At 66.9% G+C, this 57,671-nt stretch carries 47 protein-coding genes, 1 tRNA gene and 2 pseudogenes (1 of these 50 running past the window's edge); 32 read left to right on the top strand and 18 right to left on the bottom strand.

The window, feature by feature from the left end:
* From AC5JDC_RS10905 to AC5JDC_RS10880, 6 genes are all read right to left on the bottom strand, one after another.
* A protein-coding gene (locus AC5JDC_RS10905; RefSeq protein WP_495841370.1) for an aldehyde dehydrogenase family protein crosses the window boundary here: on the bottom strand, window positions 1-462 show its 5' portion. The gene continues 1,017 nt to the left of window position 1, outside the view; the window shows 462 of its 1,479 coding nt (coding positions 1-462); its start codon is at window positions 460-462; its stop codon lies beyond the left edge, outside the window.
* Window positions 463-573: 111 nt separating this feature from the next.
* Window positions 574-1,434, bottom strand: coding sequence for an amino acid ABC transporter ATP-binding protein (locus tag AC5JDC_RS10900; protein WP_495841369.1), 861 nt, complete (start codon window positions 1,432-1,434; stop codon window positions 574-576).
* A complete protein-coding gene (locus AC5JDC_RS10895; RefSeq protein ID WP_106774348.1) occupies window positions 1,431-2,087 on the bottom strand; it encodes an amino acid ABC transporter permease in 657 nt (218 codons plus the stop codon). The genes AC5JDC_RS10900 and AC5JDC_RS10895 overlap by 4 nt, the downstream gene beginning before the upstream one ends.
* A 92-nt stretch (window positions 2,088-2,179) precedes the next feature.
* Entirely contained in the window at window positions 2,180-3,022 is an 843-nt protein-coding gene (locus AC5JDC_RS10890) for a transporter substrate-binding domain-containing protein (RefSeq protein WP_495841368.1), read from the bottom strand.
* Between the two features lie 28 nt (window positions 3,023-3,050).
* The gene (locus AC5JDC_RS10885; RefSeq protein WP_495841367.1) at window positions 3,051-4,043 is read right to left on the bottom strand and encodes a proline racemase family protein; all 993 of its coding nucleotides are present in this window, start codon (window positions 4,041-4,043) and stop codon (window positions 3,051-3,053) included.
* Between the two features lie 6 nt (window positions 4,044-4,049).
* Window positions 4,050-4,727: a GntR family transcriptional regulator gene (locus tag AC5JDC_RS10880; RefSeq protein ID WP_106774345.1), complete on the bottom strand. Its 678-nt coding sequence runs from the start codon at window positions 4,725-4,727 to the stop codon at window positions 4,050-4,052.
* 142 nt (window positions 4,728-4,869) lie between these two features.
* Between AC5JDC_RS10880 and AC5JDC_RS10875 the strand changes: the two genes are divergently transcribed.
* Window positions 4,870-6,300, top strand: a complete 1,431-nt coding sequence (locus AC5JDC_RS10875) for an NAD-dependent succinate-semialdehyde dehydrogenase (protein WP_495841366.1) — start codon at window positions 4,870-4,872, stop codon at window positions 6,298-6,300.
* 123 nt (window positions 6,301-6,423) lie between these two features.
* Here AC5JDC_RS10875 and AC5JDC_RS10870 read toward each other — a convergent pair whose 3' ends face one another.
* Entirely contained in the window at window positions 6,424-6,672 is a 249-nt protein-coding gene (locus AC5JDC_RS10870; protein WP_495841365.1) for a hypothetical protein, read from the bottom strand.
* A 30-nt stretch (window positions 6,673-6,702) separates the two neighbouring features.
* Between AC5JDC_RS10870 and AC5JDC_RS10865 the strand changes: the two genes are divergently transcribed.
* Both AC5JDC_RS10865 and AC5JDC_RS10860 read left to right on the top strand, forming a co-directional pair.
* A complete protein-coding gene (locus tag AC5JDC_RS10865; RefSeq protein WP_495841364.1) occupies window positions 6,703-7,590 on the top strand; it encodes a DUF2865 domain-containing protein in 888 nt (295 codons plus the stop codon).
* Window positions 7,591-7,735: 145 nt separating this feature from the next.
* The gene (locus tag AC5JDC_RS10860) at window positions 7,736-9,178 is read left to right on the top strand and encodes an amidase (RefSeq protein ID WP_495841363.1); all 1,443 of its coding nucleotides are present in this window, start codon (window positions 7,736-7,738) and stop codon (window positions 9,176-9,178) included.
* Between the two features lie 74 nt (window positions 9,179-9,252).
* On the opposite strand, the gene AC5JDC_RS10855 is transcribed toward AC5JDC_RS10860, so the two are convergent.
* The gene (locus AC5JDC_RS10855; RefSeq protein ID WP_495841362.1) at window positions 9,253-9,639 is read right to left on the bottom strand and encodes an ester cyclase; all 387 of its coding nucleotides are present in this window, start codon (window positions 9,637-9,639) and stop codon (window positions 9,253-9,255) included.
* A 229-nt stretch (window positions 9,640-9,868) separates the two neighbouring features.
* Here AC5JDC_RS10855 and AC5JDC_RS10850 point away from each other — a divergent pair, with 229 nt between their 5' ends.
* From AC5JDC_RS10850 to AC5JDC_RS10785, 14 genes are all read left to right on the top strand, one after another.
* A complete protein-coding gene (locus AC5JDC_RS10850; RefSeq protein WP_106774341.1) occupies window positions 9,869-10,843 on the top strand; it encodes a sugar-binding transcriptional regulator in 975 nt (324 codons plus the stop codon).
* Window positions 10,844-10,889: 46 nt separating this feature from the next.
* Window positions 10,890-12,326 (top strand): ABC transporter substrate-binding protein, encoded by a 1,437-nt coding sequence (locus tag AC5JDC_RS10845; protein WP_106774340.1) that lies wholly within the window; start codon window positions 10,890-10,892, stop codon window positions 12,324-12,326.
* 148 nt (window positions 12,327-12,474) lie between these two features.
* Window positions 12,475-13,398, top strand: coding sequence for a carbohydrate ABC transporter permease (locus AC5JDC_RS10840; RefSeq protein ID WP_495841361.1), 924 nt, complete (start codon window positions 12,475-12,477; stop codon window positions 13,396-13,398).
* A 12-nt stretch (window positions 13,399-13,410) separates the two neighbouring features.
* Window positions 13,411-14,268 (top strand): carbohydrate ABC transporter permease, encoded by an 858-nt coding sequence (locus tag AC5JDC_RS10835; RefSeq protein ID WP_106774338.1) that lies wholly within the window; start codon window positions 13,411-13,413, stop codon window positions 14,266-14,268.
* A 4-nt stretch (window positions 14,269-14,272) separates the two neighbouring features.
* Window positions 14,273-15,391 (top strand): ABC transporter ATP-binding protein, encoded by a 1,119-nt coding sequence (locus AC5JDC_RS10830; protein WP_495841360.1) that lies wholly within the window; start codon window positions 14,273-14,275, stop codon window positions 15,389-15,391.
* A 229-nt stretch (window positions 15,392-15,620) separates the two neighbouring features.
* The gene (locus tag AC5JDC_RS10825) at window positions 15,621-16,742 is read left to right on the top strand and encodes an ABC transporter ATP-binding protein (RefSeq protein WP_495841359.1); all 1,122 of its coding nucleotides are present in this window, start codon (window positions 15,621-15,623) and stop codon (window positions 16,740-16,742) included.
* Between the two features lie 205 nt (window positions 16,743-16,947).
* Window positions 16,948-18,504: an FGGY-family carbohydrate kinase gene (locus AC5JDC_RS10820; protein ID WP_495841358.1), complete on the top strand. Its 1,557-nt coding sequence runs from the start codon at window positions 16,948-16,950 to the stop codon at window positions 18,502-18,504.
* Window position 18,505: 1 nt separating this feature from the next.
* Window positions 18,506-19,546: a 2-hydroxyacid dehydrogenase gene (locus AC5JDC_RS10815; protein WP_106774334.1), complete on the top strand. Its 1,041-nt coding sequence runs from the start codon at window positions 18,506-18,508 to the stop codon at window positions 19,544-19,546.
* 342 nt (window positions 19,547-19,888) lie between these two features.
* Window positions 19,889-21,403, top strand: coding sequence for a glycerol-3-phosphate dehydrogenase (locus AC5JDC_RS10810; RefSeq protein ID WP_495841357.1), 1,515 nt, complete (start codon window positions 19,889-19,891; stop codon window positions 21,401-21,403).
* Entirely contained in the window at window positions 21,403-22,479 is a 1,077-nt protein-coding gene (locus tag AC5JDC_RS10805; RefSeq protein ID WP_495841356.1) for a class II aldolase/adducin family protein, read from the top strand. Before AC5JDC_RS10810 ends, AC5JDC_RS10805 begins: the two co-directional genes overlap by 1 nt.
* Window positions 22,476-23,747 carry an FGGY-family carbohydrate kinase gene (locus tag AC5JDC_RS10800; RefSeq protein WP_495841355.1) on the top strand — a complete coding sequence of 424 codons (1,272 nt, stop codon included), beginning with the start codon at window positions 22,476-22,478 and terminating at the stop codon, window positions 23,745-23,747. The genes AC5JDC_RS10805 and AC5JDC_RS10800 overlap by 4 nt, the downstream gene beginning before the upstream one ends.
* Window positions 23,744-24,607 (top strand): TIGR01459 family HAD-type hydrolase, encoded by an 864-nt coding sequence (locus tag AC5JDC_RS10795; RefSeq protein WP_495841354.1) that lies wholly within the window; start codon window positions 23,744-23,746, stop codon window positions 24,605-24,607. The genes AC5JDC_RS10800 and AC5JDC_RS10795 overlap by 4 nt, the downstream gene beginning before the upstream one ends.
* Before the next feature lie 260 nt (window positions 24,608-24,867).
* Complete coding sequence (pstS, locus tag AC5JDC_RS10790) at window positions 24,868-25,917, top strand: phosphate ABC transporter substrate-binding protein PstS (RefSeq protein WP_495841353.1); 1,050 nt, start codon at window positions 24,868-24,870, stop codon at window positions 25,915-25,917.
* 48 nt (window positions 25,918-25,965) lie between these two features.
* Entirely contained in the window at window positions 25,966-27,699 is a 1,734-nt protein-coding gene (locus AC5JDC_RS10785; RefSeq protein WP_495841352.1) for a Na/Pi cotransporter family protein, read from the top strand.
* Window positions 27,700-28,206: 507 nt separating this feature from the next.
* Here the strand turns inward: AC5JDC_RS10785 and AC5JDC_RS10780 are convergent.
* A tRNA-Thr gene (locus AC5JDC_RS10780) sits at window positions 28,207-28,282 on the bottom strand.
* Between the two features lie 245 nt (window positions 28,283-28,527).
* On the opposite strand from AC5JDC_RS10780, the gene AC5JDC_RS10775 reads away from it, so the two are divergent.
* On the top strand, window positions 28,528-29,631 hold the full coding sequence (locus AC5JDC_RS10775) for a hypothetical protein (RefSeq protein WP_495841351.1): 1,104 nt from the start codon (window positions 28,528-28,530) through the stop codon (window positions 29,629-29,631).
* Here the strand turns inward: AC5JDC_RS10775 and AC5JDC_RS10770 are convergent.
* A complete protein-coding gene (locus AC5JDC_RS10770) occupies window positions 29,601-31,256 on the bottom strand; it encodes a cisplatin damage response ATP-dependent DNA ligase (RefSeq protein ID WP_495841350.1) in 1,656 nt (551 codons plus the stop codon). The genes AC5JDC_RS10775 and AC5JDC_RS10770 overlap by 31 nt on opposite strands.
* On the bottom strand, window positions 31,256-32,266 hold the full coding sequence (locus tag AC5JDC_RS10765) for a ligase-associated DNA damage response exonuclease (RefSeq protein ID WP_495841395.1): 1,011 nt from the start codon (window positions 32,264-32,266) through the stop codon (window positions 31,256-31,258). The genes AC5JDC_RS10770 and AC5JDC_RS10765 overlap by 1 nt, the downstream gene beginning before the upstream one ends.
* Window positions 32,267-33,375: 1,109 nt before the next feature.
* On the opposite strand from AC5JDC_RS10765, the gene AC5JDC_RS10760 reads away from it, so the two are divergent.
* Window positions 33,376-34,293 (top strand): class I SAM-dependent methyltransferase, encoded by a 918-nt coding sequence (locus tag AC5JDC_RS10760; RefSeq protein WP_495841349.1) that lies wholly within the window; start codon window positions 33,376-33,378, stop codon window positions 34,291-34,293.
* A gap of 70 nt (window positions 34,294-34,363) precedes the next feature.
* Here AC5JDC_RS10760 and AC5JDC_RS10755 read toward each other — a convergent pair whose 3' ends face one another.
* On the bottom strand, window positions 34,364-35,146 hold the full coding sequence (locus AC5JDC_RS10755; RefSeq protein WP_495841348.1) for a hypothetical protein: 783 nt from the start codon (window positions 35,144-35,146) through the stop codon (window positions 34,364-34,366).
* 448 nt (window positions 35,147-35,594) lie between these two features.
* Between AC5JDC_RS10755 and AC5JDC_RS10750 the strand changes: the two genes are divergently transcribed.
* The 3 genes from AC5JDC_RS10750 to pdeM all read left to right on the top strand — a co-directional run bounded on the left by AC5JDC_RS10750 (window position 35,595) and on the right by pdeM (window position 39,334).
* Window positions 35,595-35,894, top strand: coding sequence for a helix-turn-helix domain-containing protein (locus AC5JDC_RS10750; protein WP_495841347.1), 300 nt, complete (start codon window positions 35,595-35,597; stop codon window positions 35,892-35,894).
* Between the two features lie 81 nt (window positions 35,895-35,975).
* On the top strand, window positions 35,976-38,624 hold the full coding sequence (locus AC5JDC_RS10745) for a ligase-associated DNA damage response DEXH box helicase (RefSeq protein WP_495841346.1): 2,649 nt from the start codon (window positions 35,976-35,978) through the stop codon (window positions 38,622-38,624).
* Window positions 38,625-38,662: 38 nt separating this feature from the next.
* Window positions 38,663-39,334 carry a ligase-associated DNA damage response endonuclease PdeM gene (pdeM, locus tag AC5JDC_RS10740; RefSeq protein ID WP_245428591.1) on the top strand — a complete coding sequence of 224 codons (672 nt, stop codon included), beginning with the start codon at window positions 38,663-38,665 and terminating at the stop codon, window positions 39,332-39,334.
* Here the strand turns inward: pdeM and AC5JDC_RS10735 are convergent.
* The 5 genes and pseudogenes from AC5JDC_RS10735 to AC5JDC_RS10715 all read right to left on the bottom strand — a co-directional run bounded on the left by AC5JDC_RS10735 (window position 39,335) and on the right by AC5JDC_RS10715 (window position 45,657).
* Window positions 39,335-39,632: pseudogene (locus tag AC5JDC_RS10735) on the bottom strand (type II toxin-antitoxin system RelE/ParE family toxin). It abuts the gene before it with no gap.
* A gap of 3 nt (window positions 39,633-39,635) precedes the next feature.
* The gene (relB, locus tag AC5JDC_RS10730; protein ID WP_106774765.1) at window positions 39,636-39,941 is read right to left on the bottom strand and encodes a type II toxin-antitoxin system RelB family antitoxin; all 306 of its coding nucleotides are present in this window, start codon (window positions 39,939-39,941) and stop codon (window positions 39,636-39,638) included.
* A 68-nt stretch (window positions 39,942-40,009) separates the two neighbouring features.
* A complete protein-coding gene (locus tag AC5JDC_RS10725; protein ID WP_495841345.1) occupies window positions 40,010-40,816 on the bottom strand; it encodes a TIGR02186 family protein in 807 nt (268 codons plus the stop codon).
* A gap of 3 nt (window positions 40,817-40,819) precedes the next feature.
* A complete protein-coding gene (locus AC5JDC_RS10720; protein ID WP_106774763.1) occupies window positions 40,820-41,737 on the bottom strand; it encodes a sulfite exporter TauE/SafE family protein in 918 nt (305 codons plus the stop codon).
* Between the two features lie 179 nt (window positions 41,738-41,916).
* Window positions 41,917-45,657 (bottom strand): peptidoglycan-binding protein, encoded by a 3,741-nt coding sequence (locus tag AC5JDC_RS10715; protein ID WP_495841344.1) that lies wholly within the window; start codon window positions 45,655-45,657, stop codon window positions 41,917-41,919.
* A gap of 449 nt (window positions 45,658-46,106) precedes the next feature.
* On the opposite strand from AC5JDC_RS10715, the gene AC5JDC_RS10710 reads away from it, so the two are divergent.
* From AC5JDC_RS10710 to AC5JDC_RS10665, 10 genes are all read left to right on the top strand, one after another.
* Window positions 46,107-46,574: a MerR family transcriptional regulator gene (locus AC5JDC_RS10710; RefSeq protein ID WP_495841343.1), complete on the top strand. Its 468-nt coding sequence runs from the start codon at window positions 46,107-46,109 to the stop codon at window positions 46,572-46,574.
* 249 nt (window positions 46,575-46,823) lie between these two features.
* Complete coding sequence (locus AC5JDC_RS10705; RefSeq protein WP_495841342.1) at window positions 46,824-48,620, top strand: acyl-CoA dehydrogenase C-terminal domain-containing protein; 1,797 nt, start codon at window positions 46,824-46,826, stop codon at window positions 48,618-48,620.
* A gap of 221 nt (window positions 48,621-48,841) precedes the next feature.
* A complete protein-coding gene (locus AC5JDC_RS10700; protein WP_495841341.1) occupies window positions 48,842-50,011 on the top strand; it encodes an acyl-CoA dehydrogenase family protein in 1,170 nt (389 codons plus the stop codon).
* A gap of 11 nt (window positions 50,012-50,022) precedes the next feature.
* Complete coding sequence (locus tag AC5JDC_RS10695; RefSeq protein ID WP_495841340.1) at window positions 50,023-50,406, top strand: RidA family protein; 384 nt, start codon at window positions 50,023-50,025, stop codon at window positions 50,404-50,406.
* Between the two features lie 27 nt (window positions 50,407-50,433).
* Entirely contained in the window at window positions 50,434-50,835 is a 402-nt protein-coding gene (locus AC5JDC_RS10690) for a DUF4259 domain-containing protein (RefSeq protein WP_495841339.1), read from the top strand.
* Window positions 50,836-50,874: 39 nt separating this feature from the next.
* The gene (locus AC5JDC_RS10685) at window positions 50,875-52,083 is read left to right on the top strand and encodes an acetyl-CoA C-acetyltransferase (RefSeq protein WP_106774759.1); all 1,209 of its coding nucleotides are present in this window, start codon (window positions 50,875-50,877) and stop codon (window positions 52,081-52,083) included.
* Window positions 52,084-52,261: 178 nt separating this feature from the next.
* On the top strand, window positions 52,262-54,481 hold the full coding sequence (locus AC5JDC_RS10680; RefSeq protein WP_495841338.1) for a 3-hydroxyacyl-CoA dehydrogenase NAD-binding domain-containing protein: 2,220 nt from the start codon (window positions 52,262-52,264) through the stop codon (window positions 54,479-54,481).
* A gap of 7 nt (window positions 54,482-54,488) precedes the next feature.
* The gene (locus AC5JDC_RS10675) at window positions 54,489-55,034 is read left to right on the top strand and encodes a thioesterase family protein (protein WP_495841337.1); all 546 of its coding nucleotides are present in this window, start codon (window positions 54,489-54,491) and stop codon (window positions 55,032-55,034) included.
* Between the two features lie 212 nt (window positions 55,035-55,246).
* Window positions 55,247-55,897: a S24 family peptidase gene (locus AC5JDC_RS10670; protein ID WP_495841336.1), complete on the top strand. Its 651-nt coding sequence runs from the start codon at window positions 55,247-55,249 to the stop codon at window positions 55,895-55,897.
* A 1-nt stretch (window position 55,898) separates the two neighbouring features.
* Window positions 55,899-56,798 carry a thermonuclease family protein gene (locus tag AC5JDC_RS10665; RefSeq protein WP_495841335.1) on the top strand — a complete coding sequence of 300 codons (900 nt, stop codon included), beginning with the start codon at window positions 55,899-55,901 and terminating at the stop codon, window positions 56,796-56,798.
* On the opposite strand, the pseudogene lysK reads toward AC5JDC_RS10665, so the two are convergent.
* A pseudogene (gene lysK, locus AC5JDC_RS10660) lies at window positions 56,761-57,671 on the bottom strand (lysine--tRNA ligase); the annotation flags it as partial. The gene AC5JDC_RS10665 and the pseudogene lysK overlap by 38 nt on opposite strands.

Below are 57,671 nucleotides of genomic sequence, written 5' to 3'. Positions count from 1 at the left end.
GACGATGCCGTACGGCTCCCGCTTCACATAGCTCAGCGTGCCGCCTTCCGTGGCGGTCACGATGCCTTCCAGCTTGTCGCAATATTCCGCGAAGTAGCGCACGACGCCGGCGGTGCGGATCGCGTCGCCGGTGATCGTTCCCGAGACGAGACGGCTGGAGCCCATGGCTTCGAGCTGGCCGAGATAGACGTTGTTCTCCTCGATGAGCTGCGCGAAGCGCATCAGCACTTTGGCGCGCTCGCGCGGCGCCACCTTCGCCCAGTTGCTGGTCTTGAGCGCCGCTCTGGCCGCGGCGGCCGCCATTTCGACGGCTTCCTCGCCGCCGTCGCCGACGGTGCCCATCGGCTGCTGGTCGGAAGGGCGAAGAACCTCGATGCCGGCGCCGGGAAGCTCCACGGAGCGCCCGCCGATATGGTGTCCTTTCGGAACGCTGATGCTGTTCGGATCGAAACTCAGGGTCATGGTGTCTTCCTTTTTGGGCTGCCAGGCAGCCATTGTCTCGACGGCCGGCGCACGGACCTCGTGCCGGTCGCTATCGGCGGAAGTCTCGTTCGCTGCCGGCAGGGCAGTGGATCACGCGGTTTCGGCGTGCTTTGCCTCCAGGAACGGGCGCAGCATGTCGGCGGACTCGTGGAAGCGCCCGACGAAACTCTTCAGCCGCTCGTGCCGGGGATGAAGCAGGATCTCCTGCGGCGGCCCCTGCTCGGCGACGAGTCCCTCGTCGAGGAAGACCACCCGGTCGGCGATCTCGAAGGCAAAGCCCAGTTCGTGGGTGACGATCACCATCGTCATGCCGCTCCTGGCGAGCTCCACCATCGCCTTCATCACCTCGCCCACCAGTTCGGGGTCGAGCGCGGAGGTCGGCTCGTCGAAGAGCATCACCTTCGGCTGCATCGCCATGGCGCGGGCGATCGCCACGCGCTGCTGCTGGCCGCCGGAGAGCTGGCGCGGGTATTTTTCCGCGTGCTGCTCCAGCCCCATCATCCTGAGCAGATCCATAGCCTTGCGGCGGACCGGGTCGGCCGCTTCCTTCTTCACGGTGACCGGACCTTCCATGATGTTCTGGAGGGCGGTCATGTGCGGAAACAGGTTGAACTGCTGGAAGACCATGCCGGTTTTCGAGCGGATGCGGTTGACTTCCTGCTTGGAGATGGTCCGGGCACCGCCGCCGGCCTGCTGCTGGAAGATCACGTCGTCGTCGATGACGATGCTGCCGCTGGTCGGTGTGTTGAGCAGGTTGATGCAGCGCAGCAGCGATGTCTTGCCCGAGCCGCTGGCGCCGATCAGCACCACCACTTCGCCCTCCTGCACGGTGAGGTCGATCCCGCGAAGGACGCTGCGATTGCCGAAATCGAGGCAGATGCGCTCAAGGCGGAGCACCTCCTTGCCCGGCGTGGCCGCCCTCTCGGCGGCTGAATTTGGTTCGTGCGTCATTTCGTGGCCGCTCCGCTCTTTTCGAGTTTGCGGGACAGGAAGGTCAGCGGCACCAGAATGATCAGGAAGATCACGCCGACGGCCGTGTAGACCTCCATCGGGCGGTAGGTGAAGCTGGAGATGTAGCTCGCCTGATAAAGCAGGTCCGGCACGGTGATCATCGACAGCAGGGTCGTGTTCTTCATCTGGATGATCGACTGGCCGGCGAGCGGCGGGATCATCTTCCTGAACGCCTGAGGCAGGATGATGCGGCGCATGCGCTGCCCGTAGGACATGCCGATCGCCGTCGCGGCGTCGGTCTGGCCGGGATCGACCGACTGGACGCCGGCGCGCAGGATCTCCGCGTAGAACGAGCCGACGTAGCAGCTCAGGCCGATGAAGCCGGCCCAGAACTTGGTGACGTTGACGCCGGCGAAGATCGGGAAGGCGTAGTAGACCCAGAGCAGCGTCACCAGCAGCGGGATGTTGCGGAAGAACTCCACGTAGATCTGGCCGAGCAGGACCAGCGGACGGAACGTGCTGAGCTGGATGAGGCCGATCACGAGGCCGATGGCGAGGCCGGCGAGGATGGTGATCGCCGTGAAGTAGAGCGTCATCAGCAGGCCGTCCCAGAGGAGGCCGATATTGTTCGTGATGACCGAGAAATCGAACATTGTCTTTCCCCACGTTCGGCTGGGTCGCGGCCCTGCCAGGGACCCCGGTCGCCGGCTCGTGCCGGCGACCGGGTGCGATCAAGGCTTCGGGATCAGAAGCTGAAGCCTTCCGGGAGGATCGACATGTCGATGCCGCGCGCTTCCCACGACTGCATCAGCTTGCCCTGCGCCTGGCCGAGCGAGCGCTGCTGCAGGACCCAGTTGGTCAGGAAGTTGATGTAGCCGGCGTTGCCGGGCTTGCGGGCGACGGCGAGCGTTGCCGGATTGCGCAGCAGCGGCTCCGGCAGCGAGACCTCGCCGATGTTCTTCTCGGTGATCTGCAGGGCGTCGAAGACAGACAGGACGACACCGTCGGCGCGGTTCGACTGCAACTCCATGAGCGCCAGGCCGCGATCCTCGACCGGCGTGATGTTCGCCTTGGGCAGCAGGGCCTGGGCGACGACCTGCATGGTCGAGCCCTTCTGGACGACGACGGTCTTGGACGGATCGTTGAGCTCGGCCCAGGTCTTGACCGGCTTGCCGACCGGCGTCAGCACGGCCCAGGCGTCGGTGAACAGCGCTTCCCACAGATAGTCGACCACGAGGCCGCGCTTGGGGTTCGGATTGACGCCGATGGCGATGTCGATCTTGTTCGACTGGAAGTCGGCGGCGAGGTTGCCCCAGGTCGTCTCGACCGGCTGGATCTTCACGCCGAGCTCGGTCGCGATCTCCGAAAGGAACTCGACGTAGAAGCCGCTCCACTGGCCGGTGGCCGGGTCCTTGATGTAGCCCGGCTCCTCGCCGGTCATGACCGGGATCTTGAGCACGCCCGAGGAGCGGATCTGGTCGAGCACGGCGGACGGATTGTCGTCGGCGACGGCCGCGGCCGGAGCGGCCAGAAGCGACAGCGCTACGGCGGCCGCGGCGAAAATCTTGGTCAGGCTGAACGATATCATTGGTGCGCCCCTTCTTTTGTTCAGAGTGCTAGCGGCTGAGGAATCCCCCCGACAGCGGATCGCCGCTCTCGAAGAAGATCGTTTGCGCCGAGGTGATGAAGGCGGAGCCTTTGATCTCGACGATTGCGGCATCCCGCTCCCCGACCTTGACCATTTCGGACAGGCGGGCTTCGAACGGGATGCCGAATATGTTGCGGGCGCGATAGACGTCGCCGGGCTTGAGGACGCCGGTGTGCAGGAGGTGCGCCATGCGCGCCGCCGTGCCGGTTCCGCAGGGCGAGCGATCGAACTTGTTGGACTCCAGCACCAGAAGATGCGTGGCGCTGTCGGGCGCGTCGGCGGCGTGGAACAGGACGCTGGGCGCCGCCGCGCCGGCGAAGAGCGGGTTGCCGGCGACGGCCTCCTTGATGGCGCTCTTGATCGCCGCGCCGGCCAGCATCAGCTTAGACGCCTGGTCGGGGACAAGTTCCAGCCCGAGCCCGGCGGCGTCGACCATGGCGTACCACATGCCGCCATAGACGATGTCGGTGGTCACGCGGCCGACGCCGGGGACGTCGAGGGCAAGCCCTTCCAGGCCGACATGGCCCGGCACGTTGCGGATGGTGACGGCGTCGAGCGTGCCGTCCTCGCCCCAGACGAGACCGACGGTGACGATGCCGGCCGGCGTCTCCAGCGTAAAGCTGTCGCCGGTCGAGGGGCTGATCTCGCCGGTGAAGGCGAGCGTCTTGGCAAGGCCGATCGTGCCGTGCCCGCACATGTCCAGATAGACGTAGGACGAGATGAAGAATGCGCCGTAGTCGGCGAGTTCGGAAGGGACGGGCACCAGCCCGACCATGGCCGCATGGCCGCGCGGCTCGTGCAGCAGGGCCGGGCGCAAATGGTCGAAGCGGGTGCGGAAGTCGTCGCGGCGCTCCCGCACGGTCCTGCCGTTCAGCCTCGGAATGCCGCTGAAGACGACGCGTGTCGGATGACCGGCCGTATGGCTGTCGACGACGGAGAATGACGCACTCAGGGATACCATGAAAACTCAGCTTCCGAAGGAGTTCCGCACTTCGTCGCGCATGCTCTGCCAGATCTCGCGGATCAGCTTCTCGGTGACCGCCTGCGCGGCGGCGCCGTCGCTCTCCAGGATCGCATCGAAGATGCGCGTCGTGTCCTCGAGCGACAGCTTGATCATGTCGGGATTGCGCTGATAGGCGTGGAAGCGGTAGCGCAGGGCCTGCTTTTCGAGCCCGCGCAGCAGCCGCGACAGGGTCCGGTTGTCGGCCAGGTCGTAGATCATGAAGGAGCCGCGGACGTCGGCGGCAAAGAACCGGCGCACATCGCCGCTGGCCTGCGTTTCCGCCAGCTCGGCCTGCACGCCGCGCAATTCCTGCTTGCGCTCGATCTCGGTGGATTCGGCCGCCTGCCGCGCCACCAGCCCTTCGAGGGCGATGCGGCAGGTGTAGACCTCGTCGAAATCGCGCTGCGACATCGGCGCCACCCAGATGCCGCGCCGCGGCTCGCGGATGACGAGGCCGTCGCGCTCCAGCAGGCGCAGCGCTTCGCGAACGGGCGAGCGGCTCACCCCGTAGCGCTCGGCGACGTCCTCTTCGGTCAAGCGCTCCTCGGACTTCAGGCGACCCATGACGATCTCCTCCTCGAGCATCTCGGCAAGGCTCTCGGGGATGGCCACGGTCAGACGTGATGGACGTTGCAAAAGCATGTCGACACCATACTGTATACAATGTACAGGTCAAGCGGCGTCGCCGAGATTGTGTAAAGCTGGCGTTCCGGGCAGCCAGGAGCCGATCTCGCGTGATATGCGGCTGGCTTTGGCGCGAAGCCGAACGGAAGGAAAAAGCGATATGTACCTCGAGAAACTTGAACTCCTGATCGACGGCGTCTGGCGCCCGGGAAGCACCGGAGCGGGCGAAGACCTGATCAATCCGGCGACCGCCCAGACGATCGCCCGCCTGCCGCACGCCTCGGCAGCCGACCTCGACGAGGCGCTCGCGGCATCGGCCAGGGGTTTCAAGGTGTGGAAGGCGATGACCGCGATCCAGCGCTTCGCCGTGATGAACAAGGCGGCCGACCTGATCGAGGCACGCAAGGCCGAGATCGCCCGCACGCTGACGATGGAGAACGGCAAGCCGCTGGCCGAGGCCCTTGGCGAGGTGCAGTTCTCCGCCGACGTGACTCGCTGGTACGCCGAGGAAGGCAAGCGCGCCTACGGCCGCATCGTGCCGGCCCGTCTGCCTGGCGTGCGCCAGATGGTGTTCAAGGAGCCCGTCGGACCGGTTGCCGGCTTCGCCGCATGGAACTTTCCCGCCAGCAACGTCATCCGCAAGATCGCCGGCGCGCTCGGCGCCGGGTGCTCCATCATCATCAAGCCGGCGGAAGAGACGCCCGGCACCGCAGTCGCCTTCGGCCGCTGCTTCCAGGATGCGGGCCTTCCGGCCGGCGTGCTCAACATCGTCTTCGGCATTCCCGCCGAGGTCTCGTCGCACCTCCTGTCCTCGCCGATCCCGCGCAAGGTGTCGCTGACCGGCTCGACCGCCGTCGGCAAGCTCCTGCAGAAGCAGGCGGCCGACACGCTGAAGCGCTGCACCATGGAACTGGGCGGCCATTCGCCGGTGATCGTCCATGCCGACGCGAATCTCGAAAAGACGCTGGACACGGTCGTCGCCTTCAAGTTCCGCAATGCCGGTCAGGTCTGCACCTCGCCGACCCGCTTCTACGTGCATGAGTCGCTTTACGAGCCCTTCATCGACGGCTTCGCCACCCGCACCCGCAGGATACGCATCGGCAACGGCCTCGACGAGGGCACGCAGATGGGGCCCATGATCGCGCCGCGCCGCCTCGACGTGATGGACTCCTTCGTGGCCGACGCCAGGGCCAAGGGCGCGGAAATCGTCACCGGCGGAGAGCGCATCGGCAACCAGGGCTATTTCTATGCGCCGACCCTGATGAAGAACGTGCCGGACGACGCCCTCATCATGTCGGAAGAGCCGTTCGGGCCGCTTGCGCCGACGACGACGTTCTCGACCTTCGACGAGGTCATCGAGCGCGCCAACAGCCTGCCCTTCGGTCTTGCCTCCTTCGTCTTCACGCAAAACGGCACGCTTGCGCAGAAGACCGAAATGGCTCTCGAAGCCGGCATGGTCGGTGTAAACCACATGATGGTGTCGACGGCGGAGACGCCTTTCGGCGGCATCAACGAATCCGGCTACGGCTCTGAATCGGGCATCGAAGGCCTGGAGGCATACCTGCGCACGAAGTTCGTCACCGAGATCTGACCAGAAACTTGCGCCGCGGCCCGCCTACCGCCGCGGCGCATTCCGGGCATTCCCGCCGGTACCCCGGCTTCCACGAGCGCGCCAAAAACGCAGTCTGAAGCAAGGCGGCAGACCAATTCGCGATCACATTTTCGCGATCAGGCGCGGCACGGTTGCGGCACTGGAGCGCGATTCCGGCAGGTCCGACTTGCCGTAAAATCGTTTACCTTGTTCTATAGGTTTTTCGGGCGGCAATTGACCTTTGGTCAGGTTGCTGCCATTGCGTGTCGAAGCGTGTCCGCGGGCAATCTGGGGTAGCATGCGATGGTACGTCGGGTCTTTGAGGCAAGGTCCGTTCGTTCGGATGAGCCGGCATTGCACAATCGTGATCACCGGCTGGCGCTTTCCCGTTCATTGATTCGGTTGCAGCGTAGTCTGATCGGGATCGGCGCGGTTGCCGCGCTGCTCTCCCTAGGCATGACGTCGGCCTACGCCAATGCCTGCGCCGACCTGCTCGCCCGCGCCGCGCGCGGCGGTGCAAGCGCGCAAAGCGTGGCGCTGTCCAAGCAGCTCTCCGCGATCCAGGCCCTCGAGCGCAAGCGTCAGTGCTCGTCCAGGGGTACCGGCGGCCTCTTCAACCCCTGCGCCGATCTCGCCAACCGCAAGGCCGACGTGCAGCGCCAGCTGGCCCGGTCGCAGGGCGGCAACCAGGCGGCGCTGCGCGCGCGCATCGCCGCTCTCGGTTGCGGCAAGCCGCAGCAGCGCAAGGAACGCCGCGAGGTGGTGGAAGCTTCCGTCAAGCGCGCGGCGCCGGCCCGTTCCGGTCCATCCATCGATACGGGCGTGATGCTGTTCTGCGTGCGCGTGGAGGATGGCTATTTCTTCCCGGTCCCCGGGTCGCAGTTCATCGATTCCAGGGACTACAAGCAGGCCGTCGACCAGTGCAGCTACATCTGCCGCGGCAGCCAGACCTCGGTCTACCGGCTCGACGACCCGGAACTGGAGACAGAGGAGATGATCTCGGTCGACACCGGCAGGCCGTACAAGGAATTGCCGACCGCGTTCGCCTATCGCAACAGGACGGGCTTCGAAGCCTGCGATTTCCAGGGCTATCATCGCCGCGTCAACGAGGCGCGCGCCAGAACGGTGACGCCGTTCAACATGAAGAACGCCGTCATCCCGCTGCCGAGGGAGCGTCCCGACGAGCCCGTGCCGCTGATGGCGCTGACGGGCGATAACCAGGCGCCGGTGGTCGACTTGCCGGCTGACCGCAAGGTCCGGGTCGTTGGCCCCAATTTCTTCCCGAACTGATCCCTGTCGGTCGGCCTCCGAATCCTCTTGAGTTGACCCAGCGTCAGGAGCGGCGCGCGAGGTTGCGTGGCGCGTCCTGGCACGGTCCCGGCACGTCCCGATGCAACGGGTCGTGCTCCGGACAACAAGGATGGGAGGAAGAAAGATGCCTGGTGTGACCGAAAGCCTGCTGCGGACCTATGCCGACTCCGACGGGCTGGCGCTGGCCGGACTGGTGCGCAAGGGCGAGGTGTCGCCGGGCGAACTCGTCGAGGCCGCCGTGGCGACCATCGAGAAGCTCAATCCGGAGCTGAACGCGGTCGTCCACAAGCTCTACGACATCGGCCGCATGGCCGCCGTCGCCGTCGATCGCGAGGCACCGTTTGCCGGCGTCCCATATCTGCTGAAGGAACTCGCCACCTCCTGGAAGGGAACTCCCAACACCAACTCGTCCGTCTACCTCAAGGATGTCGTCGCCGATTTCGACGCCGAGGTGGTGACCCGCATCAAGAAGGCCGGGTTCCTGCTGGTCGGCAAGTCGAACGCGCCGGAAAACGGCTGGTCGATCTCGACCGAGCCGAAGCTCTACGGCGCCACCGTCAATCCCTGGCGCGCCGACGTGACGGCTGGCGGGTCGAGCGGCGGCTCCTCGGCGGCGGTCGCCGCGCGCATGGTGCCGGTGGCAGAATCGAGCGACGCCGCCGGCTCGATCCGCGTGCCCGCCTCCTGCTGCGGCGTGCTCGGCCTGAAGCCGTCGCGCGGCCGCGTCACCATGGCCCCCTTCGGCGACGTCTGGCACGGCTGCGCCTATTTCCTGGCCAACACCCGTACGGTTCGCGACACCGCCGCCTATCTCGACGCGGTCGCCGGCGCGCTGCCGGGCGATCCGTATCAGCCGCCGGTGCCGGAAAAGTCATGGCTGGAGCTGTCGCGGCGTTCGCCCCGCAAGCTGCGTGTCGGCTTTACCGTGACGCCGCCGCACGGCCGGCCGATCGATCCCGAGGTCCGGCGGGCCGTTCTCGACACCGCCAGGCTGCTGGAGCAGATGGGCCATGACGTCGAGGAGCACGACATGAGCCTCGACGCCGACAGGATCTGGCGCACCTACACGAACATGAGCTGCGTGCAGACTGCGGCGGTCTTCGACTGGCTCGAGGGCGCTCTCGGCCGCCCGGTGACCAGGAACGACGTCGAGCCGATCACCTGGGCGATCATCGAACGCGGCCGCGCCGCCAGTGGTATCAGCCACATCTCCGACGTCGAGGCGGTGCGCCAGGCCAGCCGCGCCATCGCGACGGATCTGGATGGCTACGACATCTATCTCACACCGACGCTGACGCAACTGCCGCGGCCGGTCGGCTTCTACGACATGTCGATGACCGATCTCGACGCCTACAACGATCTCTGGACGGATTCGGTGTTCATGTTCCCGTTCGACATATCGGGGCAACCGGCCATGTCGATCCCGCTCGCCATGTCCGAAAGCGGCGTGCCGATCGGCGTGCAGGCCGTCGGCCGCTACGGCGACGAGGCGACGGTGCTGGCGCTTGCCGCAGTGCTGGAGCAGGAGATGCCGTGGAAGGACCGCCGGCCGAAAGTGTCGGCCTGAGTTCAAGGGGAGGGCACCCGAGCGGTAGCGACGAGGAAGGACATCGCCGCCCCGCTCGGCGATAAACCGCGGTGTCAGAGCTGCGCCTCGACGGCGGCCTTGTCTATGATCGACCAGACTTCAACGATCTTTCCGTCCCGGAACTCATAAAAGACGTTCTCGCCGAAGGATACTCTCTTCCCATTGACCTCGAGGCCGAGGAACGAGCCTTTCGGCGAACAGTCGAATGCCAGCCGGCTCGCTACATAGGGCGGGTCGGACATCAGCAGCCGGATGTCGAACCGTAGATCCGGGATGTCGCGAAAATCCCGCTCCAGCATCTCGCGATATCCCGACAGGCCGATCCGCCGGCCGTTGTAGCGCACGTCCTCGTCGACGAAACGTCCGAGATCCGGCCAGTCCTGCCGGTTCAGGCAGGTTATGTAGCCTCGGTAGAGGCCGGAGAGATCGGCTTTCGTCATGGTGCGGCTCCGATGGCTGAAGACTGTTTGGAGGACCAGCCATTTCTCCAGCCGAGAATAGCCCACCGGAAAAGGCAATGCTCCTTTTGTGCGGCCTTTTCCCAAGCTCGACGTGACGCCGACAGTCAGACGAGCAACGCCATGGTGCCTTCATCGGGCGCGTTGACAGGCGTGAAAAATTTTGCAACCTTTGCAAAAAATATCAGTCCGCAGCAGAAAAACCTGGACGATGTCAGGGACGGGAAACGGCCTCCTTCGCGACGACGAAAGCAGCATGGCGACGCGTGCCGCCTGGCTGCATTATGCTGGCGGCCTGACCCAGTCCGAAGTCGCCAAGCGTCTCGGCCTGACCAGCCTGAAGGCGCATCGCCTGATCACCAAGGCCAACCAGGACGGGCTGGTGAAGGTCTATATCGACGGCGACGTTTCGGAATGCGTGGCGCTGGAGACCGAACTCTGCTCCCGCTACAGCCTCGACTATTGCGAAGTGGTGCCGGAGTTCGACGACGAGGATCTGCCGCTGAAGGCGCTGGGCGTCGCCGGCGCCCAGTATCTGAAGCGCGAGATCGAGCGCGGCGACCGGATCATGATCGGCGTCGGCCATGGCCGCACGCTGGCCGCCTGCGTGGAGTATCTGCCGCGGACCGCTGCGCCGACGGCGCGTTTCGTCTCGCTGCTCGGCGGGCTGACGCGCAAATTCTCGGCCAATCCGCACGACGTGATCCATCGGCTGGCCGAACGCACCGGCGCCGAGGCCTATGTCGTTCCCGTGCCGATGTTCGCCAACACGGTCGAGGACCGCCAGGTTCTGCTCGGCCAGAAGGGCGTGGCCGAGGTGTTCGACCTGGCCCGGACCTCCGACCTGCTGCTCGCCGGCATAGGCACGACCGAGCGGCAGGCGTCGCTGGTGGCGACCGGCATGGTCGAGCGGCCGGAAATGGAGGAGGTGAAGCGCGGCGGCGGCGTGGGCGAGCTGCTCGGCCATTTCTTCGATGCCGACGGCGCGCCGTTCGAGGCGCCGCTGTCGAGCCGGGTGATGGCGCTCGGCCGCGAGGATTTGAGGAACCGCCGGATCGTCGCCGTGGCCGGCGGCAAGGTGAAGATCCGGGCCGTCCGTTCGGTGCTGGAGAGCCGCTATCTGCGCGGCCTCATCACCGACGAGCGGACGGCGCGGTCGCTCGTGGAGGCTAAGCCGGTCGGGTAGCCGGCAAACATTGGCAACGGAACTACCCTGTGGAGGAGAATGGAAGATGTATGAGAGAGAGAAAGACCTCGTTGACGCGTTCATTCGCGGGCAGGTGGATCGTCGCGGCCTGATCAAGGGCCTCGGTGCGCTCGGCCTGACGGCCGCCATGGGCGGCACGCTGCTCGCCATGGCGCAGAGCCGCGCCATGGCCGCCGACTTCGACTGGCAGGCGCACAAGGGCAAGTCGCTCAAGCTCTTGCTCAACAAGCATCCCTATGCCGACGCCATGATCGCCAACCTGCAGGCCTTCAAGGACCTGACGGGGATGGAGGTCACCTATGACGTGTTCCCGGAAGACGTCTATTTCGACAAGGTGACGGCGGCGCTGTCGTCGGGCTCGTCGGAATACGATGCCTTCATGACCGGCGCCTACATGACCTGGACCTACGGCCCGGCCGGCTGGACCGAAGATCTCAACCAGTGGATCAAGGATCCGGCCAAGACCAGCCCGACCTATGCCTGGGACGACGTGCTCGAGGGCGTGCGCAAGTCCTGCGCCTGGAACGGCCAGCCCGGCGGCACGCTCGGATCCGACGATGCCAAGCAGTGGTGCATTCCGTGGGGCTTCGAGCAGAACAACATCACCTATAACAAGGAGATGTTCGACAAGGTCGGCGTGCAGCCGCCGAAGGACCTCGACGACCTCGTCGCGGTGGCGGCCAAGCTGACCAAGGACGTCGGCAACAACGTCTACGGCGTCGGCGTGCGCGGCTCGCGCTCCTGGGCGACGATCCATCCGGGCTTCCTCTCGGCCTACGCCAATTTCGGCCAGAAGGACCTCAACGTCACCGACGGCAAGCTGTCGGCAGCCATGAACACGGCCGAATCGAAGGCCTTCCACGCCAAGTGGGTCGAGATGATCCAGAACAGCGGCCCGAAGGACTGGTCGACCTACACCTGGTATCAGGTCGGCACCGACCTCGGCGCCGGCGCCTCGGCGATGATCTTCGACGCCGACATCCTCGGCTATTTCCAGAACGGCGGCACCAAGGAAGCCGGCAAGCTCGCCTTCCACGGCTTCAAGGCCAACCCGGCGGCCGAGGCGCCGACGCCGAACATCTGGATCTGGTCGCTGGCCATGTCGTCCTTCGCCAAGGACAAGGACGCCACCTGGTACTTCCTGCAGTGGGCCTCGAGCGTTGAGCACGCCATCTTCGGCGCCACCAAGCACGATTTCGTCAACCCGGTCCGCAACGCGGTCTGGAAGGACGAGATGTTCGTGGAGAAGCTGAAGAAGTACCCCGGCTATTTCGAGATGTTCACGGCCTCGGCTCCGGGCGCCTCGATCAAGTTCACGGCGCAGCCGCTGTTCTTCGACCTCACCACCGAATGGGCGGCGACGCTGCAGAAGATGGTGGCCAAGCAGGTGCCGGTGGACGAGGGTCTCGACCAGCTCGCGCAGAGCATCGACGGGCAGCTCAAGGACGCCGGCCTGGGTTGATCCGGGTCTCGGACCGGCCGCGGTGCGGCCGGTCCGGACGCCATCGATCCAATGTCATGTACCAGCGGCGCATTGCGCAGCTGACCGCCCGGCCGGCCGCCGCTCCCTGTCGGGCCGGCCGGGCGCCTCTTCAAATCCGGAGCCGTGAATGACCGCCGCTGCCACTGCCCGCGCACGACCGTCGGGTTTCCGCATCAGCAAGCGCGTGCTGCCCTATGTCCTCAGTTTGCCGGCTTTGCTCGTCTGCATCGGCATCCTGATTCCGTTCCTAACGGCCGCCTGGTACTCGCTGCACCGCTACCGGCTGAGCCAGCCCTGGGGCTATAAGTTCATCTGGTTCGACAATTACGCAGCCTTCTTCACCGATCCGAAGTTCTGGAACACGCTGCAGATCTCGCTCACCTACGCGGCGACCACGGTGGTGCTGGAGTTGCTGCTTGGCCTCGGCATCGCCTTGCTGCTGCAGAAGCGCACGACGCTGAACAACTTCATCTCGATCATGCTGCTGCTGCCGCTGATGACGGCGCCGGCGCTGGCCGCGCTGATGTGGAAGCTGATGACCAATCCCGGCTTCGGCATCCTTTCCTATTTCGCTAGCCTGATCGGCCTGCACGATTTCCGCTGGGCCTCGTCGCCCTCGACCGCGCTGTTCACGGTCGTCCTGGTCGACATCTGGGTCTACACGCCCTTCATCATGATCCTGCTGCTCGCCGGCCTGCGGTCGCTGCCGACGCAGCCCTTCGAGGCGGCCGCCCTCGACGGGGTGCCGCGAACCTTCGTGTTCTTCCGCATCACCCTGCCGATGCTGACGCCCTACATCCTGACGGCGACGCTGTTCCGCCTGCTCGATTCGATCCAGCAGTTCGACATCATCTACGCCATGACCCAGGGCGGGCCGGGCGACACGCTGACGGTGTTCCAGGTCGAGGCCTATCTCAACTTCTTCCAGTCGACCAATGTCGGCCGGTCGGCGGCGCTGATGATCATCTTGTGGGCGATCACCTACTTCCTGTCGAACATCTTCATCAAGAACTGGCTGCGCCTGCGCGAGCGCGCCCGCGGCAACGGCTGAGGGGAGGCTGTCATGGAACATACGTCCACCCTCGAACGTGTGCTGCGCGGCGCAGCGCTGGCGCTGGTCGTCATCTTCTTCATGTTTCCGCTGTTCTGGATCTTCATGATGTCGTTCCAGACCAACGAGACGATCCTGCGCATTCCGCCGTCGATCGTGTTCGAGCCGACGCTGTCCAACTATGCGGCGCTGATCACCGGCCGGCTGGAGACGGCGGCCGGTACGCTGGAGATCAACTTCCTGCGCACCCTGTGGAACTCGGTCTTCCTGTCGGTGACCTCGGTGGCGGTGGCGCTGCTGCTTGGCGTGCCGGCGGCCTATGCCTTCGCCAGGCACAAGTTCCGCGGCTCCGAGGACATCGCCTTCACGCTTCTGTCCTTCCGTTTCGCGCCGCCTCTGCTGGTGCTGCTGCCGCTGACCATCTATTTCCAGCAACTAGGCCTTTCCAACACCTATTTCGGCCTGGTCTGGGTCTACCAGCTCATCTGCCTGCCGCTGATCCTGTGGATCGTGCGCGGCTATTTCGAGGACATCTCGGCCGACGTCGAATATGCCTATCGCATCGCCGGCCATTCGTGGTTCGCGACCTTCCGCAAGATCGCGCTGCCGCTCGCCGGGCCTGGCATCGCGGCGGCCGGCCTGCTCGCCTTCATCTTCGCCTGGAACAATTTCGTCTTCGCCCTGGTGCTCGCCTCGGCCGACAAGCAACCGGTCACGGTCGGAGCGCTCGCCTTCGTCACCGCCAGCGGCATTCAGTACGGCCAGATCGCCGCGGCGATCGTGCTGTCGATCACGCCGACGCTGGCGCTCGCGCTCTACGCCCAGCGTTATCTGGTCGAGGGCCTGTCACTCGGCGCGGTCAAGGGGTAGCGGCATGGCAACGCTCGAACTGAAGAACATCGTCAAGCGCTACAAGGGTCAGGCCGTCCTCGACGACGTGACGCTGAAGGTTGCGGACGGCGAGACGGTCGTGCTGTTCGGCCCGTCCGGCGCCGGCAAGACCGTGCTCCTGCGCCTCATCGCCGGCGTGGTCGACCCCGACGAGGGCGCGATCCTCATCGGCGGCGAGGACGTCACCGACGTCGACGCGGAGTATCGCGGCGTCGGCATGGCATTTCAGAATTTTGCGCTGTTCCCGCATATGAGCGCCTTCGACAACATCGCCACTCCGCTCGAGGCAAGGCGGCAGGCGCCTGGCGCCGTCAAGGCGGGCGTGGAAAGCGTGGCGAAGTTGCTGAAGATCGACCACGTGCTCAGCCACAAGCCGCGTGCCCTCTCCAACGGCCAGAAGCAGCGCACCGCGCTCGGCCGGGCGCTGGCAGGCTCGCCGCCGGTGCTGCTGCTCGACGATCCGCTGCGCAATGTCGACGCAAAGCTGCGCTTCGAGATGCGGCTGGAGCTGCCGCGCCTGCTCGACACGCAGGGCGCGACGGTCGTCTACGTCACGCAGGACTACAAGGAGGCGATGGCGCTCGGCGACCGCATCGCTGTGATGTCGCAGGGGCGCATCCGCCAGCTCGGCACGCCCGAGCAGATCTATCTCGAGCCCGCCACCATCGAGATTGCCCGGCTGTTCGGCGATCCGACCATCAACCTGCTCGACGTCAAGCCGGCCAAGGATGGACGCGGCGTCTATGTCGGCCTGTCCAACGTGCAGGTGCATCTGGCCGGTCCGTTCGAGCAGGCGGTGGGCCGCGACTGCGTGATCGGGCTGCGGCCGGAGGCGCTTTCGTTCGTGCGCGCCGATGCGCCGGCGGCGGTGCCGGTTACGGTCGAGGCCGAGACGCCGCTCAACGAGAAGACGGTTACGCTGGTGCGCACCGTGCGTGGCCGCGAGATCCTGGTGTCGCGTCCGGCCGGAACGCCGGGACCGGTGAGCGGCAATGCGCATATCGCCGTCAATCCGAAGAGCGCGCTGCTGTTCGACCGTGCCACCGGCGACCGGATCGGCGCGAACAAGGTGGTGACGCTGAAGAGCGGAGAAGCGGCATGAGTGTTGATGCAGTCGACCTCGTTCAGCATCGTGGTCCTTCGCACCCCCCTCTGTCCTGCCGGACATCTCCCACTCCAGGGGGTAGATTGGCAGCTTTGACGACGCTGTGCTTCCGGCAACGCCGGCGATTGGCGAAATCAATGCGGCCGGCTGATCTCCCCCCTTGCGGGGGAGATGTCCGGCAGGACAGAGGGGGGTGTCACAAGGAACCGACGGTGGAGACGTTCTCATGACCACCATCCTCTCCATCCAGAACGTCGACAAGTTCTACGGTCCGATTGACCGCGGTGTCCACGCCGTCAGGCAGCTCTCCATTGACATTCCTAAGGGCGAGATCGTCGCCCTGCTCGGCTCGTCCGGCTGCGGCAAGACATCGACGCTGCGCATGATCGCGGGCTTCGAGGAGGTGTCGCGCGGCACCATCGCCATCGCCGGGCGACCGGTGCACATGCTGGCGCCGGTCAAGCGCAACGTCGCTATGGCCTTCGAGGGCTACTCGCTCTATCCGCCGCTCACCGTGCGCGAGAACATCGGCTTCGCGCTCAAGGCGGCGCGGCTCGGCAAGGCGGCGGTCGAGAAGAAGGTGGTGGAGATCGCCGGGTTACTCGAGATCGAAGACATCCTCGACCGCTATCCGAGCTCCATCTCCGGCGGCCAACAGCAGCGCGCCAGCCTCGGCCGCGCGCTGGTGCGCGATGCCGACCTGCATCTGCTCGACGAGCCGATGGGCCAGCTCGAACCGCAATTGCGCGCCGTGCTGCGCGGCCGCATCAAGCATTTCATCAAGGAGCGCGGGCTGACGGCGATCCTGGTGACCCACGACCAGACCGAGGCCAACGCGCTGGCCGACCGCATCGCCGTGATGGAAGGCGGCGTGCTGCAGCAGTTCGACGCGCCGCAGACCATCAAGGAGCGGCCGGCCAACCTATTCACCGGCACCTTCGTCGGCGAGCCGCCGATGAACGTCTTCGAGGCTTTCGTGACCGGCGAGAGCGACCGCATAAAACTGCGGCTGCCGGACGGGATTGCCCTCGACTATGAGCAGGGCGCCTTTGCCGGTGACGTCCGCGACGCGATGCTGCGGCGCCAGCGCGTGGTGATCGGCATCCGGCCTTATGCGGTGCGCCGCGCCAGGGACGGCATGCCGGCCACCGTTTCCGCCAACCAGTGGCTTGGCGACCAGACCCACATCGCCGCCGACTTCGCCGGCGGCTCGCTGGTGCTGGTCGAGCATGACCGCACCCGGCTGGAGCGTGGCGAGCGCATCGGTATCCGCATCGATCCGCAGAACCTTCACGTCTTCGACGCCGGCTCGGGCGCGGCGATCTCGCACGGCTCGGAGCTGGCCTGATGTCGCGGTTGTCTGGATGGAAGTTCACCCCCACCCCTAGCCCCTCCCCCCAAGGGGGAGGGGGACTTTGCGGCCGCCATGCCGCACAAGACCGACGACAGTCGGTGCCTTGCGGAGCCGCAAGCCGGTCCCCCTCCCCCTTGAGGGGAGGGGCTAGGGGTGGGGGTAAACATCGAGCGACACGCCAGCAATCTGGAGCGACCGCATGAATACCGCTCCGGACGTGCTCATCGGCATCGATGCCGGCACCTCGGTCATTAAGTCGGTGGCCTTCGACCTCTCCGGTCGGCAGATCGCCTGCACGGCGCTGCCGAACCGTTACGAGACGATCCCCGGCGGCGGCGCCGAGCAGGATCTGGCGCGCACCTGGGCGGACGCCGCGACCACGCTGCGCCTGCTCTGCGACGAGGTGCCGGATCTGGCGCGGCGCACGGCGGCGATCGCCGTTACCGGCCAGGGCGACGGCACGTGGCTGATCGACAAGGACGGCGAGCCGGTCGGCAAGGGCTGGCTGTGGCTCGATGCGCGCTCCGCCTCGATCGTCGAGGACATCCGCGCGCGTCCGGAGGACCGGCTGCGCTACGAAAGGACCGGCACGGGCCTCGCCGCCTGCCAGCAGGGGCCGCAGCTCAGGCTGATTGAGCGGACGACGCCGGAGCGCCTGCAGCGCGCCGCGACCGCCTTCCACTGCAAGGACTGGCTCTATTTCAAGCTCACCGGCGAGCGCGCCAGCGACCCGTCCGAGGGCTGCTTCACCTTCGGCGACTTCGCCGCCAGGCGTTATTCCGACGAGGTGATCGATATCCTCGGGCTGACGCATCTCAGCCGGCTGCTGCCGGAGATCGTCGACGGCGCGGGGCGAAGCACCGCGCTCACCAACGCCGCAGCCGGCATGACCGGGCTGCTGCCCGGCACCCCCGTGGTGCTGGGCTATGTCGACGTCGCCTGCACGGCGCTGGGTGCCGGCCTGTTCGACCCCGCCGCCAGGCCGGGTTGTTCCATCATAGGCTCGACCGGCATGCATATGCGGCTCGCGCTCGGCGCCGACGACGTGCAGCTCAACAACGACCGCACCGGCTACACCATGTGCATGCCGGCGCCGGGCGTCTGTGCGCAGATGCAGTCGAACATGGCGGCGACGCTCAACATCGACTGGGTGCTGGGGCTGGCCGCCGGCATCCTCGCCTCGCAGGGCATCAGCCGCTCCTCCGCCGAGATGATCCCGCTGATCGACGAGTGGATCGCGACCTCCGAGCCGGCGTCGCTGCTTTACCAGCCCTACGTCTCCGAGGCGGGCGAGCGCGGGCCCTTCGTCGATGCCAACGCCCGCGCCGGCTTCATCGGCATATCGAGCCGGCACGGTTATGGCGATCTGGTGCGCGCCGTCTTCGAGGGGCTGGCCTTCGCCGCGCGCGACTGCTACGCGGCGGCCGGCCCGCTGCCGGGCGAGGTGCGGCTGACCGGTGGCGCCGCGCGCAGCAGTGCGCTGCGACGGATTCTCGGCGCGGCGCTTGGGTCGAAGGTACGCACCAGCAAGCGCGAGGAGGCGGGAGCGGCAGGCGCCGCGATGATCGCCGCCGTTTCCATTGGCCTCTACCCGTCGATGGAGGCCTGCGCGGCCGAATGGGTCGCGCCGCTGCTTGGCCCGGCCGAGGAGCCGGATGCGACACTGGCTGACATTTACGAGAAAGCCTATCCCGCCTATGCGCAGGCGTGGCGGGCGCTGCGCCCGGTATGGCGGACGATGGCGCGGGAGCACTGAAATGACACGCAAGATCGCGATCATCGGCGATCGTTTCATGCTGCCGGAGGTGTTTCGGCAGGAGATCGAGAAGGCCTGCGGCGACGGCCTCGACATTCGGACGCTGGAGCAGCCCTGGCCGGACGAGCCGATGGAGCACGGCTATGCGGTGAACGGCCTCGACGGGCTGAAGGAGTACTTTGGCGATCCCGACGACGTGGTCGGCTTCATCGGTGACGCCGAGGTCCTGGTGACGCAGCTCGCGCCGCTGTCGGACGGCATGATGAAGCGCCTGCCCGACCTCAGGCTGGTCGCCGTGTCGCGCGGCGGGCCGGTCAACATCGATATCGCCGCGGCGAGGCGCAATGGCATCAAGGTCGTCAACGTGCCCGGCCGCAACGCCAGCGCGGTCGCCGAGTTCACCCTCGGCGCGATCCTGGCCGAGACCCGGCTGATCCGCGTTGGCCACGAGTCGCTGCGCGCCGGCGAATGGCGCGGCGATCTCTACCGCGCCGACCGCACCGGCCGCGAGCTGTCGGAGATGACCGTCGGCGTGGTCGGCTACGGCAACATCGGCACCAAGGTGGTGAAGTTGCTGCGCGCCTTCGGCACCAAGGTGCTCGTCGCCGACCCCTATGTGCAGCTCAGCGCCGAGGACCGCAATGCGGGGGTCGAGCTGGTGGCGCTCGACGAGCTTCTGTCGCGCTCCGACGTGGTGACGCTGCATTCACGCGTGAGCGAGGAGACGAAGCACATCATCAACCGCGACACGATCGCGAAAATGAAGCCGGGCGTGATCTTCGTGAACACCGCGCGCGGTCCGCTGGCCGACTACGATGCGCTCTACGAGGCGCTGGTGTCCGGCCATATCGGCAGCGCCATGCTGGAGACCTTCGCTGTCGAGCCGGTGCCGGCCGACTGGCCGCTGCTGAAGCTGCCCAACGTGACGCTGACACCGCATATCGCCGGCGCCTCGGTGCGCACGGTGACCTATGCGGCGGAAAAGGCGGCCGAGGAGGTGCGGCGATATCTGGCGGGGCAGCCGCCGGTCAATCCGTGTTGAGTGCCGGACGATGGTTGCAGTAATAGAACGGTCACCGCCGGAGTACGGCCGCACCGGTACGGCATGGATCCTAGGGTCTCCGCCTCCGCTTCGCTCCGACTCTCGCCCTAGGATGACGAATGGGAGGGGTGCCTCCGCCAGTCTCCGACGTCGGCGATTGGCCGCAAAACCCTATTGTCTTCGTCATCCTAGGGCAGAGCCGGAGCGAAGCGGAGGCGGAGACCCTGGGATCCATGCCGTACCGGTGCGGCCGTACTCCGGCGGTGAAAACAGAACCCCGGACCTTCGCCGCCCCTCATCCGGGGAGAAGAGTGCTGGCCGCGCCGCCGGCGGGTGCCGTCCATGACGGAGCCCGACACAGTCGATCTCTTCGTCGTCGGCGGCGGCGTCAATGGCGCCGGCATCGCCCGCGACGCGGCGGGGCGCGGCCTGTCGGTGGTGCTCGCCGAGAAGGACGACCTCGCGCAAGGCACCAGCTCGCGTTCGGGAAAGCTGGTGCATGGCGGGCTGCGCTATCTCGAATATTACGAGTTCCGGCTGGTGCGCGAGGCGCTGATCGAGCGCGAGGTGCTGCTCAATTCGGCGCCGCACATCATCTGGCCGATGCGCTTCGTGCTGCCGCACAGCCCCGACGACCGGCCGGCCTGGCTGGTCCGGCTCGGCCTGTTCCTCTACGATCATCTCGGCGGCCGCAAGCGGCTGCCCGGCACGCGCACGCTGAACCTGTGCACCGCGCCCGAGGGCGCGCCGATCGAGCCGGCTTTCACGAAGGCATTCGAATATTCTGACTGCTGGGTCGACGATGCCCGGCTGGTCGTGCTCAACGCGCTCGATGCCAGCGGGCGCGGCGCGCGCGTGATGACGCGCACCGCCTGCGTCTCGGCCCGCCGCGAGGGCGGCGCCTGGCTTGTCGAGACGCGCCACGGCCGCACCGGCGTCCGGCAGACCTGGCGGGCACGCGCCCTGGTCAACGCCGCCGGGCCGTGGGTGAACGACGTCATCGGCCATGTCGCCGGGGTGAACGCCGCGCGCGCCGTGCGCCTGGTCAAGGGCAGCCACATCGTCGTGCCGAAGTTCTGGGAAGGCCGGCAGGCCTATCTCGTGCAGAACACCGACAAGCGGGTGATCTTCATCAATCCCTATGAAGGCGACCTGGCGCTGATCGGCACCACCGACATTCCTTATTCCGGACGGCCGGAGGACGTCGTGGCCGGCGAGGACGAAATCGCCTACCTGATCAAGGTCGTGAACCGCTACTTCAAGCGCAAGCTTACGCGTGACGATGTGATCCACAGCTTCTCCGGCGTGCGGCCGCTCTACGACGACAACGCCGACAATCCGAGCGCGGTGACGCGCGACTACATCTTCGAGCTCGACGCCAGGGCCGGCGAGGCGCCGCTGCTCTCCGTCTTCGGCGGCAAGATCACCACCTTCCGCAAGCTGTCGGAGCATGCGCTGGAGAAGCTGAAGCCGTTCTTCCCGGCGATGCGCGGCAATTGGACCGCGGCGGCGCATCTTCCGGGAGGCGACCTGGCCGACGCGGACTTCGACCGGTTTCTTGGCGGGTTGCGCACCGCCTATCCGTGGCTGCCGGTCTCGCTGGCGAAGCACTATGCCCGCCTCTACGGGACGCGCACCGCCGCGCTGGTCGGCCGTGCCAAGTCGCTGGCCGACCTCGGCCGCCGCTTCGGCCCGGATTTCTACGAGCGCGAAGCGGCGTTCCTGACGGAAACGGAGTGGGCCGAGACGGCCGAGGATATTCTGGTGCGGCGCACCAAGCACGGGCTGCACCTCGACGATGAGGAGCGGGCCGCCTTCGAGGACTGGTGCGCCGGACGGCTGGCAAAGGCAGGATGATGACGGGGTTCAGGAATGATCGGGCCGCCGCGGAGTTCGCGGCGTTGAGGGCATTGTCGGCGCGCGTAGGCGCTGATCCGCTGCTGGTGCAGGCGGCGGGCGGCAACACCTCGCTGAAGGACGACGGCGTGCTGTGGATCAAGGCCTCCGGCACCTGGCTGATGCATGCCGGGCGCGACGACATCTTCGTGCCGGTAAAGATGCCGCCGCTGCGTCAGGCGGTGGCGGACCTCGACCCGGCGGCGGAGAAGGCCGAAGCCTTCGTCGTCGCCGACCTCAATCCGCTGGGGCTGAGGCCCTCCATCGAGACCACCGTGCATGCGCTGATGCCGCAGCGCGTCGTCGTCCATGTGCATTGCGTCGAGACCATTTCGCTCGCCGTGCGGTCGGATGCCGAGACCGTGGTCGGTGAGCGGCTGCGCGGGCTCGATTGGGTCTTCGTCCCTTATTGCCGGCCGGGCTTGCCGCTGGCGCGCGCCATCGCCGAGCGGCGGGGGCCGGAGACGAACGTCCTCGTCCTCGGCAACCACGGACTGGTGGTGGCGGCCGACACGGTGGCGGAAACGGAAGACCTGCTCGCCCGCGTCTGCGATCTACTGGCGCGGACACCGCGCCCGGCGCCCCAGGCCGATACGGACGCGCTGCTCCGGCTGGCCACAGGCAGCAACTATCGGCTGCCGGTATCGCCCGAAGCGCATGCGGCGGCGAGCGATCCGGCGAGCTGCCAGATCGCAGCCGGCGGAACGCTCTACCCGGATCATGTGATCTTCCTCGGCGATGGGTCGGTCGTCGCCGCGCCGGGCGAGACGGCGCAGGCCGTTGTGCACAGGCTTGCCGCCGAAGGGCGCGACGCACCGATGTCGATCCTGTTCCCCGGCAAGGGCGTGCTGATGCGCAACGACGCCAATGCCGGCGCCGAGGCGCTGGCCCGCTGCCTCGCCGACGTCACGGCGCGCATCGACGAGCATGCCAGCCTGCACTATCTCGCCGCCGCCGACGCCCACCAGCTTCTCAACTGGGATGCCGAGAAATACCGGCAGGAGCTGACCCGCCGCATGGAAGCCGCCCGGCAATGAGCCTCGTCGTCGGCATCGATGTCGGCACGTCGGGCGTGCGCGCCGTGGCGATGGACGCGTCGGGAGCGGTCGCCGCGCAGGCCGGCACCAGAATGGCAGAGCATGGCGAAAACGGCCGCGACCCGGCGGTATGGCTGCGCGCGCTGCAGGCTGCGCTCGGCGATCTGCTGTCGCGTATCGATCCTGCTGCGGTCGTGGCGCTCGCTGTCGATGGCACCTCCGGCACCATGCTGCCGATCGACCGCGACGGGCGGCCGCTGACCGATGCATTGATGTATTCCGATCCGGTCGCGGACGCCGGCATTCTCGCGGCGATCGCCGCGGCGGCGCCCGCCGAGAGCGCCGCGCACGGGCCGACATCCGGCCTCGCCAAGGCGATGCGTTTCGGCAGGACGCTGACGCCGTGGAGGGTCATCCACCAGGCCGATTGGATCGCCGGCCAGCTTTCCGGCCGCTTCGACGTCAGCGACGAGAACAACGCGCTGAAGACCGGATACGACCCGGTGGCGCGGCGCTGGCCTGACTGGATCGCGGCGGCCCGCGCCGATCCGGCACTGCTGCCCGAGGTGATGGCGCCGGGCGCGCCGGTCGGCCGCGTCCACACATTGGCCGCTCGGCGCTTCGGCCTGCGGACCGACGCGATCGTCGTTGCCGGCACCACCGACGGCTGCGCCTCGTTCCTTGCCACCGGCGCTGCGGAAATCGGCGATGGCGTGACGGCGCTCGGCTCGTCGCTGACTGTGAAGGTGCTGTCGGACAAGCCGATCTTCGCGCCGCGCTATGGCCTCTACAGCCACCGCATCGGCGACCGCTGGCTGGCCGGCGGCGCCTCCAACACCGGCGGCAAGGTGCTGGCCCACTATTTCCCGGTCGAGCGGATCGTGGCGCTGTCGGAGCGGATCGATCCGGAGCGGCGGAGCGGCCTCGACTACTATCCGCTGCTCGGCAAGGGCGAGCGGTTTCCGGTCGCCGACCCCGAGCTTGCGCCCCGCATGGAGCCGCGGCCCGACGACGACAGTCTGTTCCTGCATGGCATCCTGGAAGGCATCGCCGGTATCGAGGCGCGCGCCTACGCATTGCTCGCCGAACTCGGCGGACCGCGGCTCGCATCGCTGCGCAGTGTCGGCGGCGGCGCGGCGAATCCTGTCTGGACCGCAATTCGCCGGCGCCGGCTCGATGTGCCCTTCCTGCCGGCGCTATCCGAGGAAGCGGCTGCCGGAACGGCGCGGTTGGCGCTGCAGGGCGCGCGCGCCGAGGGATTGCTGTGAGCGCCGCGGCAAAAGCAGCCGGGGCGACCGGCCTTGCCGAACTGGCGGCGTGCTACGACGTCTTCTTCGTCGACCAGTTCGGCGTGCTGCATGACGGCAGCGCCGCCTATCCCGGTGCCATCGAGGCGCTGGCGCGGCTGAAGGCGGCAGGCAAGACGGTGGTGCTGCTCTCCAACTCCGGCAAGCGTGCCAGGCCCAACGAGGAGCGCATGGCCCGGCTTGGCTTCGATCCCGCTTCCTGGGACGTCTTCGTCAGCTCCGGCGAGGTGGCCTGGAAGATTTTTGCCGGCGAGATGGGTGAGCCGCGGCTCGCCCCCGGCACGAAATGCCTGCTGATTGCCCGCGACGGCGACAGGAGTGCGGTCGAAGGACTCGGCCTCGACATCGTGAATGATGCGGCGGCGGCCGAGATCGTGCTGCTCAGCGGCAGCGAGGGCGACCGCTTTCCGCTCGAGCATTATGCCGGGTTGCTTGCGCCGGCGGCGAAAGGCGGCGCGCGGCTCGTCTGCACCAATCCCGACAAGATCATGCTGACCGCCGTCGGCCCGCGCTTCGGCGCCGGCCGCATCGCCGAGCTCTATGCCGAGCTCGGCGGCACGGTCGAATGGATCGGAAAGCCGTATCCCGCAATCTACGAAGCGGCGCTGAAATTGGTCGGCGACCCCGAAAGGGCCCGCGTCGTCGGCATAGGCGACAGCATCGAGCACGACATCGCCGGCGCGAAAGGCGCTGGCTTGGCCGCGGCCCTGGTCAGATCGGGCGTTCTGGCCGATCTCGCGCCGGAGGGACTGGAGGCGCTCTATAGCGAGCATGGCGCGCGGCCGGACCATCTCCTCGCCTCGTTCGCTTTCGGTCGGTAAGGGGCGGGACGGTGTCCTCCACGCTCCCGCCCGGCACCAATCCGCCACTCTACCGCTTCGCCGATCCGGGGACCTCGCCGACGCGCTGGCCTGCGGTATCGGCATCCGCAGTCTTGCAACTGGCCGGCTCCTTAACCACCCGTAAACCTTCACTCGGCTGTCACATCATGCCCCTAGGTTGAAGCGACAGTTGATGGGGGCGTCGCGTGTCGGGATTTTTCTTTGCGTTTCGGCCGGACGGTCGGCGGGGCTTGCCGTTGTTGGCCCTGGCGGTTCTCATCGTCGCCGGTTCGATGCTCGCCTCCGTCGAGCGTTCCCAAGCCGAGCGCATCCAGGGTTCGGGTTCCACTTTCGCCTTTCCGGTCATCAGTGCGTGGACGAAGAGCTTCCTCGAGTTCCGGGCGGCTGGCAGCGATTTCGTCTTCGGCGACATCGGCGTCGACTATGAGCCGATCGGCTCGCTCGGCGGCGTCATGCGGCTCGCCCAGCCGGAGGTCGATTTCGCCGCGTCCGACGCGCCGTTCCCGCCGGAGGAACTGGCCAAGCTCGACCTCGCGCAGTTTCCGATCGTCATCGGCGGCCTGGCGGTGGTGGTCAACCTGGAGGCTGTCGAGCCCGGCCGGCTGAAGCTGAGCGGCGATGTCCTGGCGCAAATCTATCTCGGCAAGGTCACAAGCTGGAACGATCCGGCTATCGTCGCCGTCAACCCCGATCTCTCTCTGCCCGACCTGCCGATCGCCGTTGTCCACCGTGGCGACGGCTCCGGCTCGACGCTGACCTGGACGCGCTATCTCTCCGCCGCGAGCGCCGAATGGCGCGAGTGCGTGGGTGCCGACACCCTGGTCGAGTGGCCGAAGGGGACAGTCGCGGAAGGGACCGCCGGGATGATCGCCGCCGTCAAGCAGACCGCTGGCGCGATCGGCTACATGGAATTCGGCCAAGTCGGCCGCGCCGGGCTGGTCTATGCCCAGGTAGGCAATCGCAGCGGAAATTTCATCGCGCCCGGCGCCGAAATTTTCGCGGCGACGGCGGCCAAGGCCGCTTGGGACCCGGAGCGCGACTTCTATCTCGAACTCACCGAGGTCGACGCCGCGGACGCCTATCCGCTCACCGCCGCGACCTTCGTGATGATGCACAAGAGCGAGCGCTCGGTGGCACGGACCCGCCGCACCCTGTTCTTCCTGTCGCACGCGCTGGAGCGCGGCGGCGAGGAGGCGGCCGGGCTCGGCTACGTGCCCCTGCCGGAGCCTCTGGTGCGCAAGGTCAAGGACTATTGGCACAGCACCCTGCCGGGCGGCGCCGGGCTCTGAGCAGCACAAGCACGCCTGGACGATTTTCGGGCCGAAAGGATCCACACCATGGAAGTCGACTATTTCCGCGAGATCATCGTGCCGGTCATCGGTGGCCTCGGCATCTTCCTGCTTGGCCTCGAATTCATGTCGAACGGCATCCAGGCGCTCGCCGTCAACCGCATGCGCGCGCTGCTGGCCAAATTCGCGGGAACGCCGGTCAAGGGCGTGCTCGCCGGAACCGTGATCACCGGCGTCCTGCAATCGTCCACGGCGATGACAGTGATGGTGGTCGGCCTGGTGAATGCCGGCGTCGTGGCATTGCGCCCGGCGATCAGCGTCATCATGGGCGCCAATATCGGCACCACGCTTGGCAACGGGCTGATCGCGCTGCCGCTCGGGCCGCTCGGCCTGCTGTTCGCCGGCGTCTCCGCGCTGGTCTACGTCTTCTCCAAGAGCGAGAAGGTGCGCAACATCGCGCTCGCCTGCATGGGCTTCGGCCTGATCTTCTACGGCCTCAACCTGATGACCGGCGGCCTGAAGCCGCTGCGCAACATGCCCGAGATCATGTCGCTGATTTCCAGCCTGAACGCCGACAGCTTTTTCGGCCTGCTTGGCTGCGTGCTGGTGGCCGCCTGCATCACGGCGCTGATCCATTCCTCGTCGGCGACCATCGGCATCGTCATGGGCCTCGGCGCGGCCGGCATCCTCGACTGGCAGACGGCGGTCGCCTTCTCGCTCGGCGCCGATCTCGGCACCACCATCACCTCCTGGATGGCCTCGCTCAATCTCTCCAAGAACGCCAAGCGCGCGGCCTACGCCCATATCTCCTTCAATTTCCTCGGCGTGGCCGTGATGCTGCCGCTGTTCTTCCTGTCGATGCAGCTCCTGGAAGCGGCGATGCAGTGGTTCGGCGGCGATCCGGGCCTGCCGGTCATGGTCAACGGCAAGGAAACCTATCCGCTGGTGCCGGTGGCCATCGGCATCTACTCGACCGCCTTCAACATCTTCAACACGATGCTGCTGTTCCCCTTCGTCGGCGTTTTCGAGAAGTACCTGTCGCGGATCGGCCATACGGCGGCGGAGGAGATGGAGGACTATTCCACGCCGAAATATCTCGACCGCGCCTTCTCGGGCGATCTCCTGAAGGCCGTTCCCGCCGTGCAGCAGGAAACGCTGCGCGACCTCGAAGCCGGCGCCGTCTTCCTCGACATCGCGCGCGGCGCCAAGAACGCGCCGAAGGATCCGGGCGAACATTTCACGGCCGTCGACATCCTCAACCGCGACATCCGCGCCTATTCGGCGTCGCTGTTCAAGGACGACATGCCCTACGACCAGCTCGACCTCGTCGCCAGCCTGATTGAGGAGGCCGACTTCACCGCGAGTCTCGCCGAGGCGCTGCATCAGGTGGCGCGGCGCGTGAAGCGCGAAAAATTCGGCAGCCAGGCCCAGGAGGTCGTCGACACGGCGCTGCTCAAGCTCGACCACGCCATGCGCCTGATCATGCCGAACGGCGGCGTGACCGCGCCGGCCATGCCGGCCGGCCACGTGCAGATCCCGACCGTGGAAGAGATGCGCGCCAAGGTGCTGAACACCGGGCCGGCGATCGGCGCCGCCGAGCGCGGCGCCATCCTCGCCATCCTCGGCAGCGTCGAGCGCGCCGATCTCCTGATCAACCGCATCGATGCGGAGCGCCGATCGGTGAACCGTGCCGGCGTCCTGGCCAAGATCAACGCCGCGGCGGCGCAGCGCCAGCAACGTACCGGCTATGCCGGTGATGCGGCGGCGGTGCCGGCGGAATAGGACCTCGATTCCGGCGGCGTCCGCCGACGGCGGCCGGGGCGACACGTCCGCGGGAGATCAAGTCGCGGGCTCGGCGCTGTGCCGGGCCCGGGTTCGTTTACGGGGCCGACCTTGGGAGGGAGTCAACCGCCACCGCTCTCTGACATGCTTTCGCGGCTCCATCGCTGCCAGGTCATCATTGGTAGCCAGGCAGGCTGCGGTGACGTGGTCGAGCCTTTCGTTGCGGCTCAAAACCTGTTTGACTTGCCGTGAAACAGCCGGGGATCGGTCGATGCCGTCGCCAGAAGAACCTCACAACCGGTCTTGGGCTCTGGGGATCGGCTTCATGCTGGCGGTTGCCGTTGTGACCATCGCCGTCATCTGGACCTTGTATGGCGCGATATGGGGATAGGTCGGTTTGGCGACTTCGTACCTGCGCTGGACATGGTAGCCTGCCTTTCCGGCAGGACGCGTCGACAGCGGCACTTGGCCATCAAGTTGATTTTTATAGTCAATTTGCGCGAGAGCTGGTGCCGCTTGCGTGACTCGAACACGCGACCCCATCATTACGAATGATGTGCTCTACCAACTGAGCTAAAGCGGCTGCCGGTTCGGGCTGGCCCGACGGTGAGCGCCTGATAGCCGGATTGCGCGGCAAATTCAAGCCGTCGGCGCGGCGATTTGCGGGAACTGCCGGACTGGCGGCGCGGCCTCATCCCAGGGCGCCCCGTCGGCCGCCGGGCCGGCTTGACGGCGGCCATCGGCGTTTCCCTTCCGTCCGCCCGTTGATTGAACGCGCCGCTGCCGCTAACGATCATGTGAAGGGTGTTCGGTTCGTGGGAGAACGGTTTGGATCCGATCGAGAAAGCGATCCGCGGCGCCTTGGAGAAAGGCGACGCCGAGGACAAGGCGTTTCGCGAAGGCGTGTACCGCAAGGCCTTCGCCGCGCTCGACCGCGCCCTGCAGGCCAATCCGCAGTTGACCGTGGAGGCGGCGATCAATCGCCGCAAGGTGCTGCAGGCCAAGGTCGCCGAGATCGAGACGGAATTCATCCCGGCCGTGCCGGCGCCCGAGCCTGACCCGCTCGCCGGTGCTTTCGAGCTGCGCATGGAGCCGGGCGAGGCTCCGGCCGTATCGGCGCCCGAGGTGTCGGTGGAACCGCGGGCGAACGGCCGTCACGCCGGTGCTTCCGGCGAACTCGGGCGTCTCGACATGCGCGCGGAGCGGGACGCGGCCGCTCCGGCACGGGCGCCGCAGGCGTCCCCTTCGGTCAGGCCCGATCCCGAGCCGGAGCGCGCCGCCCGCGGCCGCCGGCCGCTTGCCATGATCTTCGTTGCCGCCACGCTCGTCGCCCTGGTCGGCATGGGCGTGCTGTTCGCCTACCAGACCGGGCTGTTCAAGTCGCCCGAGGAGCGCGACACGTCCGTGCCGAACCCGCCGCAGACCGCCGGCGAGGAGGACTTCATCCCCGAGAACGAAGGGCCGCCGGTGCTCTCCAGCCAGCCCGATTTGCAGCGCGACTGGATCGGCATCTTCACCCCGGACGACGCGACGTCGGTGAGCGCGCCGGCGGGCACCAGTGCCGAGGCGATGGAGGACGACACCGGCAGCTTCTTCCGCATCCGCTCGAACGAATCGGGAGCAGCCGTCGTCTTCGACGTCGGCCAGGGCGTGCTGGAGAAGATCGCCGGCAGGAAGGCCACCTTCGACATCGTCGCGCGCGCCGCCGACGGGCAGGAGACGGAGATGGCGGTCGACTGCAACTTCGGTGAACTCGGCGATTGCGGCCGCAAGCGTTACGCGGTCGGCTACGAAAGCGCCGACTTCCTGTTCGAACTCGCGCTGCCGGAGGAGGATCCCGGCGCCGGTGGCACCATCGCCATCATCCCGGACTTCGCCAACGAGGGCCAGGCGGTCGACATCTACGAGATCAAGGTCTCGGTCTCGCCCTGACCGCCGGCGCTCGCCGGCCCGGGCCGGTCGAGCAGCGCCTGCAGCGTCTCGATGCGGTCGGCTTCCGCGGACGGCTTGTCCCAGCGCAGGCGCGAGATGCGCGGAAAACGCATGGCCACGCCCGAGCGGTGCCGGGTCGAGCGGTTGAGCCCCTCGAAGGCGATCTCCAGCACCAGCCCGCTGCGCTTGTCGGCGCGCACCGAGCGCACCGGGCCGAAACGCTCGACCGTGTTGTCGCGCACATATTTATCGATCTGCCGCAGCTCCTCGTCGGTGAATCCGAAATAGGCCTTTCCGACCGGCACCAGTTCCTCCGCCCCTTCGGGTCCGGCCCAGACGCCGAAGGTGTAGTCGGAATAGAAGCTGGAGCGTTTGCCATGGCCGCGCTGGGCGTACATCAGCACCGCGTCGACCGTGTGCGGGTCGCGCTTCCACTTGAACCACGGGCCCTTCGGCCGGCCGGCGAGATAGGGCGAGTCCTTGCGCTTCAGCATCACGCCCTCGATCACCGGATGCGGCGGGTGCCGACGCCTGTCGTCGAGTTCAGCCCAGGCGGCGAAGGCGACGATCGGCGAGACGTCGAAGCGGGAGGGATCGAGCCGGCTGACAAAGCTTTCCAGCCGCGCCCGCCGCTCCACGAAGGGCAGGGCCCGCAGGTCTTCCGCTCCGTCCTGCAGCAGGTCGTAGCAGCGCACGAAAACGGGAAAGCGCTCGCGCATCTTTGGCGACACGCTCTTGCGGTTGAGCCGCTGCTGCAGGTCGGAGAAGGTGCCGGTATGCTGCGGCGGGTGGCCGACCAGCAGCTCGCCGTCGAGCGCGCCGTCGAAAGCCATCGCCTCGACGAGATCGGGGAAGGCGCCGGAGATCTCGTCGCCGGTGCGCGAATAGAGCTTTCGCACGCCGCCTTCCGCCACCACCTGGACGCGGATGCCGTCCCATTTCCACTCCGCCGCATAGTCGGCCGGGTCGAGTTTTTCGAGGTCGCTGTCCTCGACCGGATGCGACAGCATCACCGAGCGGAACAGCGCGCGCGCCGTGCTTTGCGGCGGCGGCGCCTTGCCTTCCAGCCAGGCGAAGAGCGAGCCGTAGGGCGGCTCCAGCCCGTGCCAGACCTCCTCGATCGCGCTCACCTCGATCTTGCCGAGATCGGCGAGCGCCTGCTTGGCAAGCCTGGCCGACACGCCGATGCGCAGGCCGCCGGTGACCAGCTTGATGATGGCATAGCGCGCCGAGATGCCGGCGCTGTCGAGGAGTTTCGCCAGCACCGACGGCCCGTCGGAACGACTCGCCGATTGCAGCGCGGCAACCACCTCGCCCAGCGTCGGCGCGTGGTTCGGCTTCTTCTCCGGCGGCGGGTCGGGCCACACCAGCGACACCGTCTCGGCGAGGTCGCCGACATAGTCGTAGGAATAGCCGAACAGCACCGGGTCCATGCGCTCGGTGACCAGCATCCGCAGCATCGCCGGCTTCACCGCCGCGATCGACAGGTCGCCGGTGAGCGCTGCCAGCGCATAGCCGCGGTCGGGGTCCGGCGTTGCGGCGAAATAGTCGCTCATCAGCTTCAGCTTGCCGTTGCGCGACGGCGTCAGCACCAGACGGTCGAGGAGTTCCGCGAAGGATTTCATCAGTCGCCCTCGTCCTCGTAGCCGACCAGATGCAGCGGCCGCGCGGCGATGCCGGAAAGCTCGCACCAGCGCACCAGCGCCTCCTCGCGGCCGTGCGTGACCCACACTTCGCGGGCGCCGGTCTCGCGGATCGTTCGGGTCAGCTCGTCCCAGTCGGCATGATCGGAGATGATCAGCGGCAGCTCGACGCCGCGCTGTTTTGCGCGCTGGCGGATGCGCATCCAGCCCGAGGCGAAGCAGGCGATCGGCTCGGGAAAGCGCCGGGCCCAGCGGTCGGCGAAGGCGGATGGAGGACCTATGACGATGGCCCCGGCGAAATCGGCCTTGGTGTTGTCCTCAAGCGTCGCCGGCTGAAGCTCGCCGAGGTCGATGCCGCGGCTCTGATAGTAGGCGCTGAGCTTCGCCAGGGCGCCGTGGATATGGATCGGCTGGTCGAAGCCGGCCTCGCGCAGCAGCCGCATGACGCGCTGCGCCTTGCCGAGCGCATAGGCGCCGACGAGATGCGCGCTCTCCGGGAACTGGCGGACGGACTTCAGCAGGCGGGCGATCTCGTCGCTGTCCGGCGGATGGCGGAAGACCGGCAGGCCGAAAGTGGCCTCGGTGATGAACACGTCGCAGGCGACCGGCTCGAACGGCGCGCAGGTGGCGTCCGCCTGGCGCTTGTAGTCGCCGGAGGCGACGATGCATGTGCCGTTGTGCGCGACGGCGATCTGCGCCGAGCCCAGCACATGCCCGGCCGGGTGGAAGGTGACGGATACCCCGTCGATCGCGATCTTTTCGCCGAGTTTCGCGGCCTGCGTCGATCCGGCAAAATCGTCGCCGTACCGCAGGCCCATGATGTCGAGCGTTTCCTTGGTGGCGAGCACAGCGCCGTGGCCCGCACGGGCATGGTCGGAATGGCCGTGGGTGATGAGCGCGCGCGGGACCGGCCGGACCGGATCGATGAAGAAGTCGCCCGGCGGGCAGTACAGGCCTTCGGGCCGGGGGTGGAGCAGGTCGCGGGCACGCATGAGGCCGAAGATAAGGTTTTGCACGCGCAAGCAAAGCCTTGTGTCGCAGACTGCTGACTCGGCGGGAGCATTCGCGGCCGGAACGGGTGTTGGCGCCGGGGACAGTTTACTTTTTTCGGCCCGCGCGACCTCTGAACCGCTGCGGCATTTCTGCCGAAAGAAAGTAAACTGTCCCCTGTAGCCAAGCCTCATCCTCGCCACGCCCTGCATCGCAGTCTGGCCATTGAGAGAAAAGTGCGGGAAGCGGGGCGCGGGGCCGAGCCTCTCTAATGAAATACGTGGCGCGGTGACCCGCGCCCCGCCGGCGTTCTTGCCCGTCCGCTAGCGCTGCATTCGCGCAGGTGTCGCGGCTGGGGCCCGGGTCTCCAGCTCACGCCAGCCGCGCTACCGTTTGCACGACCGACCCGGCGCCGACGCTCCCTCCTGATACCCGGTGCGCACCAGATTCCCGCAGGGAGCGGCTTTCACGACCAAGTATGCGGCAAGCCGAAACGGAGGGGATAAAATTCCGCCTGTGAGCGACGCCTGCCGTGCTCCGCGGCATGGCAGAGGCGGAGCAAATTCCGGGTAAGCGCCGGGGACAGTTTACTTTTTTCCGCCCGCGCGACCTTGAAGCGTCACCGCTTTTCTGCGGAAAGAAAGTAAACTGTCCCCTGTTTCCACGCCGTCTCCGCGCCGAATGCGGCGGAGATGCGGGGCTTCCGCACCGCCGGAGCACTTCGCTGGCGTTCCGGCCTGGATCCTATGGTCTGCGCGACGGCCTTCGGCCTGCTCCGCCATAGGATGACGAATGCGAAGGGTGCTTCCGCCAATCGCCAACGTTGAAGATTGGCGGGAACGCTCTTTGCCTTCGTCATCCTATGGCGGAGCAGGCCGAAGGCCGTCGCGCAGACCATAGGATCCAGGCCGGAACGCCAGCGAAGTGCTCCGGCGGTGCGGAACGGGATGACCCGCTGTGTGTCGGCTTCAGCTGTCGATCTCGCCCGGCTCAATTTCGGCTTGCCGGAATGCTTCGGAAGGCGATATGCGGCGACATCGTGCGTGAGGCAACAAGGCAGGTCGTCGCCGGCGCGTCGACGCCGTCCATCGGTGTTCATCCTGAGATCGCAATGAAACCGCTTCCCGCCTCCTCCGGCGACCTGATCGCCGACCGCCGCGCCGATTATGCGGAAATGCTGTTCGCCAATGGCGAGCATGCGGCGGCGGCCGAGCTGATGCTTTCGGCGCTGGAACTCGCGCCCGGCTGGGCGATGGGCTGGTTCAGGCTGGGCGAGTTCCAGGAGGCGGCCGGCGCGGTGACCGAGGCCGGGCAGGCCTGGCGCATGGCGCTGAAGCTTGAGCCGGCCGACCGGCCGGGCGCCCGGCTCAAGCTGCAGCTGGTCGGCGCCGAGCCGGCGGCCGCGGCGCCGCCCAGCGCCTTTGTCGAGACGCTGTTCGACCAGTATGCCGACAAATTCGACCACGCGCTGGTGGAGACGCTCGGCTACCGCGTGCCGCAGTTGCTGGAGCAGGCGATCCGCGCGGCGGCACCGGGCCGCTCCTTCGACCGCGCCGTCGACCTCGGTTGCGGCACAGGGCTGATGGGCGAAAAACTGCGGCCCTTCGTCCGGCACCTGGAGGGCCACGACATCTCCGCCGCCATGCTGAAGAAGGCTGAGGCGCGAAAACTTTACGATCGGTTGGAGAAGTCGGACCTGCAGGACCTCGTGCTGCCGCCCGCGAGCACCGATCTGGTCACCGCCGCCGACGTCTTCATGTATGTCGGCGCGCTGGAGCGCGTCGCGGGCATGGTGGCGGCGGCCCTGACCGGCGATGGGCTGTTCGCCTTTACCGTCGAGAAGCATGACGGGCCGGAGGATTTCGTGCTGCGCGAGACGCGGCGCTATGCGCATTCGGAGGGTTACGTGCGGCGGGTGCTTCAGGTGGCGGGGCTGCCCGAGGTTTCGCTCGCGGTGCACACGATCAGGGCGGACCGCGGCGTGCCGGTGGAGGGGTTAGTGCTCATCGCGTCAAGATCGATCTTATAGTTGCCATCTGTCCTGAGCAACTTCACAGAGGAAAATCGATTTGCGATTTTCTCATCAGAGTTGTTTAGAATTACTCACGAAACCCATTGTCGCCGGTATCGGCTAGAATCTCTTTGTCTAGTTCAAGCTTCTTAATTAGCCGCTCGATCTCCTTTTCGCCAACCGGTCCGGTTACGACTAGCCGGAAACTAGCCTCTTTAGAAAGGAGTCCAGTTGTCAACTCGCGTTCACCATCCATCAATACGCTCTTGACCGTGAGTTTATGCTTCTGGGCGCCATCTTTCGGCTTTATCTCCCGTTCAGGGTTGCCATTCTCGGGGGCGGCTTCCTCATCCGGAGGCTTATCAGAAATCGGAGGTTTTGCGAATCGCATAGTTTCGTCAAAGATGCGCAAAAATTTGTGCGCGGAATCGTCGGTGAAGCCATGCTCGAATTTAAGACTGCTGATGGCATGGGTGTCGTCTGGCCGCCCTTCCTTCCAGTGCACTGTTGCAAATTCGTGCAGCAATTTAGGCTTCAAGGCGGCTTCCGCCAGCAACGTTTCGCGGACGCCGGGACGCTTGTCCTCAAGGATCCGAACGCCAGCATCGGAGGCCCTTATTTTCCGAGACTCACCGGTTCCGCTATCTTCAATCAAACCATATGCTAGAAGCGCGCCCACAGTCTGAAACGTCCCGCTACTCTTCGCTCCCAGCCCCCAATCTCCGGCGGCATCGGCGATCCGTACGTCGAAACGTCGTGCCTTCGCGAAGAATTGTGCAAGCCGATCAACGGCCTTCTCTAGTCCAATGAACGGAAACGAGGGACCTCGGTCGCGCTTCTGCGTGGAGTCTGGTAAAACTTCGTCAGCCATCGCCGTCACTTCCTATCTGACAGCCTATCAGATAGCAGTCCTGATAGGAATTGACAAGCGCTGCGGCCAAGACTAGCGTCCGGGTGTGGAAAGGAGGCCGGAAATGCGAATCAGAAGGGTTCCCCTAGCTGTCGTCACGGCTCACGGACGCGGCACGGGGTAAATAGAGAGGCTCCGCAACCGGCCGGGTCGCAGAGCCTCAAAGTGAGCCACCAGGCAATACTAGGGGCGGCGGTGAGCCTATCACCGCCGCTTTCGTTTGTGAATCCCCTTCCCAAGGGGAATATTTCTTGTGCCGCGAATATCGATTAGCTGGATTGGCTTCGGTAATGCGTGCGTTCTCGCCAGAGGGCCATTTAGCGGAGCGCTCCATTCTTGAAGCCATCGATGTTATGACCGCGCGGCACCATTCTCTAACGTTGCGCCACCAAGTGCGGTAGAGGCGACAATGAGCAACCTCGCGGAAGACATATTGCAGGGTTTGAGGGAAGCTTTGGATCATGCCGAGGGGAAGTATTTCCCCGGCCTGCGCGTTCATCATGTGGATGCCGACCCGGTAGACGCCAAGGCGATCCGCAAGCGTCTCCATCTGACCCAGGAACAGATGGCCCGCTTCCTTGGCACGAGCGCGTCGGGCTACCGCAAATGGGAGCAGGGGCAGCGGCAGCCGAGCGGCGCGGCGCGTACGCTGCTGCGTATCATGGAAAAGGAGCCTGAGGCCGTGCTGAGGGCATTGGCGGCTGAATAGCTGCATTGTCCAGATCCTCCTGATCCCTTTTTGTTCCAGATTCCGCTTGGCGCGGCCAAAGCCTCGCGCTAGTTCTGGCGCGTGACCGAACAGAGCCGCGTCCAGCCGCAAGACGGCGCCGCCCTTCTGCCCGAGCCGTTCCTGACCTGGTTCGCGCGGCGCGGCTGGGCGCCGCGCGCCCATCAGGTAGAACTTTTGGCCAGGGCGCAGGCGGGAAAATCGGTGCTGCTGATCGCGCCGACCGGCGCGGGCAAGACGCTGGCCGGCTTCCTGCCGGCGCTGGTCGACCTGGCGACGCGGCCGAAGCGCCGGCCGGGCGAGGCGCATCGCGGCGTCCACACGCTCTACATATCGCCGCTGAAGGCGCTGGCCGTCGACATCGAGCGCAACCTCGGCAAGCCGGTCGCCGAAATCGGGCTGGCGATCTCCATGGAGACGCGCACCGGCGATACGCCCGCCCACAAGCGCCAGCGCCAGAAATTTGCGCCGCCCGACATCCTGCTGACTACGCCGGAGCAGCTGGCGCTGCTGATCGCTGCGCCCGATGCCAAACGCTTCTTTTCCGGGCTGCGCTACGTCGTGCTCGACGAGCTGCACTCGCTGGTGACATCGAAGCGCGGCCATCTGCTGTCGCTGGGGCTGGCTCGGCTCAGGCGCTATGTTCCCGGTCTGCAGGCGATCGGCCTGTCGGCGACGGTGGCCGAGCCGGACGAATTGCGGCGCTGGCTGGTGGCGCAGGGTTTATCCTCCCCCGTTGAGGGGGAGGTGCCGCCGAAGGCGGCGGTGGGGGTAACCTCAGAAGGCACCGCCATTAGGCCGAGCGCGGCCGCGGCGACCCCCTCCGCCCGCTACGCGGGCACCTCCCCCTCAAGGGGGGAGGAACCGATGGCCGATCTCATCACCGTCGCCGGCGGGGCGAAGCCGGAGATCTCGATTCTCGATTCCGAGGAACGGGTGCCCTGGGCCGGGCACTCCTCGCGCTATGCCATTCCCGAAATCTACGAGGCGATCCGCAAGCACAGGACGACGCTGCTCTTCGTCAACACGCGCAGCCAGGCCGAGATGCTGTTTTCGGAACTGTGGCGGGTCAACGAAGACACGCTGCCGATCGCGCTGCACCACGGTTCGCTCGACGTCAGCCAGCGCAGGCGCGTGGAGAAGGCGATGGAGAGCGGCAGTCTGCGCGCCATCGTCGCCACCTCGACGCTCGATCTCGGCATCGACTGGGGCGACGTCGACCTGGTCGTCCATGTCGGCGCGCCGAAGGGTGCGAGCCGGCTGGCGCAGCGCATCGGCCGCGCCAATCACCGGCTCGACGAGCCGAGCAAGGCGATTTTGATCCCAGCCAACCGCTTCGAGGTGCTGGAATGCCGCGCCGCCGTGGAGGCCAACTATCTCGGCGCGCAGGACACCCCGCCACTGGTCGACGGCTCGCTCGACGTGCTCGCCCAGCACATCCTCGGCATGGCCTGCGCCGAGGCCTTCGACGCCGACGAGCTTTATGCCGAGATCACCAGCGCCGCGCCCTATGCGCGGCTTTCCCGCGAGACCTTCGACCGCGCGGTCGACTTCGTCGCCACCGGCGGTTATGCGCTGAAATCCTACGAGCGCTACGCCAAGATCCGCCAGACCAGGGACGGCAGATGGCGTATCTCGCATCCGCGCTTCGCCCAGCAATACAGGCTGAATGTCGGCACCATCGTGGAGGCGCCCTATCTCACGCTGCGCTATGCCCGCTCCGGGCGCGGCGCGGCGTCGCGCGGCGGGCCGGTGCTCGGCAAGATCGAGGAAGGGTTTCTCGAATCGATCGCGCCCGGCGACACCTTTCTGTTTGCCGGCAAGGTGCTCAGGCTGGAGGGCATCCGCGAGACCGAGGCCTTCGTTTCCAACGCCGTCGGCAACGATCCGCGCATCCCGGTCTATGCCGGCGGGAAATTTCCGCTGTCGACCTATCTCGCCGGCGAGGTCCGCGCAATGCTGGCCGATCCCGGCCGCTGGAAGGCGTTGCCCGACCAGGTGTCCGACTGGCTGCGGTTCCAGGCGGAGAAATCGGTGCTGCCCAGGCGCGAAGACCTGCTGGTGGAGACGTTTCCGCGCGGCCAGCGTCACTACATGGTGACCTATCCCTTCGAGGGGCGGCTGGCCCACCAGACGCTCGGCATGCTTTTGACGCGCCGGCTCGACCGCGCCGGCGCCCGGCCGCTCGGCTTCGTCGCCACCGACTATTCGATAGCGGTGTGGGCGCTCGACGACATGGGGTCGCTGTTCAAGCGCGGCAAGCTGCCGTTGTCGACGCTGTTCGACGAGGACATGCTGGGCGACGACCTCGAGGCCTGGCTGGCCGAAAGCTGGCTGCTCAAGCGCACTTTCCGCAACTGCGCGCTGATCTCGGGGCTGATCGAGAAGCGCCATCCCGGCCAGGAGAAGAGCGGCCGCCAGGTGACGGTGTCGGCCGACCTGATCTATGATGTGCTCAGGACGCACGAGCCCGACCACCTGCTGCTGCAGGCGACGCGCGCCGACGCGGCGACCGGCCTGCTCGATGTCAGCAGGCTTGCCGAGATGCTCTCGCGCATCCGCGGCCGAATCGTGCATAAGCACCTCGAACACATCTCGCCGCTCGCCGTGCCGGTCATGCTGGAGATCGGCCGGGAAAGGGTGGCCGGCGAGGCCAACGAGACGCTGCTCGAGGAGGCGTCGCTGGTCGAAGAGGCAATGGGAAGCGGATGACGGCCGTCCCTCTCGAAAAGGATGCGGTGCGCGGCGGCATGATCTCCGTCGCCGGCGAGCTCGCGCTGTGCGACCGGCGCGGCGCGCTGTTCTTTCCCGACCACGGCCTGCTCGCGGTCTCGGATCTGCATCTGGAGAAGGGATCGTCGGCGGCACGGCGCGGCTCGCTGCTGCCGCCCTACGACACGGCGGCGACGCTGGCCTGCCTGAAGACGGTGATCGACGACTTTTCCCCGAAGATCGTCGTCAGCCTGGGCGACAGCTTTCATGACGGCGAGGGCTCGGCGCGTATGCCCGAACTTTTTCGCTCGCGGCTTGCCGCGCTGATGGCCGGCCGCGACTGGTTCTGGGTGAGCGGCAACCACGATCCCGATCCGCCGGCCGGCATCGGCGGCGACAGCGTGCGCGAGATTTCGGTCGGCTCGGTGCTGTTCCGCCACGAGCCGTCGCGCGAGGCCGGCGAGGGCGAGATCGCCGGGCACCTGCATCCCTGCGCGCGCATCGTCCAGCGCGGCCGCTCCGTGCGCCGCCGCTGCTTCGCCACCGACGGCAGCCGCGTCGTCATGCCGGCCTTCGGCAGCTACACCGGCTCGCTGAACGTGCTCGACCGCGCCTTCGCCGGGCTGTTCAGGCGCGACGGCTTCGTCGCCCACATGCTGGGCGCGGACCGCACCTACGCGATCGCCGGCAAGCGGCTGCTGCCGGGGTGATCAGCTGATATCGGGCATCTCGTCCGGCCATCGCCGAGCGCCATGCAGGATGCGCAGGATGCGGACCGTGTCCTCGACAATTCGATAGGCAATGACATAGGGCGTTCGCTGGACGACCAGTTCGCGTGTGCCGTCGACGCGGCCAGGCCGCCCGCTCTCCGGAAAGTCACGAAGGCGCTGGACCTGTGCGGGTAATCCTTTCGTCGATGATGGCGGCGGCTCTGCGACTGTCCTGCTCGATATGGGAGAAGATCTGGTCCCGGTCGTCCACGGCGAAGGGCGACCACTCCAGCTTCATGCCTCATTTCCGTGCACGGGCCGCGCCCAGCGCCGCGGCGCGGCGTTCGGCAAAGCGGGCTTCCACCTCGTCATGCGGGATGGCGGGCCGCCGATCGTCGAGAGCCTCCTGCACCTTCGCCCTGAACCAAGCGTCATGGGCGGCCGGATCGGTTACGAACCCCGGTGGCAAGGCGCCCTCATTGGCGACCCGCGTCAGCAGGATGCGGACGGCGTCTGACACGGTCAGTCCCATGTTGTTCAGGACGACGGTTGCGCGCTCCTTCAGGTCCGGGTCGATGCGCGTTTGCACCAGTGCGCTCGCAGTCATGGCCTTCCTTTCCAGCCCCCAGGATGGAAGATAACGTAATTCAGCTGAATTACAAGGATGCTGCTCCATCAATCCCGCCGGAACACGATGCGGCCGAGCCAGCCGGTGACGATCGCCAGGCCGACGGCGCAGAAGCCGTAGAACAGGCTGTGGTTGCGCGACAGGCGGAACAGCATCTGCTCGAAGCCTGATTTCACGATCGCCAACTGCGCCGAGGTCTCCTTGATGAACAGGCCGTTGCGGAACAGGAAGGCGCGTGCCTTGTGCGTGCCGACGGGCACGTCGGGAGCGAGCCGCAGTGAGGCGCGGAACAGGTTCGACGACAGGAACTGCACGCCGCCGATGCGCTCGTTGAACAGGCCCACGGCCTCCTTGCGCTCGCGCAGCGCCGTCCGGAATTCCTGCAGCGTCGCCGGGTTGTCGACGATCTCGGCCGGCTGGATGTGGATGAAGTCGGTGCCCAGCGCCAGCTGCCGGTAGCTGTTCTGGTCGGTGATGTCCTGCGGCATGCGCGTGGTGGCGATCGAATAGGATTCAGGCACGTTGACGAAGGATTCCGACTGCGTGTTCATCCAGATGCCGAGCACGCGGCTCTTGCGGCGCACGGTTACCAGCCGGCCCGGCCCTTCGAGCACGACGATGACATCGTAGCGGCCCTGCCGGTTGATCAGCGGGTCGGGGTTTTCGAGCGAGCCGAAGATCGTCAGGTCGGCGCCGGCGAAGTCGGCGGTGATGCGGATGACGTCGGTAGACAGGCCGATCTGGATGCCCTCGGGCAAGGGAGGCGGCTGCAGCGGCACCGGTCCCTGCGCCGCCGCCGGGCTGGCCCAGGCCGCGGCGGCCAGGGCTAGCGTGGCGAGCAGGCGGCGTCTCATCGCTCAGATTCCCGGCGCCAGCGAGTAGATGCTGGGCGGCGGCAGGAACAGGTCGAAGGCGAGCCTTATCGCCACCGCCAGCACCAGCATCGCCAGCAGCGCCCGCAACTGCTCGCCGCGCAACCGCTGGCCGGCCTTGGCGCCGTATTGCGCGCCGGCGACGCCGCCGACCATCAGGATGAAGGCGAGCACGATGTCGACCGTCTGGTTGGTCTCGGCGTGCACGATCGTCGTGTAGGCGGCCACGAAGATAATCTGGAACAGCGACGTGCCGACGACGATGTTGGTGGGCACCTTGAGCAGATAGATCAGCGCCGGCACCATGATGAAGCCGCCGCCGACGCCCATCACCGAGGACAGCAGGCCGATGCCGGCACCGAGCCCGAGCACCGGGATCACGCTGACGAACAGCTTCGATGTGCGGAAGCGCATCTTCAGCGGCAGGCGGTGGATCCAGTTGTGCTGGCCGGGCCGCTTCAGCGAGGGCTGGACCCCGCCCTTGCTGCGGCGGATGGCGTTGACGCTCTCCACCAGCATCAGTCCGCCGACCGTGCCCAGGAAGGCGACGTAGGTGAGCGAGATGATGAGGTCGAGCTGGCCGAGGCTCCTCAGCAGCGCGAAGATGTAGATGCCGATCGTCGAGCCGAAGATACCGCCGGCCAGCAGCACCGTCCCGAGCTTGACGTCGAGCGTGCCGCGCTTGAAATGCGCCAGCGCGCCGGAGAAGGACGAGGCGATGACCTGGTTGGCGCCGGTTGCGACGGCGATCGCCGGCGGGATGTTGTAGAAGATCAGCAGCGGCGTGATGAGGAAGCCGCCGCCCACCCCGAACATGCCCGACAGGAAGCCGACCGCCGCGCCCATGGCGAGCAGGACGAGGACGTTGACCGACATTTCCGCGATCGGGAGATAAATGCCCACCCGTCAAACTCGACTGCAAATGCGGTGCCGCGAAGCGTGCCGAAACACCCTCGTGACGTAGAAAGCTCATGCGCCGACATTACGGCGAAGTCAAACTTCGCCGCGAGACGGAAACAAAAATTATCTCAATGAGTTAAATTCGCGCGAGCGAGCCCGTTCGGGCCTCGCGGAATCGCTCTCTACTTCTTCTCGAGCAGCGCGCGCACCAGCTTCTCGTCGACCTCGCCGGTGGCCGCCATGCCGTTGTCCTTCTGGAAGGCCATGATGGCGTTCTTCGTTCTTTCGCCCATCACGCCGTCGGCGCCGCCGGCGTCGTAGCCGTTCTTGTTGAGGATGCGCTGGATGTTGCCGATCGCCTTCTTCATGTCGATGCCGGCAGTCGTGGTCGGGGCTTCCTGCCAGGATTCCGGGATCTCGACCGAATTGGTCTCCGGATCGAGCGGCTTGGCCTTCCAGGCCTCCACGTCGGCACGCGCCTTGGTCAACTGCTCCGGCCGCAGCGAATTGGCGATCTCGTCGCGCTTGGCGCCGGCGTCGCGGTCGCCCGCCTTGGCGGCGAGCGCGAACCATTTGTAGGACTCCTCCAGGCTCTGCGGCACGCCCACGCCCTTGGCGGCGAGGATGCCGAGGTTGAACTGGCTGTCCTTGACGCCGAGGTCGGCGGCGCTCCTGAACCAGCGCGCGGCCGACTCGTTGTCGGTGGTGCCGTCGGCGCCCATCGCATAGAGCACCGCCAGATTGTGCATGGCGCTGGCATTGCCCTGCTCGGCGGCGAGCTGGTACCAGGTCTTCGCCTTTTCGACGTCGCGCTCGACGCCCATCGCCTTCTCGTAAAGGTTGCCGATCCGGTATTGCGCCGGCGCGAAGCCGAGTTCCGCCGACTTCTCGTACCAGCTTGCCGCCTGCTGCATGTCGGCCTTGATGCCGCGGCCGTCCGCATAGCGCGAGCCGAGCTCGAACAGCGCCTTGGCGTCGCCGGCCTCGGCCGCCTCGCGCAGCGCCTGCGGCCCGGCGTCGTCCGGGACGTCGAGGGATATGATGGTGGTCGCCGCCGGGGCGGCCGCCTCGTCCGTCGACGGCGTCGGGACAGCCGCGACGGTCGCCGGCGCCGCCGTGTCGGCGGGGAGCGTTGCAGCGGGTGTCTCGGCGACCGGAGTCGCCTGCCGCGGCGCTTCGTCAGTTACGTTCACCGCGTCGCCGGGCGCGGCTTCGGCGACCGGCCGATCGGCTCCGGTCGTTTCCGGCTGGGCGGCAGCGACGTCGTCCATGTCATCCGCGGCATCGGCCGGCGGATCAAACGGCACGTCGAGGGCGGCCGTCTCCGGCAGCTTCTCGGCCACGAGCGGGATGGCGGCGTGGTCGCCGCTTCGGCCGAAATAGGCCTTGCCGAGCTGCAGGCCGGCCAGCACCACCATGATCGCGGTGGCCGCCATCAGGATGGGCTTGCGGTGTTTGCGGAAGACATTGGCGATCTTCCGGCCGCGCGCCGCCTTCGGCACGCCCTCGCCGCGTTTGGCGATTTCGGCCTCCGCCGCGGCCGCCTGGGCGGCGCGCCGGGCCGCAGCGATGAAATCCGCCTTGGCCGCATTGTTGTCGCCGACACGGCCGTTCTGTCCGCGTTCCTCGCGCACGCGCCGCATGATGGCGTTGAGATCCGGCGTGCCCGAGCCCGGCTCCAGCGGCCGGTTGGCGATCTTGGGATCCAGCGGCTCGTCGAGGGCGGCCTCGACCGCCAGTTCGACCGGGCTCTTCGCGTCCGCCGAAGACTCGGTCCTTGGCTCTGCCGCGGCATCCTTGCGGCCGAGCGCCCGGGTCAGGCCGCTGAGCAGCGATTTCGACCGTGGCGCGGCGGGACGCTCGTCGGCGCGATCCGAACCGACAGCCGCGATCGCGGCTTCGGCAGCGGCCTCGGCGGGAGAACGGGTGGTCGTCATGGCGGCTTTCGGCTGGAGGGGCTCCTCCGACCGGGCGGGAAGGCCGTCGTCATGACCGGCATGCAGCGGCGGCGGGTTGTCCAGCTCCATCACCCGCCCGTTCGCCGGGCGTGGTGCGGCCGCTGCCGGCTCCCCCGTCTCCAGCGTGCCGAGCCGGTCGACGATCTTGATTAGCGTGTCGTGGATCGCTTCGAAGGTCTTGGTGTTGCGTTCGTCCGAGCGCCGGGTCAGCATCTCCAGCGCCTTGAGGTCCTGCGTCAGCCCGTCCACGGCGGCAAGATGCGGCTGCGATCCGTCGAAGCTGCGCATGGCGGCCTCGGCCGCCTGCCGGGCGACCTGCAGGATGGACTCGCGGTTGCCGGCAATGTGGCGTTCCAGCTCGGTGATGCGCGGGCCGATGTCCTCCAGTTCGGGAAGGGACGCCGAAGGACGGCTGAGATGGCCGGACAGCGCCGCGACCTGGTTTTCCAGGCTGCGGATGAGGTCGGGGTCGATGCCGGCGAATTTCGATGCATTGGCGTCGATGCGCGCGGAGATGTTCTCCAGCCGCTTTTCCAGGCCGCGGATCATCTCGCCGCCCGCCCCGGTCGAGGAACCGGCGAGCTGCTGCGTCAGCTCGGCGAAGCGGGCATCGATGACGTCCATGACCCGGGACGTGTCGAGCGTCTCGGCGGTGCGCAGGTCGATCCGCTCGGCGACGTCGTCGAGCCGCCGCTCGAGATCGCGGAACATCAGATTGCCGTGCTCGATGGCGTCGCCCTGGCGGCGCTCGATCATGGCGGAAAGCACGTCGAAGCGCTGGTCGATGCTGGCCAGCATGGCCTGGCGCTCGGCGTCTGCCGGCGTCCTGTCCAGTTTCTCGGCGATCGTCAGAACCTGCCGGGACAGATGCTCCATCGCCCGTTCGGGGAATGCGCCCTGCGCCGCGAGCTCGTCGACACGCTGCGAAAGCGTGTTCAGGCGGTCGACGACCTCCGCCGACGGACGGTCCTCGACGAGTTCGTCGATCTGCCGGGCCAGTGCGGAGATCCTGGCTTCGATGCGCTGAAACGGCTCCGGGTCGATGACAGGAGACTGGACGGCCGCGGTCGAGGCGACGATCGCCCGCGAGATCTCGTCGAGGCGCTCCTCGATCAGGCGGAACATCTCCGGCGCCTGATGCTCGTTATGGTTGACGAAATGGTCGAGCGCGCCGGCCAGCGTGCGCAGCTTGTCCTCCAGCGAGCGCAGGGATAGCGATTCCGGCAGGCCGTTCACCGCCTCGCCGATCGACTGCAGCCGTTCGGAAAGCGCCGCGATTTCCGGGTCGGGCGCGCTGTGCCGCTCGTCCACGCGGTTCTCGAAGGCGGTCCAGCGGCGATCGAACTCGTCCCAGCGGCGGTGCGACGAGCGCACGGTCTCCTCGCGCGCCAGCGTGTCGAGCGCGGCGCGGACCTGCTCGATATCGGTGCGCAGTGCGCCGACGGCCCGATCGTCGGTGCGTTCCGACAAGTCCGAGATGGCATGCGAGATCCTGTCGATCTCGGAGGCGAGGCCGGCTCCCAGCGCGGCGGCGTCGCCACTGGAGGCGAGCATCCGTCCGAGCTCGCCGCGCAGCGCCTCGAATTCCGTCTGCATGTTGGAGGCCACCTGCTGGCGCAGATCCTCGCGCAGGCTCTTCAGCTCGCCGGCGATGCGTCCGGCCGAGGCGATGCCCTCTTCCTGGTCGCGGATGCGGTCGAAATCGCGCGGCAGCGACCGGTAGGACGGCTCGAGGTCCGGCCGGCGCACTTGCCTGTCCTGCGTCCGGGGGACGTCGAAAGCGGCTGGGCGCTGCGGCCGGGCGCTGTCGCCGCGGTCGCGGCTGTAATCGTGCAGCACCTCGCGGGAGCGGTCGAGCCTGTTCTCAAGATTCTGCAGCGATTGCGTGATCTGCTCGAGCGTGGTGCTCGCCCTGCGCTGCCGGCCTGTGTTGAGGGTATCGAGATACGTTCGCTTGCTGTTCATCGAAACGCCTGTCCGCCTGTGCTGGCTCAGCCAGCGCTCCCTCTCTCCTCGGGGCCGGAAGCGTCGCATACCGCGAGAAGGAGACCTCCGCGCGCCGCTCCGAAAGGTCGTGAAGAATTCGCTACAGGATAATCACGAGAGCCCGTCACGCGCACATTTCGCCCATCGTGGTAAACAAGCCGTTAACCAACCTTAACTTCTTTGCCGTGCGCCCGAGTGCCGCGCGGGCGGGGGTTTTCGAGCGCAGAACGTGTTAAATACAACTTTTGGGCGATTGCGACGTAAGGTGAGGGCCTCTATATGGCCGCCTCAATTACGTAGACGTAAGAAGGAGCCATGCGGCGCCCGTCTTGCATTCGTGTCAACCATGCGAAGCCGCGACCCCCGAGCGGCTTCGGGACGAGCATCCGGCTTCGGCCGCGATCTCCAGCCGGGGACGAATGACAAAAATGATGAAACCAATGAGGGTCGGCGACTATGCCGGCGCAAATTCCGCCGTTTCCGATGCCGAAGGCGACGACGAAGGCCTTCTCAAGATCGGCGACATGGCAAAGCTGTTCGGCGTGACGCTGCGCACGCTGCGCTTCTACGAGGACAAGGGCCTGCTCAGCCCGAAGCGCGAGGGCAGCCAGCGCCTCTACACGCGGCGCGACCGGGCCCGGCTGAAGCTCATCCTGCTCGGCCGCAAGGTCGGCTTCTCGCTGCGCGACGTGAAGCAGGTGATGGATCTCTACGATCCGACCGGCTCCAACGCCAAGCAACTGCGCATGACGCTCGACAAGTCGGAGAAGCAGCTGGGCCGGTTGCAGAAGCAGCGCGCCGCGATCGACGACGCGATGGACGAGCTCGGCAAGCTGATGGCGGCGGTGCGCCGTATGCTGGCGGAGCGCTCGGTGGCGACCTCCAACGCGGCCTGAGGCCGCGGCACGTCGCCGCGCTCCTGGCTTTTCGCACGAAGGGCGGGGGACCGATCGGTCCGCCGCTCTTTTTTTGTTGATGGCGGCGCGCCGCGATCGGGGTCGAAAGGCACCTGGTTAACTCCAGTCGGAGCCTGGAACCCTCACGCAGCAGATTGACGTTTACGCAAACGTCAATTATGAGTCGGCAAGTCGTTCGTCGTCGGCTGCTTCGGATGCGGCCGGCCCATGCCGCGATCAGGAGGAAGCATGCCGACCTACAGGGCGCCGGTCCAGGACACGCTGTTCGTGCTGAAGGAGGTGCTCGGCTACGAGCGCTACAGCAACCTGCCGGGCTTCGCCGATGCCAGCCCGGACGTGCTCGAGGCGATCCTCGACGAGGCGGCCAAGCTCGCCGAGAACGTGATGCAGCCGCTGAACCGCGTCGGCGACATGCAGGGCTGCGTGCGCAACGACGACGGCTCGGTGACGACGCCGAAAGGTTTCAAGGAGGCCTTCGACCAGTATCGCGAGGGCGGCTGGCTGGGGCTCGCCGTGCCGGCGGAGTTCGGCGGGCAGGGGCTACCCTACTGCCTCCACACCGCCGTCGGCGAATACATGGTCTCGGCCAACATGGCGCTGATGATGTATCCCGGCCTGACCCAGGGCGCCATCGCCGCCATCCTGACCCACGGCTCGGATGCGCAGAAAGAGACGTACCTTCCCAGGATGGTCGAGGGCGCCTGGACCGGCACTATGAACCTGACCGAGCCGCATTGCGGCACCGATCTCGGCCTGCTGCGCACCAGGGCCGTGCCGCAGGCGGACGGCTCCTACAGGATCTCCGGGCAGAAGATATTCATCTCGGCCGGCGAGCACGACCTGGCCGACAACATCGTCCACCTGGTTCTCGCCCGCATCGAGGGCGCACCGCAGGGCACCAAGGGCATCTCGCTGTTCATCGTGCCGAAGTTCATCCCGGACGCCGACGGCAATCCGGGCGAGCGCAACGGCGTCTCCTGCGGCTCCATCGAGGAGAAGATGGGCATCCACGGCAATTCGACCTGCGTCATGAACTATGACGAGGCGACCGGCTGGCTGATCGGCGGCGAGAATGCCGGGCTGAGGGCGATGTTCACCATGATGAACGAGGCGCGGCTCGGCGTCGGCCTGCAGGGCCTGGGCGTCGGCATTGCCGCCTACCAGAATGCCGTCGCCTATGCCCAGGAGCGGCTGCAGGGCCGTTCCCTCTCCGGCCCGAAGGCGCCGGACAAGCCGGCTGACCCGATCATCGTCCATCCCGACATCCGCCGCGGCCTGATGACCATGAAGGCCTTCAACGAGGCCGGCCGTGCGCTGACGCTGTGGACGGCGATCCGCTCCGACGTCGCCAACCGCTCCGGCGACGATCACGACCGCGAGGCGGCCGACGACGCGCTCGGCCTGATGACGCCGATCGTCAAGGGCGTGCTCACCGACAAGGGGTTCGAGAATGCGGTGATGGCCCAGCAGGTGTTCGGCGGCCACGGCTATATCGAGGAGCACGGCATGAGCCAGTTCGTGCGCGACGCCCGCATTGCCATGATCTATGAGGGCGCCAACGGCATCCAGGCGCTCGACCTCGTCGGCCGCAAGCTCGCCCTCAACGGGGGCCGCGCCGTGCAGGCCTTCTTCAAGGAGGTCGGCGCCTTCTGCGAGGAGAACCGCGCGGACGAGAAGATGGCGCCGTTCACCAAAGCGCTGAAGAAGGGCCTCAACGACCTGCAGGCGGCGACCATGTGGCTGATGCAGAACGCCATGGCCAAGCCCGACAATGCGGGTGCCGCCTCGACCGACTACCTGCACCTCTTCGGCCTGGTGTCGCTGGGCTACATGTGGGGCCTGATGGTGAAGGCGGCGCAGGCGAAGCTGGCGGAAGGCGCCGGCGACACGGCCTCCTTCTACGAGCACAAGATCGTCACCGGCCGCTATTTCATGGAGCGCGTGATGCCCGAGACGGCGGCCCACCTCGCCCGCATCTCGACCGGCGCCGACACGATGATGGCGCTGCCGGCGGAGGCGTTCTAAGGTTTGGATATGAGAAAGGTCGCGCTCCTTCGCACCCCCCTCTGTCCTACCGGACATCTCCCCCGCAAGGGGGGAGATTGGCCGGCCGCTCCGATTTCGCCAGTCTCCAACGTCGCGAAAAGAGTCGCGAGGCCGCAACTGCCAATCTCCCCCCTTGCGGGGGAGATGTCCGGCAGGACAGAGGGGGGTGTGGCGGCCTTCACCATTTCCAGGTCGCGCCCATGACCGATCCCGCCACCATCCTCGGGCTGCCGAAACCCGCCTGGGCGGGCGAGGACGTCGCCATGCTCTACGACATGGCGCGGCGCTTCATGGCCGACGAGATCGCGCCGCACTACGAGGCCTATGAGAAGAACGAGGTCGTCGACCGCTCGGCCTGGGAGAAGGCCGGCGCGGCAGGGCTGCTCTGCGCGTCGATGCCGGAGGAATATGGCGGTTCGGGCGGCACCTACGCGCATGAAAGCGCCATCATCGAAGCCATCGGCCACACCGGCGTCGACGGTTTCGGCATCGTGCTGCACAACGCCATCGTTGCGCCCTACATCCTCCACTACGGCTCGGAGGAGCAGAAAAGGAAGTGGCTGCCGAAGCTGGCGACCGGCGAGTTGATCGGCGCTATCGCCATGACCGAGCCCGGCGCCGGCTCCGACCTGCAGGGCGTCAAGACGCGCGCCGACAAGGACGGCAACCAGTATCGCATCAACGGCTCGAAGACCTTCATCACCAACGGGCAGCACGCCAACCTGGTCATCGTGGTGACCAAGACCGATCCGGCCAAGGGCGCCAAGGGCACCTCGCTGATCGTCGTCGAGACCGACGGCGCCGAAGGTTTCGAGCGCGGCCGCAACCTCGACAAGATCGGCATGAAGGCCAACGACACGTCGGAGCTGTTCTTCACCGATGTGCGGGTGCCGACCGCCAACCTGCTCGGCCACGAGGAAGGGCAGGGTTTCGTCCAGCTCATGCAGCAGCTGCCGCAGGAGCGCCTGCTGATCGCCGGCCAGGCCATCGCCATGATCGAGCGGGCGCTCGCCGTCACCATAGACTATGTCAAGGAGCGGAAGGCCTTCGGCCAGCCGATCATCGAGTTCCAGAACACGCAGTTCAAGCTGGCGGAGCTGAAGACCGAGGCGACGGTCGGCCGCGTCTTCTACAACGACTGCGTCGCCCGGCACATCGCCGGCGGGCTCGACCCGGCGACGGCCTCGATGGCGAAATACTGGCTCTCCGACCTGCAGTGCAAGGTCGTGGATGAATGCCTGCAGCTCTTCGGCGGCTACGGCTACATGAACGAATACCCGATCGCCCGCATGTACCGCGACGCCCGCGTGCAGCGCATCTATGGCGGCACCAACGAGATCATGAAGCTGCTGATCGCAAGAGGCCTGTAGGGAGCGGAACGGTGCAACGGATCGACCACAATCCCGTGGAAGGCATCTACCCGGCGGACGACTACATCCACGCCGTGGAGGTCCGCGATCCCAGGCGCTTCCTGTTCGTGGCCGGCACGATGGGGCTCAATCCGGACTGGTCGGCGGGCAGGACGGTCGACGAGCAGCTCGACCTGATTTGGTCCAACATCCGCACCATTCTCGCCAGCGCCGACATGTCGGTCGACAACGTCGTGCGGGCGACGAGTTACCTGCGCGACCGCGCCTATGCCGAGAAGAACGCTGCCGCCCGGCTGAAGGCGCTGGGCGGGCGCAGGATTCCAACAACCGTCATCGTCGCCGAGACCCTCGCCGACGACTGGCTCATCGAGATCGAAGTCATCGCTGCGGCCTGACGCGAGAGGCCTCTGAAGGGGATTGCCGTGGGTGCCTGGGGCTCCAAGATATTCGAGAACGACGACGCTGCCGACTTCGTCGCGGCGTTCGAGCAGGAGGGCGTAGTCGCGATTTCGCGGGCCCTCGATGCCGCATGCCGGCCCGGTTCCTACATCGAAGCCCCCGAAGGTTCGGTCGCGCTGGCTGCCGCGGCGATGGTCGCGGCCGCCAATGGTGTCTCCGGTCTTCTGTCCGAGCCCGCGCAGTCTGCATTGAATGGGGTGACCAACTGGCAGGCGTTGACTGGACTGAAGGGAAAGGCGCGCCGCGCCGTAGATTGTGTCGACGGCCCCAGTTCCGAATTGATCGAATTGTGGGATGACGCTGTGGCTGATGACGCAGCGGGGTTCAGAGCTGAGTTGAAACGTTTGCGGGATGCGCTGCGCTGACGGTGGCTTCAGCCCGCAAATTGAAGGAAGGAAAAGATCATGCCCGAAGCCTATGTCTACGACGCCGTGCGCACGCCGCGCGGACGCGGCAAGAAGGACGGATCGCTGCACGAGGTGCCGGCCGTGCGGCTCGGCGCAAAAGTGCTGGAGGCGGTGCGCGACCGCAACGGTCTCGACACGTCGCAGGTCGACGACATCATCTTCGGCTGCGTCGACCCGGTCGGCGAGGCCGGCTCGGTGATCCCGCGCTCGGCCGCCTTCGAGGCCGGCTACGACACCAAGGCGCCTGGCATGCAGATCTCGCGCTTCTGCGCGTCGGGCCTCGACGCCATCAATTTCGGGGCGGCCAAGATCGCGCAGGGCGCCGACGAGATCGTGATCGCCGGCGGCGTCGAATCGATGAGCCGCGTCGGCATGGGCATGTCCGGCGGCGCCTGGTTCATGGACCCATCCGTCGGCCTGCCCGGCTGGTTCATGCCGCAGGGCGTCTCGGCCGACCTCATCGCCACCAGATACGGTTTTTCTCGCGACGACGTCGACGCCTATGCGGTGGAGAGTCAGAAGCGCGCGGCGAAGGCTTGGGAGAAGGGCTATTTCAGGAAATCGGTCATCCCGGTGAAGGACCAGAACGGCCTCACCATCCTCGACCATGACGAGCACATGCGGCCCACGACCGACATGCAGGCGCTGGCCTCGCTCAATCCCTCCTTCGTCATGCCTGGCGAGATGGGCGGCTTCGACGCGGTCGCCGTGCAGCGCTATCCCGAGCTGGAGGAAGTCAACCACGTCCACCACGCCGGCAATTCCTCCGGCATAGTCGATGGCGCGGCCGCCGTGCTGCTCGGCTCCAAGAAAGCAGGCAAGGCGATGGGCCTGAAGCCGAGGGCGCGCATCAAGGCTTTTGCCAACATCGGCTCCGAGCCGGCGATGATGCTGACCGGCCCGGTCGACGTCACCGAGAAGCTGTTGAAGCGCGCCAGGATAAAGCTCGAGGACATCGACCTGTTCGAGCTCAACGAGGCCTTCGCCTCGGTCGTGCTGCGCTACATGCAGGCCTTCGAGATCGACCCCGACAGGATCAACGTGAATGGCGGCGCCATAGCCATGGGCCATCCGCTCGGCGCCACCGGCGCGATGATCTTCGGCACGGTGCTGGACGAGCTGGAGCGGCGCGATTTGAACACGGCGCTGGTGACGCTCTGCATCGGCGCCGGCATGGGCACCGCCACCATCATCGAGCGGGTATAACGCGGTATCCCTCCCCCTTGAGGGGTGGGGGGCCGCGACGCGGCCGGGTGGGGTCGGGGCGGCAGTGCTCCGGCGCCCAGCCAGGCCGAGACATTGAGATGACCCCACCCGACCCGCTTCGCGGGTCACCCTCCCCTGAAGGGGGAGGGAAGACGCCGCGCCAAGGAGACGCTCTCCAATGACCTACACCAACTTCACCGTCGAGACCGACGCCGACGGCATCGCCCTCGTCACCTGGAACATGCCGGACCGTTCGATGAACGTCTTCACCGAGGAGGTGATGAACGAGCTCGACAGGATCATCGACCAGGTCGCCGGCGACGCGGCGATCAAGGGCGCGGTAATCACCTCGGGCAAGGACAGCTTTTCCGGCGGTGCCGATCTGAACATGCTGAAGCGTATGCTCGGCGTCTTCCACGCCGAGAAGGCGAAGGACCCGGAAAAGGCGACCAAACTGCTGTTCGAGGGCGCGGGCCGCATGGGCTGGCTGTGGCGCAAGCTGGAGACGTCGGGCAAGCCGTGGGTGTCGGCGATCAACGGCACCTGCATGGGCGGCGCCTTCGAGCTGTCGCTGGCCTGCCACGGCCGCGTCGCCGCCGATGGCGACAAGGTCAAGATGGCGTTGCCGGAGGTCAAGGTCGGCATCTTCCCCGGCGCCGGCGGCACCCAGCGCGTGCCGCGGCTCGCCAACACCCAGGAAGCTCTGCAGATGCTGACGACCGGCCAGTCGCTGACGCCCAAGCGCGCCAGGCAGATGGGCCTGATCCACGAGGTCGCCGAGCCGAAGAAGCTGGTCGAGACCGCCAAGGCGATGATCAAGGGCGGGCTGAAGCCGGTCCAGCCCTGGGACGAGAAGGGCTTCAAGATTCCCGGCGGGCCTGTCTATTCGGCGGCCGGCGCAAACCTGTGGCCGCCGGCGATCGCCATTTCGCGTCGCGAGACCTTTGGCAACTATCCCGCCGTCACCGCCATCCTGAAATGCGTCTACGAGGGGCTGCTGGTGCCCTTCGAGACCGGGCTGCGGATCGAGCAGCGCTATTTCACCGAGATCATGCAGTCGACCGAAGCGGCGATGATGATCCGTTCGCTGTTCGTGTCGCTGCAGGAGCTGAACAAGGGCGCGCGCCGCCCGCAAGGCGTCAATCCGACGAAATTCAGGAAGATCGGCGTGCTCGGCGCCGGCTTCATGGGCGCCGGCATCGCCTATGTCACCGCCAAGGCGGGCATTCCGGTGGTGCTGCTCGACCGTGACATGCCGTCGGCCGAGAAGGGCAAGGCGCATTCGGACAAGCTGATCTCCGAGGCGGTGGCCAAGGGCCGCGCCAAGGCGGAGGACAAGGACAAGCTGCTAGCCCTGATCACGCCGACCGACGACTATGCGAAGCTCGAAGGCTGCGACCTCGTCGTCGAGGCGGTGTTCGAGGATTCGGAGGTGAAGAAGGGCGCTATCGAGAAGGCGGAGGCCGTGCTGAAGTCGTCCGCGACCTTCGCCTCCAACACCTCGACGATTCCCATCACGTCGCTGGCCAAGAACTCGGCGCGCCCTAAGAATTTCATCGGCATCCACTTCTTCTCGCCGGTCGACCGCATGATGCTGGTCGAGATCATCCTCGGCAAGAAGACCGCCGACAAGGCGCTGGCCGTGGCGATGGACTATGTGCGCGCCATCGGCAAGACGCCGATCGTCGTCAACGACACGCGCGGCTTCTACGTCAACCGCTGCGTGCTGCGCTACATGGCCGAGGCCTTCCGCATGCTGATCGAGGGCGTTCCGGCGCCGATGATCGAGAACGCGGCAAGGATGGCCGGCATGCCGGTCGGGCCGCTGGCGCTGACCGACGAGACGGCGATCGACCTCGCCCAGAAGATCATGCGCCAGACCAAGCGCGATCTCGGCGACAAGGCCGTCGATCCGGCGCAGATGGCGCTGATCGACACCATGGTTGACACGCATGGCCGCTTCGGCCGCAAGAACGGCAAGGGTTTTTACGACTATCCGGCCAAGCCGGCGAAGAAGAAGCTGTGGCCCGGCCTGAAGGACCTTTATCCGCAGAAGGCGCCGGAGAAGGTCGACGTCGAGGAACTGAAGCAGCGCCTGCTCGTCACCATCGCGCTGGAGGCGGCGCGCGTCATGGAGGAGGGCATCGTGTCGGACCCGCGCGAGGCCGATGTCGGCTCGATCCTCGCCTTCGGCTTCGCGCCCTATACCGGCGGAACGCTGTCCTACATCGACGGCATTGGGGCGGAAGCCTTCGTCGCGCTGTCCAAGAAGCTGCGCAAGAAATACGGCGACCAGTTCAAGGCGCCCAAGCTGCTTGTCGACATGGCGGAAAAGGGCGAGACCTTCTACCAACGCTTCGATCCCTACGCGAAGGGCGAGGAAAAGCAGGCGGCGTGACCGGCGCATGTATGTCTGGGCGCGCTTTGCGCGGGTGACGGCCACGGCGAAAAGCCGTGGCCCCTACAGCGTCGGGTCGGAGAGCCGGCTGGCGTTCCGCTGCCTGCCGACCGACATCGACTTCAACCTGCATCTCAACAATGCCCGCTACATGATGCTGGCCGACCTCGGCCGCATCGACATCTTCCTGCGCAGCGGCGTGTGGGCGCTGGCGCGCGAGCGCGGCTGGGCGCCGATGCTGGGCGGCCTGCAGACGGCGTTCGTGCGCGAGATAAGGTTGTGGCAGCGCTTCGAGGTCGTCTCATCGCTGGAGACCTGGGAAGGAACGGCGGTGATCGGCCGGCACAGCTTCGTCCTGGAGGACGGCACCACAGCGGCGGTCATCGCCACGACGGCCGGCGTATATGACCGCCCGGGCCGCCGCTTCATTCCGATGGACGAGTTGATGCGGCTGCTCGGCCAGGAGGCGGCGCCGCGCCTGCCGACCGAGGCGGAGCGCGCTTTCATCGCCTCACATGCCGGCCTGCGCGAGCTGGCGAAGGCGGGCGGGTGATCACCGCCCGGCGGCACCACGAGGCGGAGGTCCAAGTGATCAGGTTTCTCCACGCCGCTCGCGATCTGACGGATGAGAATCTATATCGCGGCTGAGGGTCGGTTCTGACGAGGCCTCGGTGAAAGCGCCGATCATTGAGAGCGCGATAGACAAGTAGCCCGGCAAACGCTACAACGGACAGGTATTTTTTCCTTGCCAGGCGGAGCTGCGCGATGCTCTCGCACGAACGCGTCTGGGCGGCCATCGACGCCCTTGCCGAACGCCATTCGCTGTCCGTTTCCGGGCTCGCCAAGCGCGCCGGGCTCGATTCCACCGCCTTCAACAAGTCGAAGCGCCGGTCTTCCGACGGCCGCCCGCGCTGGCCATCGACCGAATCGCTGGCCAAGATCATCGAGGCGACGAGCTCGTCGCTCGAGGAGTTCATCGTGCTGGTCAGGGGGCAGGACGGCCGGATCGACGGGGCGCTGCCGGTGCAGCGCTCGACCGTTCCGCTGATCGGCTTTGCCCAGGCGGGAGCGGGCGGCTTCTTCGACGATGCCGGCTTCCCGGCCGGCCACGGCTGGGACCTGGTCGAGCTGCCGGTGCAGGCCGCCGGCAACGCCTATGCGCTGCAGGTGCAGGGCGATTCCATGCTGCCCGTCTACCGCGACCGCGACGTGCTGATCGTCGAGCCGGGCGCCACGGTCCACAAGGGCGACCGCGTCGTCGTCAAGACCACTGCCGGCGAGGTCATGGCGAAGGTGCTGGCGCGTCGCAACGCCCGCGAGATCGAGCTGTTGTCGATCAATCCCGAGCATCCGGTCCGGCAGATCGCCATGCGCGACGTGGAGTGGGTGGCGCGCATCGTGTGGGCGAGCCAGTAGGGTGAGGCGGTCCGTCGTTCTGCTGGTCGCCGTCGCGCTGCTTGCCGGCGGCGCGGCGCTCATCCTCGTCGGGGGTGCCGCGATCCGCTCCAGGCCGCCGGTTCCGGCCGACGTCGCGGCTGTGTCCGATCCTGCCGATGCGGACGGGAGCGCGTCGAAGCGCCTGTCCAGCGAGCGGCCTGCCTTCAAGGGCAGGGAGCGGCAGTCGGCGGCGGATGCGGGCGGCGAGGAAACGGACCAGGCGGCCGCCGCGGATACCGGGCTTCCCGACGATGCCGCCGGCCCGGTCGGGACGAAAACCGGCGCTGCCGGCGGCCCGCCCGCGGCGGCGCAGCCGCCCGAGCGGCGCCAGCACATGATCCTGTTCCAGCCGGTCGCCACGGCGGCGGGCACGATCGAGGTCAAGGGTTATCGGATCGCGTTCGAAGGCATCGAGCCGATCGGGCCGGACGAGACCTGCGATGCGCAGGGACGGTCCTGGCCCTGCGGGGCGCGAGCGCGGGCCGCCTTCCGCGCCTGGCTGCGCGGCCGTTCGGTGACCTGCGAGGTGCCGCCGCAGCCCGGCTCGGAAACCATCGTCGCGCCCTGCCGCATGGGCACCGAGGACATCGCCGAATGGCTGGTCGAGAACGGCTGGGCGCGGCCCGCGGCCGATGGCCCCTATGTCGCGCTGGGCGAAACGGCGGCGCAGGCCGGCAAGGGTGTGTTCGGCGCCGCGCCGGCGATGACCGCGCCGGCCGAGGCACCGGCCGGCAGCCAACTGCCGGCGCCTCCTGCGCCGGGAGCGATCATGGCGGCTCCGGGTGCCGAGCCGCCGCCCGAGATCATCGTGCCGCCGACGACCGGGCCGGTCGACGTGTTCCCTACGCCGCCAGCGCCCCCGCCAGCGCCTGCCCAATGAGGGCACGCGTCTCGGCGACGCCGTAAAGCGCAGCGAAGGAGCCGAAGCGCGGCCCGCGCTCCTGGCCGATCAGCACCTGGTAGATCATCTGGAAGAAGGCGACGGACACGCCGGGCCCACCTTCCGGGCTCTGCTTGGTATGATCCTGGTAGCGCTCGATCTTTCGCGCTACGTTGAGCGCGGCGTTCTGGATCGCCTCGCCGTCAGCGCCGGCCGGCAGTTCGCCCAGCGCTTCCGACAGCCTCTCCAGCGCCCCGCGCTCGACTTCGTCCGGCGCGCGGTATGACTTCTGCGGCTTCACGAAATCGTCGAAGTAGCGGATGGCATAGCCGGCCAGCCGGTCGAGCTCGGGATGGGTCTCGGGCGTCACGCCCGGCGCGTGGCGGGAGATAAAACCCCACAGCACGGAGCGGTCATGCGCGTTCGACGCGCTGACCAGGTTGAGCAGCAGCGCAAAGCTCACCGGCAGCTCGATGTCAGGCGGATTGCCGTCATGGATGTGCCAGACCGGATTGCCGAGCCGCTCCTTCCACTGCTGGCGCGGATAGGCCGACAGGAACGAATAATATTCGTCGACCGCCTTCGGGATGACGTCGAAATAGAGTTTCTTCGCTTGCCGCGGCCGCTGGAACATGTAGAGCGCCAGGCTCTCTGTCGGCGCATAGGTCAGCCATTCGTCGATGCTGAGCCCGTTGCCCTTCGACTTGGAGATCTTCTGGCCGACGTCGTCCAGGAACAGCTCGTAGACGAAATGCTCCGGCGCGCGTCCGCCGAGGATTTCGCAGATGCGGTCGTAGATCGGCTGGTTGGTCTGGTGATCCTTGCCGAACATCTCGAAATCGACGCCCAGCGCCGCCCAGCGCATGCCGAAAT

The sequence above is a fragment of the Kumtagia sp. genome, assembly GCF_059502445.1.
This window is presented reverse-complemented; position numbering and strand designations above follow the sequence as displayed.

Excerpts from the sequence above, each read along its gene's own strand:
- AC5JDC_RS10800 (WP_495841355.1), top strand. The coding sequence starts at position 22,476 with ATGAGCCTCGTCGTCGGCATCGATGTCGGCACGTCGGGCGTGCGCGCC.
- AC5JDC_RS10890 (WP_495841368.1), bottom strand. The coding sequence starts at position 3,022 with ATGATATCGTTCAGCCTGACCAAGATTTTCGCCGCGGCCGCCGTAGCG.
- AC5JDC_RS10770 (WP_495841350.1), bottom strand. The coding sequence starts at position 31,256 with ATGAAATCCTTCGCGGAACTCCTCGACCGTCTGGTGCTGACGCCGTCG.
- AC5JDC_RS10840 (WP_495841361.1), top strand. The coding sequence starts at position 12,475 with ATGACCGCCGCTGCCACTGCCCGCGCACGACCGTCGGGTTTCCGCATC.
- AC5JDC_RS10675 (WP_495841337.1), top strand. The coding sequence starts at position 54,489 with ATGTATGTCTGGGCGCGCTTTGCGCGGGTGACGGCCACGGCGAAAAGC.
- relB (WP_106774765.1), bottom strand. The coding sequence starts at position 39,941 with ATGACTGCGAGCGCACTGGTGCAAACGCGCATCGACCCGGACCTGAAG.
- AC5JDC_RS10875 (WP_495841366.1), top strand. The coding sequence starts at position 4,870 with ATGTACCTCGAGAAACTTGAACTCCTGATCGACGGCGTCTGGCGCCCG.
- AC5JDC_RS10860 (WP_495841363.1), top strand. The coding sequence starts at position 7,736 with ATGCCTGGTGTGACCGAAAGCCTGCTGCGGACCTATGCCGACTCCGAC.
- AC5JDC_RS10825 (WP_495841359.1), top strand. The coding sequence starts at position 15,621 with ATGACCACCATCCTCTCCATCCAGAACGTCGACAAGTTCTACGGTCCG.
- AC5JDC_RS10855 (WP_495841362.1), bottom strand. The coding sequence starts at position 9,639 with ATGACGAAAGCCGATCTCTCCGGCCTCTACCGAGGCTACATAACCTGC.
- AC5JDC_RS10815 (WP_106774334.1), top strand. The coding sequence starts at position 18,506 with ATGACACGCAAGATCGCGATCATCGGCGATCGTTTCATGCTGCCGGAG.
- AC5JDC_RS10715 (WP_495841344.1), bottom strand. The coding sequence starts at position 45,657 with ATGAACAGCAAGCGAACGTATCTCGATACCCTCAACACAGGCCGGCAG.
- AC5JDC_RS10805 (WP_495841356.1), top strand. The coding sequence starts at position 21,403 with ATGACGGGGTTCAGGAATGATCGGGCCGCCGCGGAGTTCGCGGCGTTG.
- AC5JDC_RS10710 (WP_495841343.1), top strand. The coding sequence starts at position 46,107 with ATGATGAAACCAATGAGGGTCGGCGACTATGCCGGCGCAAATTCCGCC.
- AC5JDC_RS10685 (WP_106774759.1), top strand. The coding sequence starts at position 50,875 with ATGCCCGAAGCCTATGTCTACGACGCCGTGCGCACGCCGCGCGGACGC.
- AC5JDC_RS10880 (WP_106774345.1), bottom strand. The coding sequence starts at position 4,727 with ATGCTTTTGCAACGTCCATCACGTCTGACCGTGGCCATCCCCGAGAGC.
- AC5JDC_RS10810 (WP_495841357.1), top strand. The coding sequence starts at position 19,889 with ATGACGGAGCCCGACACAGTCGATCTCTTCGTCGTCGGCGGCGGCGTC.
- AC5JDC_RS10845 (WP_106774340.1), top strand. The coding sequence starts at position 10,890 with ATGTATGAGAGAGAGAAAGACCTCGTTGACGCGTTCATTCGCGGGCAG.
- AC5JDC_RS10670 (WP_495841336.1), top strand. The coding sequence starts at position 55,247 with ATGCTCTCGCACGAACGCGTCTGGGCGGCCATCGACGCCCTTGCCGAA.
- AC5JDC_RS10895 (WP_106774348.1), bottom strand. The coding sequence starts at position 2,087 with ATGTTCGATTTCTCGGTCATCACGAACAATATCGGCCTCCTCTGGGAC.
- AC5JDC_RS10900 (WP_495841369.1), bottom strand. The coding sequence starts at position 1,434 with ATGACGCACGAACCAAATTCAGCCGCCGAGAGGGCGGCCACGCCGGGC.
- AC5JDC_RS10785 (WP_495841352.1), top strand. The coding sequence starts at position 25,966 with ATGGAAGTCGACTATTTCCGCGAGATCATCGTGCCGGTCATCGGTGGC.
- AC5JDC_RS10760 (WP_495841349.1), top strand. The coding sequence starts at position 33,376 with ATGAAACCGCTTCCCGCCTCCTCCGGCGACCTGATCGCCGACCGCCGC.
- AC5JDC_RS10830 (WP_495841360.1), top strand. The coding sequence starts at position 14,273 with ATGGCAACGCTCGAACTGAAGAACATCGTCAAGCGCTACAAGGGTCAG.
- AC5JDC_RS10680 (WP_495841338.1), top strand. The coding sequence starts at position 52,262 with ATGACCTACACCAACTTCACCGTCGAGACCGACGCCGACGGCATCGCC.
- AC5JDC_RS10885 (WP_495841367.1), bottom strand. The coding sequence starts at position 4,043 with ATGGTATCCCTGAGTGCGTCATTCTCCGTCGTCGACAGCCATACGGCC.
- AC5JDC_RS10820 (WP_495841358.1), top strand. The coding sequence starts at position 16,948 with ATGAATACCGCTCCGGACGTGCTCATCGGCATCGATGCCGGCACCTCG.
- AC5JDC_RS10725 (WP_495841345.1), bottom strand. The coding sequence starts at position 40,816 with ATGAGACGCCGCCTGCTCGCCACGCTAGCCCTGGCCGCCGCGGCCTGG.
- AC5JDC_RS10755 (WP_495841348.1), bottom strand. The coding sequence starts at position 35,146 with ATGGCTGACGAAGTTTTACCAGACTCCACGCAGAAGCGCGACCGAGGT.
- AC5JDC_RS10750 (WP_495841347.1), top strand. The coding sequence starts at position 35,595 with ATGAGCAACCTCGCGGAAGACATATTGCAGGGTTTGAGGGAAGCTTTG.
- AC5JDC_RS10705 (WP_495841342.1), top strand. The coding sequence starts at position 46,824 with ATGCCGACCTACAGGGCGCCGGTCCAGGACACGCTGTTCGTGCTGAAG.
- AC5JDC_RS10850 (WP_106774341.1), top strand. The coding sequence starts at position 9,869 with ATGTCAGGGACGGGAAACGGCCTCCTTCGCGACGACGAAAGCAGCATG.
- AC5JDC_RS10835 (WP_106774338.1), top strand. The coding sequence starts at position 13,411 with ATGGAACATACGTCCACCCTCGAACGTGTGCTGCGCGGCGCAGCGCTG.
- AC5JDC_RS10700 (WP_495841341.1), top strand. The coding sequence starts at position 48,842 with ATGACCGATCCCGCCACCATCCTCGGGCTGCCGAAACCCGCCTGGGCG.
- pdeM (WP_245428591.1), top strand. The coding sequence starts at position 38,663 with ATGATCTCCGTCGCCGGCGAGCTCGCGCTGTGCGACCGGCGCGGCGCG.
- AC5JDC_RS10765 (WP_495841395.1), bottom strand. The coding sequence starts at position 32,266 with ATGCGTGCCCGCGACCTGCTCCACCCCCGGCCCGAAGGCCTGTACTGC.